This is a genomic window from Bradyrhizobium sp. NAS80.1 (assembly GCF_001908205.1).
Taxonomy (GTDB): Bacteria; Pseudomonadota; Alphaproteobacteria; order Rhizobiales; family Xanthobacteraceae; genus Bradyrhizobium.
Window position 1 is genome coordinate 1 of the sequence record NZ_LGHL01000089.1, and the last position, 47,121, is coordinate 47,121.

49 protein-coding genes are annotated in these 47,121 nt (G+C 64.6%); 23 read left to right on the forward strand and 26 right to left on the reverse strand.

Going from position 1 to position 47,121, the window contains the following annotated elements; all coding sequences use genetic code 11:
* Positions 1–41 precede the first annotated feature (41 nt).
* Complete coding sequence (gene mddA / locus AC629_RS20780) at positions 42–830, reverse strand: methanethiol S-methyltransferase (protein ID WP_084806867.1); 789 nt, start codon at positions 828–830, stop codon at positions 42–44.
* A 133-nt stretch (positions 831–963) separates the two neighbouring features.
* Between mddA and AC629_RS20785 the strand changes: the two genes are divergently transcribed.
* Positions 964–2,514, forward strand: a complete 1,551-nt coding sequence (locus AC629_RS20785; RefSeq protein WP_084806868.1) for a winged helix-turn-helix domain-containing tetratricopeptide repeat protein — start codon at positions 964–966, stop codon at positions 2,512–2,514.
* 38 nt (positions 2,515–2,552) lie between these two features.
* On the opposite strand, the gene irr is transcribed toward AC629_RS20785, so the two are convergent.
* Positions 2,553–3,038: a Fur family transcriptional regulator Irr gene (irr, locus tag AC629_RS20790; protein ID WP_084806869.1), complete on the reverse strand. Its 486-nt coding sequence runs from the start codon at positions 3,036–3,038 to the stop codon at positions 2,553–2,555.
* A gap of 212 nt (positions 3,039–3,250) precedes the next feature.
* Between irr and AC629_RS20795 the strand changes: the two genes are divergently transcribed.
* Genes AC629_RS20795 through AC629_RS20805 form a run of 3 tightly spaced genes read left to right on the forward strand, consistent with a single transcriptional unit; the run spans position 3,251 to position 3,873 of the window.
* Positions 3,251–3,448, forward strand: a complete 198-nt coding sequence (locus AC629_RS20795) for a hypothetical protein (RefSeq protein WP_143199309.1) — start codon at positions 3,251–3,253, stop codon at positions 3,446–3,448.
* Between the two features lie 45 nt (positions 3,449–3,493).
* Positions 3,494–3,667 (forward strand): hypothetical protein, encoded by a 174-nt coding sequence (locus tag AC629_RS46945; RefSeq protein ID WP_168195542.1) that lies wholly within the window; start codon positions 3,494–3,496, stop codon positions 3,665–3,667.
* The gene (locus AC629_RS20805; RefSeq protein WP_084806872.1) at positions 3,664–3,873 is read left to right on the forward strand and encodes a hypothetical protein; all 210 of its coding nucleotides are present in this window, start codon (positions 3,664–3,666) and stop codon (positions 3,871–3,873) included. Before AC629_RS46945 ends, AC629_RS20805 begins: the two co-directional genes overlap by 4 nt.
* A gap of 49 nt (positions 3,874–3,922) precedes the next feature.
* Here AC629_RS20805 and AC629_RS20810 read toward each other — a convergent pair whose 3' ends face one another.
* Positions 3,923–4,207: a hypothetical protein gene (locus AC629_RS20810; RefSeq protein ID WP_084806873.1), complete on the reverse strand. Its 285-nt coding sequence runs from the start codon at positions 4,205–4,207 to the stop codon at positions 3,923–3,925.
* 124 nt (positions 4,208–4,331) lie between these two features.
* On the reverse strand, positions 4,332–4,673 hold the full coding sequence (locus AC629_RS20815; RefSeq protein WP_084806874.1) for a hypothetical protein: 342 nt from the start codon (positions 4,671–4,673) through the stop codon (positions 4,332–4,334).
* Between the two features lie 120 nt (positions 4,674–4,793).
* Between AC629_RS20815 and AC629_RS20820 the strand changes: the two genes are divergently transcribed.
* The 6 genes from AC629_RS20820 to AC629_RS20845 all read left to right on the forward strand — a co-directional run bounded on the left by AC629_RS20820 (position 4,794) and on the right by AC629_RS20845 (position 15,142).
* A complete protein-coding gene (locus AC629_RS20820) occupies positions 4,794–5,114 on the forward strand; it encodes a helix-turn-helix domain-containing protein (protein ID WP_084806875.1) in 321 nt (106 codons plus the stop codon).
* 223 nt (positions 5,115–5,337) lie between these two features.
* Positions 5,338–6,063 (forward strand): outer membrane protein, encoded by a 726-nt coding sequence (locus AC629_RS20825; RefSeq protein ID WP_084806876.1) that lies wholly within the window; start codon positions 5,338–5,340, stop codon positions 6,061–6,063.
* A gap of 164 nt (positions 6,064–6,227) precedes the next feature.
* Complete coding sequence (locus tag AC629_RS20830) at positions 6,228–8,384, forward strand: methyl-accepting chemotaxis protein (protein WP_084806877.1); 2,157 nt, start codon at positions 6,228–6,230, stop codon at positions 8,382–8,384.
* 215 nt (positions 8,385–8,599) lie between these two features.
* Positions 8,600–9,661 (forward strand): MBL fold metallo-hydrolase, encoded by a 1,062-nt coding sequence (locus AC629_RS20835; protein ID WP_084806878.1) that lies wholly within the window; start codon positions 8,600–8,602, stop codon positions 9,659–9,661.
* Between the two features lie 363 nt (positions 9,662–10,024).
* Positions 10,025–11,254: a 5-aminolevulinate synthase gene (gene hemA / locus AC629_RS20840; RefSeq protein ID WP_084806879.1), complete on the forward strand. Its 1,230-nt coding sequence runs from the start codon at positions 10,025–10,027 to the stop codon at positions 11,252–11,254.
* 378 nt (positions 11,255–11,632) lie between these two features.
* A complete protein-coding gene (locus AC629_RS20845) occupies positions 11,633–15,142 on the forward strand; it encodes a hybrid sensor histidine kinase/response regulator (RefSeq protein ID WP_084806880.1) in 3,510 nt (1,169 codons plus the stop codon).
* A gap of 13 nt (positions 15,143–15,155) precedes the next feature.
* On the opposite strand, the gene AC629_RS20850 is transcribed toward AC629_RS20845, so the two are convergent.
* From AC629_RS20850 to AC629_RS20865, 4 genes are all read right to left on the reverse strand, one after another.
* Entirely contained in the window at positions 15,156–15,980 is an 825-nt protein-coding gene (locus AC629_RS20850; RefSeq protein WP_084806881.1) for an SDR family NAD(P)-dependent oxidoreductase, read from the reverse strand.
* Between the two features lie 17 nt (positions 15,981–15,997).
* Positions 15,998–16,561, reverse strand: a complete 564-nt coding sequence (locus AC629_RS20855; RefSeq protein ID WP_143199310.1) for a cytochrome P460 family protein — start codon at positions 16,559–16,561, stop codon at positions 15,998–16,000.
* 73 nt (positions 16,562–16,634) lie between these two features.
* A complete protein-coding gene (locus tag AC629_RS20860; RefSeq protein ID WP_084806882.1) occupies positions 16,635–17,663 on the reverse strand; it encodes an alpha/beta fold hydrolase in 1,029 nt (342 codons plus the stop codon).
* 36 nt (positions 17,664–17,699) lie between these two features.
* Complete coding sequence (locus AC629_RS20865; protein ID WP_084806883.1) at positions 17,700–18,119, reverse strand: organic hydroperoxide resistance protein; 420 nt, start codon at positions 18,117–18,119, stop codon at positions 17,700–17,702.
* Between the two features lie 198 nt (positions 18,120–18,317).
* On the opposite strand from AC629_RS20865, the gene AC629_RS20870 reads away from it, so the two are divergent.
* Positions 18,318–21,158: an ATP-binding protein gene (locus tag AC629_RS20870; RefSeq protein WP_084806884.1), complete on the forward strand. Its 2,841-nt coding sequence runs from the start codon at positions 18,318–18,320 to the stop codon at positions 21,156–21,158.
* Between the two features lie 38 nt (positions 21,159–21,196).
* On the opposite strand, the gene AC629_RS20875 is transcribed toward AC629_RS20870, so the two are convergent.
* Positions 21,197–21,868, reverse strand: coding sequence for a response regulator (locus tag AC629_RS20875; protein WP_084806885.1), 672 nt, complete (start codon positions 21,866–21,868; stop codon positions 21,197–21,199).
* A gap of 345 nt (positions 21,869–22,213) precedes the next feature.
* Between AC629_RS20875 and AC629_RS20880 the strand changes: the two genes are divergently transcribed.
* Positions 22,214–23,839: an MFS transporter gene (locus AC629_RS20880; protein ID WP_210419077.1), complete on the forward strand. Its 1,626-nt coding sequence runs from the start codon at positions 22,214–22,216 to the stop codon at positions 23,837–23,839.
* A 38-nt stretch (positions 23,840–23,877) separates the two neighbouring features.
* Here the strand turns inward: AC629_RS20880 and AC629_RS20885 are convergent, their stop codons facing one another.
* Together AC629_RS20885 and AC629_RS20890 are read right to left on the reverse strand one after the other, a co-directional pair.
* Positions 23,878–24,375: a secondary thiamine-phosphate synthase enzyme YjbQ gene (locus tag AC629_RS20885; protein WP_084806887.1), complete on the reverse strand. Its 498-nt coding sequence runs from the start codon at positions 24,373–24,375 to the stop codon at positions 23,878–23,880.
* A 160-nt stretch (positions 24,376–24,535) separates the two neighbouring features.
* Positions 24,536–25,057 (reverse strand): hypothetical protein, encoded by a 522-nt coding sequence (locus tag AC629_RS20890; RefSeq protein WP_084806910.1) that lies wholly within the window; start codon positions 25,055–25,057, stop codon positions 24,536–24,538.
* Positions 25,058–25,416: 359 nt separating this feature from the next.
* On the opposite strand from AC629_RS20890, the gene AC629_RS20895 reads away from it, so the two are divergent.
* The 5 genes from AC629_RS20895 (at position 25,417) to AC629_RS20915 (ending at position 28,060) form a co-directional block, all read left to right on the forward strand.
* Complete coding sequence (locus AC629_RS20895; RefSeq protein ID WP_084806888.1) at positions 25,417–25,791, forward strand: AtpZ/AtpI family protein; 375 nt, start codon at positions 25,417–25,419, stop codon at positions 25,789–25,791.
* A 112-nt stretch (positions 25,792–25,903) separates the two neighbouring features.
* A complete protein-coding gene (locus AC629_RS20900; protein WP_084806889.1) occupies positions 25,904–26,653 on the forward strand; it encodes a F0F1 ATP synthase subunit A in 750 nt (249 codons plus the stop codon).
* A gap of 53 nt (positions 26,654–26,706) precedes the next feature.
* On the forward strand, positions 26,707–26,937 hold the full coding sequence (locus AC629_RS20905; RefSeq protein ID WP_007599451.1) for a F0F1 ATP synthase subunit C: 231 nt from the start codon (positions 26,707–26,709) through the stop codon (positions 26,935–26,937).
* Positions 26,938–27,002: 65 nt separating this feature from the next.
* Positions 27,003–27,569 (forward strand): F0F1 ATP synthase subunit B, encoded by a 567-nt coding sequence (locus AC629_RS20910; RefSeq protein WP_084806890.1) that lies wholly within the window; start codon positions 27,003–27,005, stop codon positions 27,567–27,569.
* A gap of 5 nt (positions 27,570–27,574) precedes the next feature.
* The gene (locus AC629_RS20915) at positions 27,575–28,060 is read left to right on the forward strand and encodes a F0F1 ATP synthase subunit B family protein (RefSeq protein ID WP_084806891.1); all 486 of its coding nucleotides are present in this window, start codon (positions 27,575–27,577) and stop codon (positions 28,058–28,060) included.
* A gap of 160 nt (positions 28,061–28,220) precedes the next feature.
* On the opposite strand, the gene AC629_RS48830 is transcribed toward AC629_RS20915, so the two are convergent.
* From AC629_RS48830 to AC629_RS20940, 5 genes are all read right to left on the reverse strand, one after another.
* Positions 28,221–28,877, reverse strand: coding sequence for a hypothetical protein (locus AC629_RS48830; protein ID WP_084806892.1), 657 nt, complete (start codon positions 28,875–28,877; stop codon positions 28,221–28,223).
* A 145-nt stretch (positions 28,878–29,022) separates the two neighbouring features.
* Positions 29,023–29,610 (reverse strand): GNAT family N-acetyltransferase, encoded by a 588-nt coding sequence (locus AC629_RS20925; RefSeq protein WP_084806893.1) that lies wholly within the window; start codon positions 29,608–29,610, stop codon positions 29,023–29,025.
* A gap of 35 nt (positions 29,611–29,645) precedes the next feature.
* Positions 29,646–30,935 carry a M16 family metallopeptidase gene (locus AC629_RS20930; RefSeq protein ID WP_084806894.1) on the reverse strand — a complete coding sequence of 430 codons (1,290 nt, stop codon included), beginning with the start codon at positions 30,933–30,935 and terminating at the stop codon, positions 29,646–29,648.
* Complete coding sequence (gene thrC, locus AC629_RS20935; RefSeq protein ID WP_084806895.1) at positions 30,932–32,350, reverse strand: threonine synthase; 1,419 nt, start codon at positions 32,348–32,350, stop codon at positions 30,932–30,934. Before thrC ends, AC629_RS20930 begins: the two co-directional genes overlap by 4 nt.
* Positions 32,351–32,762: 412 nt before the next feature.
* Entirely contained in the window at positions 32,763–33,407 is a 645-nt protein-coding gene (locus AC629_RS20940; RefSeq protein ID WP_084806911.1) for a response regulator transcription factor, read from the reverse strand.
* 85 nt (positions 33,408–33,492) lie between these two features.
* Here AC629_RS20940 and AC629_RS20945 point away from each other — a divergent pair, with 85 nt between their 5' ends.
* Positions 33,493–34,827, forward strand: coding sequence for a histidine kinase (locus tag AC629_RS20945; RefSeq protein WP_084806896.1), 1,335 nt, complete (start codon positions 33,493–33,495; stop codon positions 34,825–34,827).
* Positions 34,828–34,830: 3 nt separating this feature from the next.
* Here the strand turns inward: AC629_RS20945 and AC629_RS20950 are convergent, their stop codons facing one another.
* The 9 genes from AC629_RS20950 to coxB all read right to left on the reverse strand — a co-directional run bounded on the left by AC629_RS20950 (position 34,831) and on the right by coxB (position 41,890).
* Positions 34,831–35,196 carry a nuclear transport factor 2 family protein gene (locus tag AC629_RS20950; RefSeq protein ID WP_084806897.1) on the reverse strand — a complete coding sequence of 122 codons (366 nt, stop codon included), beginning with the start codon at positions 35,194–35,196 and terminating at the stop codon, positions 34,831–34,833.
* Positions 35,197–35,312: 116 nt separating this feature from the next.
* Entirely contained in the window at positions 35,313–36,065 is a 753-nt protein-coding gene (locus AC629_RS20955; protein WP_084806898.1) for an SURF1 family protein, read from the reverse strand.
* A complete protein-coding gene (locus tag AC629_RS20960) occupies positions 36,062–36,463 on the reverse strand; it encodes a DUF983 domain-containing protein (protein ID WP_084806899.1) in 402 nt (133 codons plus the stop codon). Before AC629_RS20960 ends, AC629_RS20955 begins: the two co-directional genes overlap by 4 nt.
* 98 nt (positions 36,464–36,561) lie before the next feature.
* Entirely contained in the window at positions 36,562–37,458 is an 897-nt protein-coding gene (locus AC629_RS20965; protein WP_084806900.1) for a cytochrome c oxidase subunit 3, read from the reverse strand.
* A gap of 79 nt (positions 37,459–37,537) precedes the next feature.
* Positions 37,538–38,173 carry a cytochrome c oxidase assembly protein gene (locus tag AC629_RS20970; protein WP_084806901.1) on the reverse strand — a complete coding sequence of 212 codons (636 nt, stop codon included), beginning with the start codon at positions 38,171–38,173 and terminating at the stop codon, positions 37,538–37,540.
* Between the two features lie 6 nt (positions 38,174–38,179).
* On the reverse strand, positions 38,180–38,344 hold the full coding sequence (locus AC629_RS20975) for a cytochrome c oxidase system small membrane protein (RefSeq protein WP_084806902.1): 165 nt from the start codon (positions 38,342–38,344) through the stop codon (positions 38,180–38,182).
* Between the two features lie 7 nt (positions 38,345–38,351).
* Positions 38,352–39,296: a heme o synthase gene (locus AC629_RS20980; protein ID WP_084806903.1), complete on the reverse strand. Its 945-nt coding sequence runs from the start codon at positions 39,294–39,296 to the stop codon at positions 38,352–38,354.
* Positions 39,297–39,356: 60 nt separating this feature from the next.
* The gene (ctaD, locus tag AC629_RS20985) at positions 39,357–40,970 is read right to left on the reverse strand and encodes a cytochrome c oxidase subunit I (protein ID WP_084806904.1); all 1,614 of its coding nucleotides are present in this window, start codon (positions 40,968–40,970) and stop codon (positions 39,357–39,359) included.
* Between the two features lie 80 nt (positions 40,971–41,050).
* A complete protein-coding gene (coxB, locus tag AC629_RS20990; protein WP_084806905.1) occupies positions 41,051–41,890 on the reverse strand; it encodes a cytochrome c oxidase subunit II in 840 nt (279 codons plus the stop codon).
* Positions 41,891–42,338: 448 nt separating this feature from the next.
* Here coxB and AC629_RS20995 point away from each other — a divergent pair, with 448 nt between their 5' ends.
* The 5 genes from AC629_RS20995 (at position 42,339) to AC629_RS21015 (ending at position 46,083) form a co-directional block, all read left to right on the forward strand.
* Positions 42,339–42,872 carry an invasion associated locus B family protein gene (locus tag AC629_RS20995; RefSeq protein ID WP_084806906.1) on the forward strand — a complete coding sequence of 178 codons (534 nt, stop codon included), beginning with the start codon at positions 42,339–42,341 and terminating at the stop codon, positions 42,870–42,872.
* Between the two features lie 111 nt (positions 42,873–42,983).
* A complete protein-coding gene (gene tldD / locus AC629_RS21000; RefSeq protein ID WP_084806912.1) occupies positions 42,984–44,411 on the forward strand; it encodes a metalloprotease TldD in 1,428 nt (475 codons plus the stop codon).
* Positions 44,408–45,184: a signal peptidase I gene (gene lepB, locus AC629_RS21005; protein ID WP_074123067.1), complete on the forward strand. Its 777-nt coding sequence runs from the start codon at positions 44,408–44,410 to the stop codon at positions 45,182–45,184. Before tldD ends, lepB begins: the two co-directional genes overlap by 4 nt.
* Positions 45,185–45,193: 9 nt before the next feature.
* Positions 45,194–45,541, forward strand: a complete 348-nt coding sequence (locus tag AC629_RS21010) for an MmcQ/YjbR family DNA-binding protein (protein WP_084806907.1) — start codon at positions 45,194–45,196, stop codon at positions 45,539–45,541.
* An 8-nt stretch (positions 45,542–45,549) separates the two neighbouring features.
* Positions 45,550–46,083, forward strand: a complete 534-nt coding sequence (locus tag AC629_RS21015; RefSeq protein ID WP_084806913.1) for a nucleotidyltransferase family protein — start codon at positions 45,550–45,552, stop codon at positions 46,081–46,083.
* Positions 46,084–46,245: 162 nt separating this feature from the next.
* Here AC629_RS21015 and AC629_RS21020 read toward each other — a convergent pair whose 3' ends face one another.
* Positions 46,246–46,812 (reverse strand): PAN domain-containing protein, encoded by a 567-nt coding sequence (locus tag AC629_RS21020; protein ID WP_084806908.1) that lies wholly within the window; start codon positions 46,810–46,812, stop codon positions 46,246–46,248.
* Positions 46,813–47,121: the final 309 nt, after the last annotated feature.

Below are 47,121 nucleotides of genomic sequence, written 5' to 3' on the forward strand. Positions count from 1 at the left end.
CCTTTTGGAGGACGCGCGGAGGGACAAAGCAGCGCACATATTCACGCCGACCTGCGCCAGGGAATAAGCATCGACACCCGTTGTTTGTACTGCCGGTAATCGTCCCCGAAGAGATCGACGAGGTCGCGTTCCTCCAGCGCGATGCCGACGAAGATGTAGAGCGTGGTCACGGCCGCAAACAGCAGGTGGCCCGCGGTCATGGTCGGCGCCGCCCAGAACGCAATGATGAAACCGAGATAGAGCGGATGGCGGACGAACTTGTAGAGTAGCGGCGTCCTGAAGCGCGCCGGCGTCACTTCCTTGCCGACGAGATGATTGGTCACCTGATGCAATCCGAACAGCTCGAAGTGGTTGATCAGGCAGGTGCTGATGAACACGAGCACCCAGCCTGCGAAGGACAGCGTGACCAGCGTCACGGCAAGATCGGGATCCTGGACGTCCCATATGATCGTGGGCAGTGGACGCCACTGCCAGAACAGGAGGAGCAATGACAGGCTCGAGAACAGTACATAGGTGCTGCGCTCGACCGGCTTGGGCACGAACTGCGTCCACCACGCCTTGAACCGCTGGCGCGCCATCACGCTGTGCTGAACGGCGAACACCGCCATCAGAAGGAGATTGACGATGACGGCCTCGGCCGTCGGCGTCTCGGGTCCGGTGTCGATGGTCTTCGGAACCACCAGCCCCATCACGAAACCGATCGCGTAGAGAATGGTGACGAAAAACACGAGATATGCCGCAATTCCGTACAGAAAGGCGAGGAACTTGAAAATGCGTGAGCCCGCAAACTCCGGGCTGATCGAATGAACCTGATCGTCAATTTGGGTCATAGAAAGCTCCGTTGTGCCGAGGCATCGGCACTGTTTGGTAGCTGCACCATGCCGGATCGGACGGCCCTAGACTTTCGCGGACGGTTGATTTTCGCCTGAGACGACTTTGATTTTTGCTTGAGACGACAGAAACGTGCGATTCCTCTTTGAAAACAACGTGATCGACGGCGATTTGCGCGAGCTGACCCGCGCCGGAACGACCGTGCCGCTGCAGCCGCAGGTGTTCGATCTCTTGCTTTACCTGGTCGCGCAGCGGGCGCGCGTCGTCAGCAAGGATGACCTGATCAGCCAGATCTGGCGCGACCGCATCGTTTCGGACTCCGCCCTGAACAGCCGGATCAATGCCGCGCGCAAAGCGCTCGGCGACGACGGCGCCACGCAGCGGCTGATCAAGACGATTCCGCGCAAGGGCTTTCGTTTCGTCGGCGAAGTCCGGGAAGAATCGGGAGCAACGCTTGCGCCGGCCGAACCCGGCCCAGCCCTGGCGCGCGCCGTGGCGGACCGTCCCGCGATCGCGGTGCTCGCCTTCGAGAACATGAGCGGCGATCCCGCGCAGGAGTATTTCGGCGACGGAATCAGCGAGGACATCCTCACCGCGCTGTCGAAGCAGCGCTGGTTCATGGTGGTCGCCCGCAACTCGTCCTTCACCTACAAGGGACGCGCGGTCCACGTCAGGCAGATCGCCGAGGAGCTCGGCGTCCGCTACATCGTCGAGGGCAGCGTGCGCAAGGCGGACAACCGGGTGCGCATCACTGCGCAGCTCAACGACGCTACCACCGGCAGCCACCTCTGGGCCGAGCGCTACGACCGCGAGCTGGTCGACGTCTTTGCCGTGCAGGACGACATCACCAACGCGATCGTCGCCGCGATCGAGCCGCAGATCCATGCGGCGGAGAATTTTCGCGCCGACCGCAAACCTCCCGCGAGCCTCGACGCCTGGGACCTGGTGATGCGCGCGCTGTCGCATTACTGGCGGGTGACGCGGCAAGACCACCAGGCCGCGCAGGCATTGCTCGAACGCGCCATTTCCATCGACCCGAATTACGGCCAGGCTTTGTCAGTGCTCGCGGCGAGCCACATGTTCGGCGTACATCTCGGCTGGGCGGAGCTTGCCACGGCGGCGCCGATCGCGGAGGCCGCCGCGCTCGCCGCGGTGCGCTGCGACCACGAGGATGCCTGGGCGCACACCGCGCTCGGCAGCGTCTGCTTCTCGACACGACGGCTTTCCGAAGCGCTGTCCGAGTTCGAGCAGGCGCTCGCGCTCAATCCGAACTTCTCGCTGGCGCAGGGCTATTACGCGCTCGCGCTGTCCTACGCCGGGCGGTCGAGAGATTCGTTCGAGGCGGCGCAAAAGGCGATCCGGCTCTCACCGCGCGATCCGTCGCTGGCGATCTATTACGGCATCGCCGGCTATGCGCGCTTCACCGAGCGGCGCTACGACGAGGCCATCACGCTGGCGCGCGAGGCGATCCGCCATCGCGGCGACCTCACCGGCGCCTACCGCGTGCTCGCCGTCTCCGCCGGCATGACCGGCGACAGCATGCTTGCGGAGATGGCGCTGGGCGAGCTCCGCCGCACCCAGCCCAACATCTCGCTGCACTGGATCACGACCCAATTGCCGTGGGCCAGTGAGGCCGATCGCGAGCACTATCTCGAGGGATTCCGTCGCGCGGGATTGCGGTGAGGCGCCCTGCCCCCTCCCCTGGAGGGTGCACGGCGGCGCTACGTGCGCTTCCGGCGCAGATGGACGATGACGTCGAGCCGCGCGATCTCGTGGCCGGGGAGCGCTTCGGGGACCTTGGTGAAGGTCAGGCCGTCGGCAACGTCGACCAGCACGTCCTCGCCTTCGAGATAGAAGTGCGGATGCACGGACGTGTCGGTGTCGAAGAACGACTTGATGCCGTCGGCGGCGATCCGGCGCAACAGGCCGGCTTCAGTGAACTGGTTCAGCGTGTTGTAGACGGTCGCGAGCGACAGGTACGCGTTCGCTGCCAGCGCCTCTTCGTACAGCCCTTCCGCGGTGACGTGACGGTGGCCGCGCAGGAACAGCAATTGGCCGAGCGCCAGACGCTGACGCGTCGGGCGCAAGCCGGCATCGCTCAGCAACTGCAGACAGCGCTGTACGCCCTCATCCAGCGGCAGCTCCGGTCCGGCGACGTCCGGGCCGCTCGCGTCACCCGAAGGAATAGTCGTGGCCTGCATGTCCATCGATCGCCTCACGGCTTGGGGATCCGCGACGCCGCGTCCCGCCAGTTGCTATTCGATCGCAGAAGCGGCGACTGGGCTTTGATCCGGATCAAATTCGGAGCAGCCCCTGCATCTGACCTACCGAAAGGCGGCTCGATTTATTCCCCGCCACGCGCGAGCGGGCTTCCCCTTGCGCGGCTGCTCAGAGGCCTATGGCGCGCCTCGACCCCTCGATGCTGTTCATCACCCGGTGGGCGCAGAGCGCGCGCGCCGGCGGCGCGAGATGGGGGCTTCATCGGTTCCAGCCGATTTCGCATCCCTTCGGTATTCGGTTCCGACCCGGCAGCGGCGCAGTCACGCGCTTTTTATTCGCCTTGACTGCCGACGCCGTTTCAAAGGACCAGGCAGCACCCTACATCCAGTTGGAATGATATCCATCATCTCATGATGGACACCAGTTAATGTTTGGAGTCGACATGGGCGAAGTTATTCAGTTTGTCTCAAGGTCGGAGCGCGAGCGACTGCGCCTCATCAAGGAGGCGCGGGCGATCTATGACAGCATCTTTCCGCAGGAGCCGGTCAACGAGGAGCAGGGCAACGCAACGATCAGTCGCGCAGTCAGCGGCGGCGATGTAGGAAACCTCTCGTGATCAAGATCATCGCTGTACTCTGCAGCCTCGCCTCGCCGGCGAATTGTCACGAGCAGATCGTGACCAATTCGGATTTCGCCGACGTCTCGATGCGCTCTTGTCTGATGGGCGCACCGCAGCTCGCCGAATGGATGAACCAGCATCCAGCCGAGCGCCTGGCGGGATGGCGCTGCGTGGTCGGCCAACAGGGTGGCAGGGGCGCTTAGGATCGAAGGCCGCCCCGGGGGGCAGCGGCGCACCTCGCAGGAGCGCCGTCTATCTCGTGGTGTTGCTCCAGGTCGGGACGGCGTTGGTCACGCCGACCGACGGCCAGTTATATGATCCGATCGACGGCGCCGTCACCGTGCCGACCGACTGTCCGGACGAGCCGTAAGACGCTCTTGGTTGCGTGATCGGCACTCCGGCGCCGCTAAAGGTCGGCGCCACCACGCCGGTGCTGTAATGCCGGCTCGACCGGTGCTTCTTTGCTTCAGCCGCGAAAGGGGCGGCCGCCAGTCCGGCAGTGATGAGTGCGGCAATGGCGAGTTTGAGGCCTGTCATCGCTGATCCCTCCGTCGCTAGGAACCCCTTGCGCCATGTGTTCATTCATCGGAAGATTTCCATAGGCACCCGTTCATAACTTCGTGCACGCTCGAATGTGCCGGAATCCGGCAAACGCGCGCCATCACCGGCGCTTTGGGCGGCACGCCTTGCGGCCATGCCGCTCCTTCACGGTCGCGACCGAGTGCATCAGCTCCTTGAAGGCGATGATCGCCTTGTCGTCAGCGAGCGCGTGATCCGAGCGCGCTTCGAGATGCTCGACCACGGCCAGCAGCGCATCCGCGACCTGCCCGATCTGCTTGCCATAGCCGGCCACATCAGAGAGCACGTCCTTCTCGACCTCCGGCGCCGAGGACTGCCCGACCGTGATGTTGACGAGGCCGAACTGGCCGCCGGTGGGGCTGAAGAACGAAGGATAGATGGACTGGACGACATCCCCCGACAGAGGCAGCTTGAACACAGGCATGCGATTTCCCCTCGCTGACGCTCGACCGGCGCTACACACTATCATGATCATGCCTGCCTTCGGATGGACCCGAATCAGCGTTAGTGCATTGCCTTCAGCAGCTCCCTGGACGCAAGCAGCATGACCGGCCCCGAACTGAAGCAACTCCGCGATGACCTCTCCGACACTCTCGGGCGGAAGCTCACCGCGTCCGACATGGCCAGGCTTTGCGGACTGCCGGGCAAGGACGGCGCCGACACTATCCGGCGCTGGGAGGTGAGTGGCCCGACGCCATCCGCGACCAAGGTGCTGCGCGTGCTCGCGATGGCGAGCGAGCGCTATCCGATCCTGGAGAAGTTCGACATCTTCAATCGTCACGACGTGCGGGAGGAAGACCGGCCGGCAAAGCGCGCGGCATTCCGCGAGCAGATGCGCGACGAGGTGCGGCGCCGTCTTGGTTAACGACAGACGCGCGCAAGTTACCCGAAGGCTACAAAGTTAAGCCTTCCTTCAGCTTTTCTTAAGCTGTCATTAAGCACGAAAATCATTTGCAGCCCAATAAGTTAGGTTGGCTGTCGTTGTGCCATGGATGTGACAGCATTTTCCTAAAAAGCGAGCTATCTGCAAAACCAACGACGGCGCGGACAGCGCGCCTGCCGGGGATAAAGTGTTGGAGTTCGAGACTATGAAGAAGATTCTGTTTGCGACCGTTGCGCTGCTCATGGTGAGTGCGGCTGCGCCGGCGATCGGTGCCGATCTCGGTGCGCGCAACTACTACAAGACGCCGGCGCCGGCCTACGTCGCGCCGATCTACAACTGGACCGGTTTCTACATCGGTGGTCATCTCGGCGGCGCGTTCTCCAGCGACAACAATTTCAACGGCCTCTCCACCGGCAACAACGGCAACGGCCGTTTCCTCGGCGGCGTGCAGGTCGGCGCGGACTGGCAGCTCAACCCCAGCTTCGTGGTCGGCGTCGAAGGCCAGTATTCCTGGCTCTCCGGCAGCGTCGGCGCGGTATTCCCGGGCGGCGTCGCCTACACCAACGACCAGCGTGGCATCGGCTCGATCACCGGCCGCGTCGGCTACACCTGGGGTCCGGGCCTGCTCTACGTGAAGGGCGGCTACGCCTTTTCGGACAACAACGAGAAGGTGACGGTCTTTGGCGTGCCGACCGGCTTCATCATCGATGGCGATCATCGCAACGGCTACACCGTCGGCGCCGGCATCGAGTACATGTTCGCCCCGAACTGGTCGGCCAAGGCCGAGTACCAGTACTACAATTTCGGCGACGCGCACTTCATCGCAGGTCCGCTGGTGGGCACCGGCAACTTCACCACCGACGACCACACCGTCAAGGCCGGCCTCAACTACCGCTTCAACTGGGCCAGCCCGGCCGTCGCGCGCTACTGATCGCGTCTTAATAATCTCTTTCGCCATCAAGGGCCGGCAATTCTGCCGGCCCTTTCTTTTTCGCTGTGAACGCAACCGATTGTGCAACTTGCGATTTTTTAACCCGCCCCAAGGATACTCCGCCGCGAAAATATTAAGAGATCATTGGGTGTGGGGGAATTTCGATGGCGATCCGTCCGAGCCTTAGCCGCTTCCTTGGCCGTTTCCGGCCTCGCTTCAAGATGCCGAAATGGGGTGTGCGCGGCAGTCTGTTCGCGGCCTTCGCGCTGATCGCAGGCATGGGTCTCGTGATCGCGGCGGGCGCCGGCTTCGTCTTCAATCATCTCGGCGCGACCATGATGGATCTGAGCGGCCGCGACATTCCGCGGCTCTCCGCCAGCCTTCAGCTCGCCTCGCAGAGCGCAACGCTCGCGGCGCAGGGCCCCGGCCTCCTGGCATCGCCCTCCGACGAGGCGCTGAGCGAACGCACCAAGAGCGTGAAGGACATCCAGCAGCTTGCCATGGCCAAGCTCGGCGAGATCATCGAGCTCGGTGCCGACAAGCAGACCGCGAACGCGCTGCGTGACACCGCCAAGAGCATCGACGAGGCAACCCAGAGCCTGGTGTCGGCCGCACGTGAACGGCTCGATACCGGCGCGCTGCACGACAAGCAGTACGAAGCACTGCGCAAGGCGCAGCTCTCCTTCGTCGGCGCGGCGGGTCCCGCGATGCTCGATGCGCAGACGCGCCTGAACGCGATCCTCGGCGCCGCGGAAGTCTCCGCTGACGATGCCACCGAAGCCGCCCGCATCGTCGCCCAGATCTCGACGATCTCCGCCAACGGCAATCTGATGGCCGCCGACATGATGGCGGCACTCTCGGCCAACAACAGCGACACGCTGGAGGCGATCGAGAAGGAGTTCAAGGCGACCCGCGACCGCGTCAGGTCGAACCTCGAGGACCTGCCGAATATCTCCTCCATGCAGGCGGTGCGCGACGCCGTGCAGAAGTTGTTCGCCTTCGGCGAGGGCAAGACCGGCGTGTTCAAGATCCGCCAGAAGGAGCTCGACTCGATCGATTACGGCCAGACCATCCTGGACGAGACCCGCAAGCTCAATGTCGGCCTCGGCATCAGCGTGCAGCAGCTCGTCGACGGCGTGCAGAAGGAAACCAACGCGTCGACCTTCCAGGCCCGTCAGGAAATCTCGTTCGCCACTACCGCCATGCTGGCGCTGGGCGCGCTGATGCTGGTCGGCTCGGCCCTTTTCGTCTGGCTCTATGTCGGCCGCAACATCCTGCGCCGGATCGGCGCCCTGCATCAGTCGATGCAGCTGCTCGCGAACGGCGACCTCGAGACCGAGATCTACCGCTCGAAGCACCATAATGACGAGATCTCGGTGATGGCGAACACGCTGCAGGTGTTCCGCGAGAGCATGATCGAGGCCCGCGCGCTGACGAGCGAGCAGGACATGGACCGTGTCGCCAAGGCCGAGCGTGCCGCGCGCATGGAGGCCAAGATCGCCGAGTTCGAGGGCACGGTGCGCACCGCGCTCGAAAATCTCGCGCAGTCGGCCAATTCGATGCAGTCGACCGCGCAGAGCATGTCGAACACCGCCGACCAATCCAGCGCGCTGGTCAGCGCAGTCGCCTCCGCCGCGGAGGAAACCTCGGTCAATGTCCAGACCGTGTCGGCGGGCACCGAGCAGCTGTCCTCCTCGATCCAGGAGATCAGCCGCCAGGTTGTCACCTCGGCCGAGATCGCCAAGAAGGCGGTCGACGAGGCCGGCGCCACCGACACCACGGTGCAGAGCCTCGCCGACAGCGCGAGCCGCATCAGCGTCGTCGTCGACCTGATCCAGACCATCGCATCGCAGACCAACCTGCTCGCGCTCAACGCCACCATCGAGGCGGCGCGCGCGGGCGAGGCCGGCCGTGGCTTCGCGGTGGTTGCCTCCGAGGTGAAGAGCCTCGCGAGCCAGACCGCCAAGGCGACGGATGAGATCCGCACCCAGATCGCCAGCATGCAGCAGGTTACGACGTCAGCGGTCGGCGCCATCCAAGGCATCGGCCGCATCATCGGCGAGATCAACGACGTCACCACCACGATCGCCGCCGCGGTCGAGGAACAGGGCGCGGCCACCCGCGAAATCGCCCGCAACATCCAGCATGCGGCCGGCGGCACCAGCGAGGTCTCCAGCAACATCGTCGGCGTCTCCACGGCGTCCGCAGAAGCCGGCGCTGCCGCAACGGAAGTGCTGGGCGCCTCGGATGCGCTCCGCCGCGAGGCCGACATGCTGCGCGGAGAGATCGACGCGTTCCTCAACGACATGCGAGCGGCCTGATTGTCATTCCAGGGCGGCGCGTAGCGCCGAACCGGGAATCCCGCGCTACAATCGCCGTCATTCAGGGTTCGCGCCGACGCGCGCCCCGGAATGACGGCGTTTTTGGCGCACGCCAACCGGGACACGGAAATTTCGCCCGGTATGATGGCCATGCGCGACCACCCAGCGTAGTTTTTCGGCTGGCGCGCCGCGGCCGCTCGGTTTAAGCCGGAAGCATGAATTCAAAAACCGACACCGCGCAATCCTCGGCCGAGGCCCTGCGCTACCCCTGGGAACAGCATCCCGGTCCCGATGAGGTCGTCGAAATACGGCCCGGCGTGTTGTGGGTGCGGCTGAAGCTGCCGTTCCGCCTCAACCACGTGAACATCTATCTGCTCGCCGACGGCGACGGCTATGCGATGGTCGATGCCGGCTTCGGCAACGAGGAGACGATCGAGGCCTGGACGAAGCTGTTCGACGGTCCGTTGAAGGGCGTCAACATCACGCGGCTGATTGTCACCCACTCCCATCCCGATCATGTCGGGCTCGCGGGGTGGATCGTCGAGCGGTTCAAATGCCCGCTGGTGATGTCGCAGGTCGAATATCTGCAATCGGTCTATCACCAGAACCGTGGCACCGAGGAACGGCGCGGGGCGCAGCGGCTGTTCTTCCGCCGCCACGGCATGGACGAGTCGCTCACCGAGAAGCTGCTCGGCCGCGGCCAGGATTATCTCAAGCGCGTCTCGGTGTTGCCGCCGTCCTACCGCCGCATCTCGCACGGCGACGATGTCGTAATCGGTTCGCGCCGCTTCAAGGTGATCACCGGCGGCGGCCACGCGCTCGACCAGGTGATGCTGTATTGCGCCGACGACAAGCTGTTTCTCTCCGCCGACCAGGTGCTGAGCAAGATCTCGCCGAATGTCAGCGTGTGGGCGGTCGAGCCCGACCAGAACTCGCTCGGCGAATATCTGGCCTCGCTCGCAAGCCTCACCACCACCCTGCCCTATGACCTTCTGGTGCTGCCCGGCCACGGCGTGCCGTTCTATGGGCTGAAGACCCGTATCAAGCAGCTCGCCGACCACCACGAGGAGCGCTGCCGCCTGATCGCGGAGGCGTGCCGCGAGGTGCCGCAGACCTCGCGCGCATTGGTGCCTGTCGTGTTCAACAAGCATGTGCTGGACGAACATCAGATGGGCTTTGCCGCCGGCGAGCTGGTCGCCCATGTCAATTACATGATCGTCGAGGGCCGGCTGACGGCGGAGACGAAGGACGGCATGCTCCAGTTCAGGACGACCTGAGCGTTGTCTTCGCCTCGCCCCGCTTCCGGGGAGAGGCCGACGCGCCCCGAGCGATACGAAGCATCGTCTCGCGCGCGGCGGGTAAGGGATCAACTCTCACCGTCCACTTGGAGACTTCCCCTCCCCCCAACCCTTTCCCCGCAAGCAGGGCAAGGGGGCGCACCTTCAGCGCTGCGGCGCATGGTGCAGAGCAACAATGCATCTCGCGTGAACTTGATCGGGATCAAGTTTCAAATCGCACGATAGGGCATTTTGCCCAAATGCTCCCCAAGGCCAAATGTGGGATAGCGCATGGACATTAGAGCTGGAAAAGCTCTAAGAAGATGCATCCCTTTTTGGTCAGTTCCGTCTCAGGTTTTTCCGATGGATTACGCCCAGTTCTTCAATTCCGCCCTCGATCGTCTTCACACCGAGCGGCGCTACCGCGTATTCGCCGACCTCGAACGCATAGCCGGCCGGTTCCCGCATGCGCTCTGGCACTCGCCGAAGGGCAAACGCGACGTCGTAATCTGGTGCTCCAACGATTATCTCGGCATGGGCCAGCACCCGAAGGTGGTCGGAGCCATGGTCGAAACCGCGACCCGCGTCGGCACCGGCGCCGGCGGCACCCGCAACATCGCCGGCACGCATCATCCGCTGGTGCAGCTTGAGGCCGAGCTCGCCGACCTCCACGGCAAGGAAGCCGCGCTGCTCTTCACCTCCGGCTATGTCTCGAACCAGACCGGCATCGCGACCATCGCAAAGCTCATTCCGAACTGCCTGATCGTGTCGGACGAGCTCAACCACAATTCGATGATCGAAGGCATCCGCCAGTCCGGCTGCGAGCGCGTTGTGTTCCGCCACAACGATCTCGCGCATCTCGAAGAGCTGCTGAAGGCTGCGGGTCCGAACCGGCCGAAGCTGATCGCCTGCGAGAGCCTTTATTCGATGGACGGCGACGTCGCCCCGCTCGCGAAGATCTGCGATCTCGCCGAGAAGTACGGCGCGATGACCTATGTCGACGAGGTCCACGCCGTCGGCATGTACGGCCCGCGCGGCGGCGGCATCGCCGAGCGTGACGGCGTCATGCGTCGCATCGACATTCTGGAAGGCACGCTGGCCAAGGCGTTCGGCTGCCTCGGCGGCTACATCGCCGCCAACGGCCAGATCATCGACGCCGTGCGCTCCTACGCGCCGGGCTTCATCTTCACGACCGCGCTGCCGCCGGCGATCTGCTCGGCCGCGACCGCAGCGATCAAGCACCTGAAGACCTCGAGCTGGGAGCGCGAGCGCCACCAGGACCGCGCCGCCCGCGTCAAGGCGATCCTCAACGCCGCCGGCCTGCCGGTGATGTCGAGCGACACCCACATCGTGCCGCTGTTCGTCGGCGATCCCGAGAAGTGCAAGCAGGCCTCCGATTTGCTGCTCGAAGAGCACGGCATCTACATCCAGCCGATCAACTATCCGACCGTTGCCAAGGGCACCGAGCGCCTGCGCATCACGCCCTCGCCCTATCACGACGATGGCCTGATCGATCAGCTCGCCGACGCCCTGCTGCAAGTGTGGGACCGCCTCGGCCTGCCGCTCCGCGAGAAATCGCTGGCGGCGGAGTAGGACTCTCGCCTCTCCTTTAGCTCAACCCACACCGCCGCCGGGGCTACCCCCTCCCCAACCCTCCCCGCAAGGGGGGGGAGGGAGCGAAAGAGTTGTGCCTTCCTCACCTCGATTGAGTGCAACTGCCTGACCCGGGGCTGGTCTCACCTTTGTTGCAACGAGCGATATCCTCTCCGTTCCCCCTTGCGGGCGAGGGGCAGGGAGGGGGTGCCACACGAGGACTCTCTCAGTAGGCCTGAGAACGCCATACGGCTTAACGACAACCTCAGTTCCGGTTCCCGCACGGCATTTCGCTGTCGCTTGCGCCCGTCCAAAGCGCTAGATTTGCAAGGAAAATGAGAGCGGGCGCTGTCGCGCCCATGGAGAACGCACGGGCCAATGCTGCACGACTGGGGCGTGATCGCCGCCGCCTTCGGCTATATCGGCTTTCTGTTCCTGGTGGCGAGCCACGGCGACCGCCGTTCGCCGGCCGGGCCGGGCCGCGCCTCCGGCCTGATCTATCCGCTGTCGCTCGCGATCTATTGCACCTCCTGGACCTTCTTCGGCTCGGTCGGCTTCGCGACCCGTAACTCGACCGACTTCCTTGCGATCTATGTCGGCCCGATCCTGATGATCGGGATCGGCGCCGGCGTGCTCCGGCGGGTGATCCAGCTCGCGAAGGCCCACAACATCACCTCGATCGCCGACTTCATCGGCGCGCGCTATGGCAAGAGCCAGGCGGTGGCGGCCACCGTGGCCCTGATCGCGATCATCGGCTCGGTGCCCTACATCGCGCTCCAGCTCAAGGCGGTCGCCTCCTCGCTCGCAACGATCCTGAGCGAGGACCAGGCCTTCTCTCACATCCCGATCCTCGGCGATATGGCGCTGATGGTGACGCTGGCGATGGCGGCCTTCGCGGTGCTGTTCGGCACGCGGCAGACCGACGCCACCGAGCACCAGCACGGCCTGATGCTGGCGGTCGCGACCGAATCCATCGTCAAGCTAGTCGCATTCCTCGCCGCCGGCATCTTCGTCACCTTCTGGATGTTCTCGCCGCCTGAATTGATCGAGCGCGCGATGAAGACGCCTGAGGCGGTGCGCGCGATCGAGTATTCGCCGTCGATCGGCAACTTCCTCACCATGACGTTGCTGTCGCTCTGCGCGATCATGCTGCTGCCGCGCCAGTTTCACGTCAGCGTGGTCGAAAACTCGTCCGACGCCGAGGTCGGCCGCGCGCGCTGGCTGTTCCCGCTCTATCTCGTCGCGATTAATCTGTTCGTGATCCCGATCGCCCTCGCCGGCCTCGTCATCTTTCCGTTTGGTGTGGTCGACCCGGACATGTACGTGCTGGCGCTGCCCATGGAGGGTGGTGCGGCACTCCTCAGCGTCGCAGTCTTCGTCGGCGGCCTGTCGGCGGCGACCGCGATGGTGATCGTCGAATGCGTCGCGCTCTCCATCATGGTCTCGAACGACCTCGTGGTGCCGCTGGTGCTGCAACGGCGCCCGGAGGGGCGCCCCGGCGGCGCCGATTTCAGCGACTTCCTGCTGCGCTCGCGGCGGCTCGCGATCTTCGCCATCATGGTGATGGCCTATTTCTATTACCGCGCGCTTGGCAACACCCAGCTCGTGGCGATCGGTCTGCTCTCCTTCGCCGCCATCGCCCAGCTTGCACCAAGCTTCTTCGGCGGACTGCTGTGGCGGCGCGCGACCGCGCGCGGCGCGATCGGCGGCATGCTGGTCGGTTTCGCGGTGTGGCTCTACACGCTGTTCATCCCGAGCTTCATGGATACCTCGACTTCAGGCATCCTGCTGCTCCAGCACGGTCCGTTCGGGATCGAGGCGCTGCGGCCGCAGGCGCTGTTCGGCGCCGACCTGCCGCCGCTGATGCATGGCGTTGTCTGGTCGCTGTCGCTCAACATCCTCACCTATGTGCTGCTGTCGCTGGCGCGGCAGCCGTCTTCCATCGAGCTGGTGCAGGCCGATCTGTTCGTGCCCATCACACTCGCGCCGATCTCCCCGAATTTCCGCCGCTGGCGCACCACCGTCACGGTGCAGGACATCCAGACCACGGTCGCGCAGTATCTCGGGCCCGACCGTGCACGACATTCGTTCGAGGCCTTCTCCGCAAGACGCAATGTTCGGCTCGAGCCCGCGGCGCCCGCCGATTTCGAGCTGCTGCAGCACGCCGAGCACCTGATCGCCTCCTCGATCGGCGCGGCCTCATCGCGGCTCGTGATGTCGCTCCTGCTGCGCAAGCGGACCGTCTCTGCGAAGGCCGCGCTGAAACTGCTCGACGATTCCCATGCGGCGCTGCATTTCAACCGCGAGATCCTCCAGACCGCGCTCAACCATGTGCGTCAGGGCATCGCGGTGTTCGACGCCGACCTGCAACTGATCTGCTCCAATCGTCAGTTCGGCGATCTCCTCAACGTGCCGCCGCATTTCATCCAGTTCGGCACGCCCTTGCGCGAAATCCTGGAATTCATGGGCGTGAGCGATCCGGACGATCCGTCCGCGCGCGAAGCCATGCTGGAGCGGCGGCTCGCGGCTTACACCACCGACGGCGAGCCGTATCTCGAGCGCCTGCCGGAACGCCATATGGTGATCGAGGTGCTCACCAACCACATGCCCGGCGGCGGCTTCGTCATCACCTTTACCGACGTCACGCCGACGTTCGAGGCGGCGGAAGCGCTGGAGCGCGCCAACGCGACGCTGGAAAAGCGCGTGCGCGACCGCACCGAGGAGCTGACGCGGCTGAACTCCGAGCTGGCGCGGGCCAAGAGCACGGCGGAAGACGCCAGCATCTCCAAGACGCGCTTCCTCGCCGCCGCCAGCCACGACATTCTCCAGCCGCTCAACGCGGCGCGGCTTTACGTCACGAGCCTGGTCGAGCGCCAGCACAGCGGCGAGGAGACCCGGCTGGTCGAGAACATCGACGAGTCGCTCCAGGCGATCGAGGAGATCCTCGGCGCGCTGCTCGATATCTCGCGGCTGGATGCCGGCGCGATGACGACCTCGATCTCGAGCTTCAAGATGGCCGATTTGATGCGTTCGCTGGAGATCGAGTTCGCGCCGATCGCGCGCGCCAAGGGTCTCGAGCTCACCTTCGTGCCCTGCTCACTGCCGGTCGAGTCGGACCGCCTGCTGCTGCGGCGCCTGCTCCAGAACCTGATCTCCAACGCGATCAAATACACACCGCGCGGCCGCGTGCTGGTCGGCTGCCGCCGCCGCGGCGCCTCGCTCAAGATTTGCGTCTATGACACCGGCGTCGGAATCCCATCGGTCAAGCGCGGCGAGATCTTCAAGGAATTCCACCGCCTCGAGCAGGGCGCGCGGATCGCGCGCGGTCTGGGCCTTGGCCTGTCGATCGTCGAACGGCTGGCGCGCGTGCTCAAGCACGGCATCGCCATCGACGGCAATGCGAGCGGCGGCTCGGTGTTTTCCGTGACGGTGCCGACCGCGAAGGCGGTCACGCACACCGCCGCCGTGACCATCGCGACGCCGCTCGCGCACAGGCCGATCTCGGGCGCCCTGATCGTCTGCATCGAGAACGACGCGGCGATCCTCGACGGCATGCGCACGCTGCTAAGGGCCTGGAACGCCGAGGTGATCGCGGTGGCCGATCCCGAAGGCGCGATCGCCGCGATCGAAGCTGCCGGGAAGCGCGTCACCGGCCTGCTCGTCGATTACCATCTCGACCGTGGCAACGGCATTGCCGCCATCCGCGAGATCCGCCGCCGCTTCGGCGACACCATCCCCGCGATCCTGATTACCGCCGACCGTAGCCCCGCAGTGCAAGTCGCCGCGCGTGAGGAGAATATCGCGGTGCTCAACAAGCCGGTGAAGCCGGCCTCGCTCCGCGCCTTGCTCGGTCAGTGGCGCACACAGCAGATGGTCGCGGCGGAGTAAGGCGCGCGGCGGGTCAGTAGTCGGTCGAGATGCTGAGCGCGCGCCACCTCTCGAGTTCCTCGAGGCGTTGCCGATCCGTCGTTGCGATGGCGTTTACCGCGTCGCTCCCGAGCGCAATCCGTAGAGGTGGACAATCCATATCGACGAGCTTCAACAGGACGGTGGCAGCCCTCGCCGGATCACCCGGCTGGCGACCATCGTACTCGCGCTGCATCCTGACAGCAGCTCCAACGACTGCATCGTAGTCGGCACGACCTTCACCGGTCGCATGCGCAGCCTGCGCAAAGCCGGTCCGGAAGCCGCCGGGCTCGACGATCGTCACGTGCACGCCGATCAGCGCCATCTCGCGCGCCAGGGACTCCGAAAAGCCTTCGATTCCCCATTTCGCAGCCGAATAGGCCGCGCGGGCCGGAGCACCGATACGTCCGCCGACGGATGAGAACTGCACGATGTGCCCGCGGCGCTGCCGACGCAGCACAGGGATCGCCGCCTTCGTGACGATGATGGTGCCGATCAGGTTGACCTCGATCTGCTGACGGAACGACTCCAGGCTCGTGTCCTCGACCGATCCGAGTTCGCCATAGCCGGCGTTGTTCACGACCACATCGACGCCGCCAAACGCCTCTACGGCGAGGCCGATGGCCGCTCGCGCTGCCGCCTCGTCGGTCACGTCGAGCGCTACGATCCGCACTCTGTCGCCGAAGCGTTCAAGCAACGGATCGAGCGGCACCGTGTCACGGGCCGAAGCAACCACGCGATCTCCCGCCACAAGCGCGGCCTCCGCGATAGCCCGTCCCAGACCGCGCGAGCTGCCGCTGATGAACCAGGTCTTCGACATCGTCGTCTCCCGGATGCTCAGGGCGCGAGCCGTGTGAAGACGTAATCGCGGCTCTTGGCGCGGGCTTCGTGACAGGCGAAGCAGGTGCGATGCTGGGCCTCGTCGACCGGCTTGCCGTTGACGAAGCGACCAAACCCCCAGCCGCCGGTGGCGGCATATTTTTTTGAATCCTTGACCATCACCTGCACCGTGGTGGCGGCGCCAGGAATCGTGGCGGACGCGAATTCGGGTGACTGCTTCCGCTTCCAGGCGCGCTTGACCAAAATGGTGCCGTCGGGGAATGGAAGCTTTCCAGCCTGATAGGCGTCGATTGCGGTCTGGTTGCCGACGACAGCGCGAAGCTCGTCGAGCGGCGCGGCCTCCTCGGCCGGTGCGATCAGCTCCCACTGCTTGTAGCCCTGTGGAATCGTGACCCCGAAGATCGGCGACGCATCGGCTGTCGCGCGTTCCGCCGGCCCCTCCGCAAGGGCGATCGTGACGAGGTATGGCACACAGGTCAGGAGAACGACGAGGAGGATCACGGCGAGCACGATCACCGTGGGGAAGGAGAATCTTGTCTTTTCGGTTCCGGTTGGCGTCATGACGTTTGATCAGGTTGGGATTGAAAGGGAGAAGCTCGGTCCAGCCGGGCTGGACCGAGGCATGGACAAATTCTCAGGCACCGTCGGCGTCGATGACGGCCTTGGCAAAGGCTTGTGGTGCCTCCTGGGGCAGGTTGTGGCCGATGCCGCCAGTGATCAGGCGATAGTCGTAGCGACCAGAGAACTTCTTGGCGTAGGCGCTGGCGTCGGGATGTGGCGCGCCGTTGGCGTCGCCTTCCATAGTGATCGTCGGCACGCCGATCACGGGAGCGGCCGCAAGCTTCTTTTCGAGATGCTCGTATTTCGCCTCGCCCTGGGCGAGCCCGAGCCGCCAGCGATAATTGTGGATCGTGATCGCGACATGATCCTTGTTGTCGAGCGCCGCCGCGCTCCGGTCGAAAGTGGCGTCGTCGAACTTCCACTGCGGCGAGGCGAGCTTCCAGATCAGCTTGGCGAAGTCGTGCGTGTATTTCTCGTATCCCGCGCGGCCGCGCTCGGTGGCGAAATAGAATTGATACCACCATTGCAGCTCGGCCTGCGGCGGCAGCGGCGCATTGCCGGCGGCCTGGCTGGAGATCAGATAGCCGCTGACCGACACCAGCGCGCGGCAACGATCCGGCCACAGCGCGGCGATGATATCGGCGGTGCGCGCGCCCCAGTCGAAACCGGCGACGACCGCCTTCTTGATGTTGAGCGCGTCCATCAGCGCGATGATGTCGACGGCCATCGCGGCAGGCTCGCCATTGCGCGGCGTCTCGCTGGAGAGGAAGTGCGTCGTGCCGTATCCACGCAAATACGGGATGATCACGCGATAGCCGGCCTGCGCCAGGATCGGCGCAACATCGACGAAGCTGTGAATGTCGTAGGGCCAGCCGTGCAGCAGGATCGCCACGGGACCGTTCGACGGACCGGCCTCCGCATAGCCAACATTGAGGACGCCGGCATCGATCTGCTTGATCGCGCCGAAGGAGGCGTTCGTCGAGGAGGAGCGCGGCGCCTGCGATTCAGCGCGGGCGAGGTCGATCACGCCGAGGCCGACGGCGACGGTCCCCGCGGCGACGCCGAGAAACTGGCGCCGGTGTTGGTCGATGATCTGCTTCATGGTGTTACTACCTTGCTGATGGTTGATGGTGGTGCGTCAGATCAGCGCGACCGTGACGTCGATGTTGCCCCGGACGGCCTTGGAATAAGGACAGGTCCGGTGCGCTTCATCGACGATGCCGCGCGCGATATCGCGATCGAGACCCGGCAGGCTGACATTGAGACGCGCCCTGAGCGAATACGCGCCCTCATCAAGAACGAGGTCGATCTCCGCATCGATCGCGCTTTTCCTGGGAAGGTCGATCTTCCGCTTGCGGGCCGCGATCTCCATCGCGCCTTCGAAGCAAGCCGACCAGCCGGCCGCGAACAATTGCTCGGGATTGGTGCCGATGCCTGTGCCACCCGGCGGCGAGAGCTTGACGTCCAGACGGCCGTCCGAGCTGCGGGACGTGCCGTCCTGGCGCCCGCCGGCGGTGTGCGTCCGGGCCGTGTAGAGCAGTTTTTCCGTCTGCGTCATGATGTCTCCTTGCGGTCGCCCAACCGACTAGCAGCGGCCACCGCAGCACACCCGTTTGGATTTGTGAGAAGTTGTGAGGCCTCAGCTTGCAGCTGATCACGAGGCCCGCGCACGCGGTCTGAGCCAAATGCAGGGGCGGCCTTGCTGGATCACAATCGTCTGGCTATCCGGTACCTTCGAAAGGACCAAGATTCTGCCATGACCGATCCGGGCGGCACCGCAGCGGGAACTCTATCGTTCGGGCCATTCATCGTGACGCCGCATGAAAGACTCGTGACGCGCGATGGCGTCGCGTTGTCGCTCGGCGCGAGAGCCTTCGACACGCTGATCGCGCTGATGTCGCGACCGAACGAGGTCGTCAGCAAACAGGATCTGATGGCGCTGGTGTGGCCCGGCATGACCGTCGAAGAAGCCAATTTGCGCTTTCACGTCGCAACCCTTCGCAAGGCGCTCGGCGACGGCAAGGCCGGCGCACGCTACATCACCACGCTCTCCGGGCGCGGCTATTGCTTCGTGGCGCCGATCTCGCAAATGGAGAGCCCGGTAGAGCGCCACCCCGCACCGCGGACGGGTCCGCCGCTGGTGAAATTGCCGAACCGTCTGCAGCGGATGGTCGGCCGCGACGAAGCGGTCGCCGCCGTCTCTGACAAGCTCGTCAACTCGCGCTTCGTCACGATCGCCGGCCCGGGCGGAGTCGGCAAGACCGCCGTTGCGGTGGCGATCGCTCACGACCTGCTCGAAACGTTCTCCGACGCTGCACATTTCGTTGACCTTGCCGCGCTCAGCGATCCCGATCTCGTGATCACCTCGATCCTGCTGATGCTGGGCCTGCCGGCACAGGCCGACGATTCCTTGCCCGCGCTGCTCGCGCATCTCCGGGACAAGCGGATGCTGCTGATCCTGGACAATTGCGAGCATGTCATCGCCGCCGCGGCGCCGCTTGCCGCGGCGATCTTCCACGCCGCGCCGCATGTCCATATCCTGGCGACGAGCCGCGAAGCCCTGCGCGTCGAGGGCGAGCAGGTCTATCGATTGGCACCGCTTGCCGTGCCACCTGACAGTGCCGGACTGACGGCGACCACCGCGCAGACCTATCCCGCGCTTCAGCTGTTCATCGAACGAGCGTCAGCCGGCGGCGCGCGGATCGCGCTCGACGATGCCAATGCTGCGATCGTTGCCGGAATCTGCCGCAAGCTCGACGGCATGGCGCTGGCGATCGAGCTCGCCGCCGGCCGGGTCGAAGCCTACGGCCTTGAGCAGACGGCGGCACTGCTCGACGAGCGCCTCAACCTGCTCTGGCAGGGCCAACGCACCGCGCCGCCGCGACAGAAGACGTTGCAGGCGACGCTGGACTGGAGCTACGGGCTCCTGTCCGACATTGAGCGCCTCGTGCTGCGCCGGCTTGCGGTCTTCGCCGGTCACTTCACCATCGACGCAGCGCTCGAGGTCGTGCCGGACGAACGCGTCGACCGCTCTCACCTGTTCGACGCCATCGACAGCCTCGTCGCCAAGTCCATGGTCGCGCCACGACCGATCGGCGCCATGATGCGCTACCGCCTCCTCGATACGACGCGCGCCTATTTGCTCGAAATCGAGCCGAACGACGCAGTGCTCGCCGCCCGCCACGCGACCTACTACCGGCGATGGCTGGAGCAGGCCGGCACGACATGGGCGACGGTACCGAGCGCCGACGAACGCGCGATCCATTTCTCCGCGCTTCACAACGTGCGCGCAGCGCTGGACTGGTGCTTCGGCATGCGCGGCGACGTCCGCATCGGCATTGCGCTCGCCGCGGCTGCGGCGCCGATCTTCCTGGCGATGTCCTTGCTGATCGAATGTCGGCGCTGGTCGGAACGGGCGCTGCTCGCGATCGATCCCTCCTCGCGCGGCGGCGCCGAGGAAATGCACATCCAGGCCGCACTCGGACTGACCCTGATGTTCACGCGCGGCGGCAGCGAGGCTGCACGCGGCGCATTGAGCAGGAGCCTTGCGATCGCCGGGACGCGCGGCGACGAGCAGAACCAGCTCCAGCTACTCGGCCGCATGCATATCTTCCACGAGCGGATGGGACAGTTCGACGCCGCGCTCGGTTACGCGCAGCAGAGCCTCACGGTCGCCGAGGCGCTCGGCGATGCGACCTCGATCGCGCTCGCCCATTCGCTTCTGGGCGTCTCGCTGCATCTGGCCGGCGAGCATCGCGACGCGCTGAACATGCTGGAGGCCGCGTGGCGGGGACCGGGCACGGAACGGATCAGCACGGTCTACGGCTTCGATCACCGCAACCGGGCCGGCATATCGCTCGCGCGAGAGCTTTGGTTGCAGGGCCGGCCGGCGGATGCGCGGCGATTGGCCCAGCAGACGGTCGCCGAGGCCGCGGAGATGGATCATCCGATCACGCTCTGCATTGCGTTGATTTGGATGGTCTCGATCGATCTCTGGAGCGGAGACCTCGACGGCGCGGAAGAGAACATCGACCACTTCATTGCACATGCCACGTCGCGCTCAATGGGCCCTTATCTCGCGGTCGGCCGAGGCGTCAAAGGCGAACTGGCGATCCGGCGCGGCGACGCCGCAGGCGGTGTCGAGACGATACGCGCCAGCCTGCGCGAGCTTCACGAGGCCGGCTATGAGCTGCTCACCACGACATTCAACATCGCGTTGGTTCAAGGCTTGTTGGCGCTTGGACGGAGTGAACAAGGCGCGGTCCTGATCGACGATGCGATCCGTCTCGTCGAGCAAAACGGCGATCATCTCTACATGCCGGAGCTGCTGCGCATGAAAGCCAAGGTGTTGCTGTCCCTTCCCGGGCCCAACGTCGGGAACGCAGAAGCCCACCTGATGCAATCGCTGGAGCTTGGCCGCCGCAAGGACGCGAAGGCCTGGGAGTTACGGGCCGCAATCGATCTCGCCGAGCTCATTGCCGAACGCGGCCGGCGCGAGGAAGCGAAAGGTTTGCTTCAATCGGCCCTCGAAGGTTTCGCCGAGGGCTCGGAGACGGCCGATATCAAGACCGCCAACAGGCTGCTGGAAACATTGTAGCTGCGAACCGCCTCGGCGCCCCGCAATGACGGAGCGGGTTACCCCGTCGGGGTGCCCTGCTTCCACTGGCCGCCGGCGATCTTGGCCGCTGCGATCACCGCCTGCGTGCGGCTCTCGACGCCGAGCTTTTGCAGGATCGCCGAGACATGCGCCTTGATGGTGGCCTCGGAGACGCCGAGCTCGTAGGCGATCTGCTTGTTGAGCAACCCTTCCGACAGCATCATCAGGACCCGGACCTGCTGCGGCGTCAGCGTCACCAAGCGGTCACGCAGGCGCGTCATGTCGGGATCGGCCGCGGCCGACAGGTCGGTGTCGGCGGGAACCCAGACGTCGCCCTCCATCACCTTGAGGATGGCATCACGCAACGTCTCGACGCCGAAACGCTTCGGAATGAAGCCGGAGGCACCGAAATCGAGCGAGCGGCGGATCGTGGCGCTGTCGTCGGAGGCCGAGACGATGACCACCGGGATCGCCGGATATTGCGCGCGCAAATAGATCAGGCCGGAAAAGCCGGAGATCCCCGGCATCGAGAGGTCGAGCAGGATCAGGTCGACGTCGGAGGTCTGTTCCAGCAGCTTGGTCAGATCCTCGAACGATCCGGCCTCGTCGATCCTCGCCGAGGTCAGGACGCTTGCCACCGCCTGTCGAAGCGCATCGCGGAACAGGGGATGGTCATCGGCAATGACGAGATGGGTCGAGGGAGCGTTCATCGTTCTCTTGCTGGCAGTCGCACCGGGCCACTAGGCCGGCCCGGGGGGCCTTGGTCAATTCTTTCTCGACCCGCCGTGGCATGCAAGTGGACAATATCCCTTTGCGGGAATGGGGTTAATCCACCGTCGAGCACTATTTTGCCGGATCGGGGCTCCTCAGCGTCAGGCACGCGTCAGTGCGCAAGGCCAAAAGTCGTATTGGGGCGAGTTTCACGCCGATGTTACCTTGCGGTTAAGACCCAGGTTGATCCGCCTTGCCCGGACAGCCGGGACGCGAGGAAACGCATTTCGGGGAGCTCATTTACAATGTCTACAATGGCTGCAACGTCGGCACGATCGACCGGCATGACGAAGGATGAGCGTTTCGTCATCCTCGCATCGTCGCTCGGCACCGTCTTCGAGTGGTACGACTTCTACCTCTACGGATCGCTGGCCGGCATCATCGGCGCGCAGTTCTTCTCGGATTATCCGCCAGCCACCCGCGACATCTTCGCGCTGCTCGCCTTCGCGGCAGGCTTCCTGGTGCGCCCTTTCGGCGCGATCGTATTCGGCCGTGTCGGTGACATCGTCGGCCGCAAATACACCTTCCTCGTCACCATCCTCATCATGGGCATGTCGACCTTCATCGTCGGCCTGCTGCCGAACGCGGCAACCATCGGCATCGCCGCCCCGATCATCCTGATCGCGCTGCGCCTCGCCCAGGGTCTGGCGCTCGGCGGTGAATATGGCGGTGCGGCGACCTATGTCGCCGAGCATGCCCCGAACGGCAAGCGCGGCTACTACACTTCCTTCATCCAGACGACTGCCACGCTCGGCCTGTTCCTGTCGCTGCTGGTCATTCTGTTCACCCGCACCGCGACGGGCGAAGCCGAATTCGCGAAGTGGGGCTGGCGCATCCCGTTCCTGGTCTCGGTGCTGCTGCTCGGCATTTCGGTCTGGATCCGGCTGCGTCTCAATGAATCGCCGATCTTCCAGAAGATGAAGGACGAGGGGAAGAGCTCGAAGGCGCCGCTGACGGAGGCCTTTGCGAACTGGCAGAACGGCAAGCTCGTCCTGCTCGCTTTGCTCGGCGGCACCATGGGCCAGGGCGTGGTCTGGTACACCGGCCAGTTCTATGCGCTGTTCTTCCTGCAATCGATCCTCAAGGTCGATGGCTACACCGCGAACCTGTTGATCGCCTGGTCGCTGCTGTTCGGCACCGGCTTCTTCATCGTGTTCGGCGCGCTCTCCGACAGGATCGGCCGCAAGCCGATCATCCTCGGCGGCTGCCTGATCGCAGCGCTGACCTTCTTCCCGATCTTCAAGATGATCACCACCAACGCCAACCCGGCGCTGGAGAAGGCGATCGAATCAGCGAAGGTCGAGGTGGTGGCCGATCCCTTGACCTGCGGCGATCTGTTCAACCCGGTCGGCACCCGCATCTTCAGTGCGCCTTGCGACATCGTGCGCTCCTTCCTGTCACAGTCGTCGGTCAAATACACGACGACCGCGGCCCCGGCAGGCTCGGGGGTCAAGGTCGTCGTCAACGGCAAGGAAGTGCCCTACGCAAACGCCAAGGACGGCAACCCGGCGGTCCTCGCCGCGGTGCAGGAGGCCGGCTATCCCAAGGCGGGCGACGCCGGCATCGTCAAGATGTCGAACCCGTTCGACATCTTCCGTCCGCAGGTGGCTGCGATCATCGGCCTGTTGTTCATCCTGGTGATCTTCGTCACCATGGTGTACGGGCCGATCGCGGCGATGCTTGTCGAGCTGTTCCCGACCCGCATCCGCTACACCTCGATGTCGCTGCCCTATCACATCGGTAACGGCTGGTTCGGCGGCCTCCTGCCCGCGACCGCGTTCGCGATCGTGGCCTCGACCGGCGACATCTATGCCGGCCTCTGGTACCCGATCGTGTTTGCGGTGGCCACCGCGGTGATCGGTTTCCTGTTCCTGCCCGAGACGAAGGACGTCGATATCAAGGCGACCTGATCGGACCAGCGATCCTTGCCAATGCAAGCCGGCCGCGGTCACCGCGGCCGGTTTTTTGACGGCTGCTGATTGCCGCCGATGAATTGCAGCACGATCTCGCGCCGGTGCGGGCGGCTGCGATGCTCGATCAGATAGATCGCCTGCCAGGTGCCGAGCGCGAGCTTGCCGTTCAGGACCGGGACCTGAAGCGAAGTCTGCGTCAGCATGGTCTTGATATGCCCGGGCATGTCGTCGGGCCCCTCGCTGTCGTGGATCCAGCCGGCATTTTCGGGCGCGAGGCGTGACAGCGCCGTTGTCAGATCGACGAGCACGGAAGGATCGGCGTTCTCCTGGATCGTCAGCGAGGCCGAGGTGTGACGGATGAACAGCGTCAGCGCGCCGTCGCGTGCGTGAGTCTCATCGACGAACTTCGCGGCGTCGCTGGTGAGATCGGTGAAGCCGCGGCCTGGCGTCTGCACGGTGAGCAGCGACGATACGATGGTGGTGGCTTGCACCGTGGACGGTGCGGAACGTGTCAGCGATCTGGTTGATGTCATGAAAGGTCTCGATCTATCGAACTCTGCCGTAGGGTCGGCAAAGGCGCATACGCGCCAAGCCCACGGCTTCTCCTAGTATCGTGGAGACACGGTGGGCACGGCGCGAGTGCGCCTTGCCCACCCTACGACAGCTCAACGCACGGATGACGCGAAGGGGTCCTCAAATCTTCCCCGACACGTCCTTCTGCACGCGGTTGGCCATCTCGATCAGCCGCCGCCACGCCTTTTCCAGGAACGACATCACGCGATCAACATCCTGGTCGCTCGGCAGCGGGATCTCGATCTTGCGGTCGCCCTCGGCGACCTTCGGCTCCGCCTTCTTGAGCGGGTCTGACTTCGGTAGCGCCTCGTCAATCTTGCCCGACACGGTCGGCCCCGCCGCCAGCTGTTCCTTCAGCTTCTCGTTCTCGGCCTGCAGCCTGCCGATCTCGGCGTCGAACGCGGCACGTTCGTCGGGCACCGCGTAGCAGCCCCAGCCGGCGCCGTTCCTGGTGCAGGTCGACATCGTGCCGGTGCGGGTGTCGAGCCGCAGCACGCCCTCGGGGATCGGCGTCATGCTGTAGCGGCCGTTTTCGCTGTCGGGCAAGGATTGCGCGGTCACCGGGCCGCCGCTGGTTGCCAGCACCGCCGCGAGCGCCGCGGTCGCAAGCCATGATGTTGTGGATGACGTCGCAGGTCTCATCGCGCTCTCCGCCACGATGCGCAGGTGGCACGTCCGCAATTCTATACCCCCGGCACGAGAATCCGCCGCCGAAAAGCGGTCATCAAATCAACGATCACGGCTGCCCCTTTGATCCCCGCAGCACGGCGAAATCGCGACCGCATCCGCCGATCATGAGAAGAGCTGCTGCGGTGCGGCGTCACGCTGTGTGCAGCGCTGCCGCGCGAGCTAATATAATCAAGCAAATCAAATACATAACAGAAAGCGACGCAATCGTGACTTGGCTTGACTTGATTATGGTCGGTCAGTATGGTCCGCGCGGCTTTTGAGGGTGGCGGGCGTAGTTTCCATTCAACCGCAGCGTTTCGGGTCTTCGTTGCATGACACAGGGCACGGGACACGGCGAGAATGGAGATCGCGATAGATCGCCCGAGGAAGCTGCGCTTTCCGAACGGCTCGGAAGTCTTAATCAGCGGTTGTCCGAATTTCGCGACCGCAGGATCAAGACCGAGCAACCCGCAGGTGACGGTGGAGACGGAGCGGCCAGAGCCTCGGCGATGGCGCTTGGTTTCAGGTTATCCTCCGAGTTGATCGCCGGCGTCGTTGTCGGAGCGGGGATTGGCTGGGGTTTCGACCGCTTGCTGTCGACGTCGCCTTTCGGATTTATCGTGTTCCTGCTGCTTGGCTTCGTGGCCGGCGTGGTGAACGTGGTGAGGACGGCGGGCGCGGGTCAAAACAGGCGCGGCGGTTCGTAGCTGGTCCTCACCAGGAGAGGAATGATCGTGCCGGCCTCGCCGGTACGGACCGGCCCGGCCGGTAGACCGAGACCAGCCGGCATTGCCCGGCAGACCAAGAGATGCCGCGCTGATGAAAATCGACCCGATCCACCAGTTCAACATCGAGCCTCTCTTCACCCTGGGCCATATCGGCAATCACACGATCGCCTTCACCAATTCGTCGCTCTATATGCTGGTAGCGGTCGCGATCATCTCGATCCTGATGCTCGCCAGCGGCACGCAGCTCGTTCCGGGTCGCCTGCAGTCGGTCGCCGAAATCTCCTACGAGTTCGTCGCCTCGACCATCCGTTCGACGGCCGGCGCGGAAGGCATGAAGTTCTTCCCGCTGATCTTCTCGCTGTTCATGTTCATCTGCGTTTCGAACCTGGTCGGCATCATCCCCTACACGTTCACGGTCTCGAGCCACCTGATCGTCACCGCCGCGCTCGCGCTGCTGGTGTTCTTCACCGTCCTGATCTACGGCGTCTACAAGAACGGCCTGAAATTCTTCAAGATTTTCATTCCCCACGGCGTCCCCGGCTACATCCTGCCGCTGGTCATGTTCATTGAGGTCCTGTCGTTCTTCCTGCGGCCGGTCTCCCACAGCGTCCGTCTCTTCGCCAACATGCTGGCCGGCCACATCGCGCTGAAGGTGTTCGCGGGCTTTGTCGCCATGCTCGGCTTCTCGCTCGGTGCCATCGGCTGGGTCGGCGGCGTGCTGCCGCTGGCGCTCACGGTCGCGCTGACCTCGCTGGAGCTCCTGGTCGCGTTCCTCCAGGCCTACGTGTTCGCGATCCTGACCTGCATCTACCTCAACGACGCCATTCATCCGGGACACTGAGCGGTCCGGGGAATTTCCACCCACAACCCAATCTTTCTTCCAAGGAGTCTAAAATGGATCCGGCAGCAGCAAAACTTATCGGCGCGGGCATCGCGTGCATCGGCATGGGCGGCGCGGGCGTCGGCGTGGGCGTGATCTTCGGCAACTACCTCGCCGCAGCCGTCCGCAACCCCTCGGCTGCTCAGGGCCAGTTCGGCAACCTGATTTTCGGCTTCGCCGTGACCGAAGCGCTCGGCATCTTCTCGCTGCTGATCGCGCTGCTGCTGCTGTTCGTTCCGCTCTGAGGACGACGTTTTTCGCGCCGTTCCAGCCTCTGGGACGGCGCGCGTGACAGCAACAGGAGATCTCCATGGCTGAGAGTCATGGCGGCGCAAAGGGTCCGGCGGCGGGCGCTCACACCGAGGCTGACGGTGGTCACCACGGTGGCGGTTTCCCGCCGTTCGAGAGCAGCACCTTTGCTTCGCAATTGGTGTCGCTCGCGATCTTCTTCGTCGTGCTTTACGTGATCGTGTCCAAGCTCGCCCTGCCGCGCATCGGCGGTGCGATCGAGGCGCGTCAGAACAAGATCGAGGGTGACCTCGCCGAAGCGCAGAAGCTGAAGGATCAGTCCGACGCGGCGCTGAAGGCCTATGAAAGCGAGCTCGCTTCGGCGCGCACGCGGGCGCAGGCGATCGGCAACGAATCCCGCGACAAGGCGAATGCGCAGGCGGAAGCCGAGCGCAAGACGCTGGAAGAGCAGTTGGCGGCCAAGCTCGCCGGGGCGGAGAAGACCATCGCCTCGACCCGCGCCACCGCCATGAGCAACGTCCGCGGTATCGCGGCCGATGCGGCAGGCCAGATCGTGCAGCGGCTCACCGGCGTCGTTCCCGACGCTGCGGCGGTCAATGCTGCGGTCGATGCGTCCTTGAAGGGTTAGTCGATATGTTCTTCGAACCTGAGTTTTGGGTCGCCGTCGCCTTCGTGATTCTGATGGTCGTGTTCGGCTATCTCGGGATCTTCAAGACGGCGATGAGCGCGCTCGATCATCGCGCCGACCGCATCAAGGCCGAGCTCGACGACGCGACGCGCCTCAAGCAGGAAGCGGCCAAGGTGCTCGCCGACTACAAGGCACGCAGCGCCACGGCCGAGCGTGAGGCCGCCGACATCATCGCCAACGCCAAGGCCGAAGCCGAGCGCATCGCGACCGAAGCCAAGGCGAAGATGGAAGACTTCGTCGCCCGTCGCACCAAGACCGCGGAGAGCAAGATTGCGCTCGCCGAGGCCCAGGCGCTGGCCGATGTCCGCGCCGCAGCCGCGGAAGCCGCCGTCCAGGCCGCCTCCACGATCCTGTCGCAGTCGGTCAAGGGCCAGGTCGCCGACGACCTGCTCGCCAAGGGCATCAACGAGGTTCGGCAGAAGCTGAACTGAGGGGCCTTGGCTTCACCAATCAAAAAGCCGGCGCGATGAGCGCCGGCTTTTTTGTTGGGCAATGCGTGATCGTCTGAACTGCTCTCCTGTCCCGGACGCGGCGCGGCATGAAATGACGCGCCGCAGAGCCGGGACCCACGCATCCGGGGCGCGAGACCTTTTACTTCTTCCTTCCCCGCGCCTTCGGCTCGGGCGAGAGCGCCTGCGGATCGAAGCCGACATAGAAGATGTAGGAATCGGCGGCTGCGGCCGAGGGCACCGGATAGGCCAAGTCCTCGGCAACGAAGGTGAAGGGCACGCTGCCGCTCTCCGACATCTCGACCGTGGTCCGGTAGGCCTTCGAGGCGATCACCTTCTCGCCGACGCCGCCCTGTACCACCGCGACGCGCAAGGGGACCTCGACCGTAGTAGGCGCGCCGGCAGGACCGGCGATGACGCGGCCCTGGATGCCGATTCGGGCCGTGATCTGGCCACCGCTTCGCGCGCATTCGCGCGCCATCTTGGTGATCGAGGCCTGGAAGCGGACGTCGTTGCCGACGGCCGGCTTTCCGGTCATCCCGACTGCGTAGGTGGAAGCCCCGGAGCGCACCGTGACCTGCGGGCAATCGACGTCGTCATCCGCCGCCGGCTGACCCGGCGCAGGCGCCGGGTTGGGCTGGGCCGGCTCGTCGGATTTGCCGCCGAACAGGCTCTTGAACCGGTCGGTCAGGGACTGGGCCGCCACCGGCGAGACGGAGGCGAGCGCAACCGACAACGCCAGCGCAACCGCCGTTCCCCGCCGCAACACATTCCGCGACGACCGAAGCTCCTTCACCATCAACGCCCGTACTCCATGACAATTTGCCGGCCGATCGCTGGCCGGGTTTGCGCGTTATATCGACAAAATCGGCGAACCCAAGGCAGGATACAAGGCAGCAAACGAGGCCGCAGCAACGAGACTTTGGTCACATGAATGGAGGGGTTCAGCCGCGGAAATCTTCATGCAGCAGGCCGAACAGCAGGTGGTCCTGCCAGATCCCGTTGATGCAGAGATAGCGGCGGGCAAGTCCTTCGCGGGAGAAGCCGCACTTCTCCAGCACCCGGATCGACGGCGCATTGGTCGGGATGCAGGCGGCCTCGACCCGGTGCAGGTTGAGCTCGCCGAACAGCGTCGGCAACAGCACCCGAAGCGCAGCCGTCATGTAGCCGCGATGGGCATGGGGCTGGCCGACCCAGTAGCCGATGGTGCCGGCCTGCACGATGCCGCGCCGGACATTGGCCAGCGTGATGCCGCCAACCATGGCGCTATCGAGCTCCCGGAAGATCAGGAAGGGATAGGAGCGGTCCGCGGCGATGTCCTCGGAATAGCGACGCAGACGGCGGCGGAAGCCGGACCGGGTGAGATCGTCCGACGGCCAGATCGGTTCCCAGGGCGTCAGATAATCGCGGCTGGTCTCGCGCAAGTGGGCCCATTGCAAGAAGTCCGACATCTGCGGGGCGCGCAGCAACAACCCGTTGCCGCGTGGGGCGAGGGCAGCAGGTCCACTGGACGGCAAGCGAAACAGGGCCATGGTGATGCTTCCCGGGGGGCGGGTCAGCGCGGTTCCTAATGCAGCCGCGCCTTGGCGCGCGCCCGCGTCAATCCTTCCGCAAAAGATACCGCCGTGTCCAGACCCCTGCCACTGCCTAATGCGACAACCGCAGGCCGGCTACGCGAAAGCAGCGCACGCGCCGCATCGCGGGTCGATTCGACGCTGACGGCGTCGATCCGGGCCACCAGCTCCTGCACCGTCTGCGGCCGGCCGTAGGCGAGCACGTGCCGGGCAAGCTGCTCGGCACGCGAGGAGCAGCTCTCCAGCGCCATCAGTAGGCCAGCCTTCATCTGCGCCTTGGCGCGTGCGATCTCGGCCTCGGTCAGGGTCTCCACCGAATCATTCATGATGTCGACCACGACTTCCATCATCTCCGGCGCATCGGCCGGATCGGTACCGGTGTAGAGGCCGAAGAAGCCGGTGTCGGTGTAGGGCGCGTGGAAGCTGTAGATCGAGTAGCAGAGGCCGCGCTTCTCACGCACCTCCTGGAATAGCCGCGAGGACATCCCGCCCCCGAGGATGTTGGTGAAGACCTGGAGCGAGAACAGGGACTGATCAGTCTGCGGCACGCCTTCCAGCGCCAGCGTCAGATGCGCCTGCTCGAGCTCGCGGTGCACCACCTTGGCGCCGCCCTTGCCGAACATGGCCGCCTGCGGCTTCGGACCCGGCGTCGCCTCGAAGCTCGCAAAGCGCTTCTCGACCTCGGCAACCACCTGCTTGTGATCGACTGCACCTGCTGCCGCCACCACCATGTCGGGACCTCGGTAATGGGTCGACAGATAACCGCGCAGCGAGTCGCGGTTGAAGCTGCGCAAGGTCTTCGCAGTTCCAAGCAATGAGCGCCCCATCGGCTGATCGGGATAGCAGAGCTCGTTGAGGTGCTCGAACACGACGTCGTCGGGCGTGTCCTGCGCAGCCCCGATCTCCTGCACGATCACGTTCTTCTCGCGCTCGAGCTCCTCCGGCTCGAAGGCCGGATTGGCGAGGATGTCGGAGAGCACATCGAGCGCGAGCGGCACGTCGGCCTTCAGCACGCGCGCATAATAGGATGTCGTTTCGGTCGAGGTGCCGGCATTGAGATCGCCGCCGACCGCCTCGATCTCCTCCACGATCTCGCGGGAGGATCGCCTCGTCGTGCCCTTGAACGCCATATGCTCGAGCAGGTGCGAGATGCCGTGCTCGTTCGGCTTCTCGTCGCGGCCGCCGACGCCGGCCCAGACGCCGAGCGCCGCAGTTTCAAGGTGGGGCATCTTGTCAGTGACGACGGTCAGGCCGGAGGCAAGCTTGGAAATCTCGACGCTCATCCGGCAACTCCCTCTTTCGCGGCGCGGCTGACCGTCAGCACGAACTGCTCGACCTCGGCCTGATCGTTCTTCATCACCTTCATGTGTTCGGATTTGGTCATCAGCCCGTCGAGCCAGGCCGGCAGTTGCGGCCGCTGGCCGCAGGCCGCCTCGACCGCGTCGGGGAATTTGGCCGGATGGGCGGTGGAGAGCACGATGCTGGGCACCGTGGTGTCGGTGGTGTCGCGGTCGGCGACAGCGAGCGCCACCGCCGTGTGGGGATCGACGAGCTCGCCCGCCTCGCGCCAGGCGGCGCGGATCGCAGCCGCAGTTTCAGTCACGTCGGCGCGGCCGGCGTCGAACTCCTCGCGGATCGCGGCCAGGGTCGCATCGGGCAGCACGAAGCGCCCAGACTGCTTGAGCGAGTCCATGAGACGGCGCACGCCGGCCGCATCGCGCCGGCCCGCCTCGAACAGCAGTCGCTCGAAATTCGAGGAGATCTGGATATCCATCGACGGCGACGCGGTCGCATGCACCTCGCGCACTTCGTAGATCCCTGTCTTGACCGTGCGCGCGAGGATGTCGTTGACGTTGGCGGCAATGCGCAGGGTCCGCACAGGAAGACCCATGCGCTTGGCGACATAGCCCGCGAAGATGTCGCCGAAATTGCCGGTCGGCACGACGAAGTCCACCGCGCGCGCCGGCGCTCCAACGGCGACCGCCGACGTGAAATAGTAGACCACCTGGGCAACGATGCGCGCCCAGTTGATGGAATTGACGCCGGACAGCGAGGTCGCATCGCGGAAGCGATGGTTGTTGAACATCCCCTTCACGAGTGCCTGGCAGTCGTCGAACGTGCCCTCGATGGCGAGCGCATGGACATTGGCCGCGCCCGTCGTCGTCATCATCCGCTGCTGCACCTCGGAGATGCGGCCGTGCGGGAACAGCACGATGAGATCGACATTCTCGAGCCCCGCAAACGCCTCGACAGCGGCGCCGCCGGTGTCGCCCGAGGTCGCGACCACGATGGTCGTGCGCTGGCCACGCTTGGCGAGCACATGGTCCATCAGCCGCGAGATCAGCTGCATCGCCACGTCCTTGAAGGCGAGCGTCGGACCGTGGAACAGCTCCAGCACGAACTGGTGCGGCGACATCTGGCGCAGCGGCACCACCGCGGGATGGCGGAAGGTGGCATAGGCCTCGTTGGCCATGCGGCCGAGCTCGGCGTCTGAAATCTCACCGCCGGCGAAGGGGCGGATCACGTCGACGGCCACCTCCCAATAGGGGCGACCGAAGAAGCCGGTGATGGTCTCGGCCGAGAGCTGCGGCCAGATGGCCGGCACATACAGACCGCCGTCGCGGGCAAGCCCGGTGAGCATCACGTCGCAGAAGCCGAGTTCAGGGGCCTCGCCCCGGGTCGAGATATAACGAGTCAAACTGCCCTCCAAAGGCCGACCGAGCCCAAGCTCGACCTGTAAGCCTTTGATTTTACGAAAATACTTGTTAACAGCCAGAGGCTTTGGGCCACCATAAAGTGTTTTGCGGCGTCGGGAAACCGCTTCGCGCCTGCACCCCTGTCGAACGCAAAAGGGCTGCGGCGATGCCGCAGCCCTCTCTTGGAAGGTCTGTCGTTGATGTGCAGACCGGTTTGCCTCGTCCGGGTCTCCGACCCGCTAGAACTGTTCCCGCAAGCTTCCGTCAGCTGTCACGAGATCGTCAAGGCGAAAACGACGAGCGCTGGAAGATGTTCCTATTTTTCCCGGCGTGTTTCATCGTTCACAGCACAGTCGTGGGAGCGCTCGCCCCAGAGCCATTTCCGTTCCGATGCCGGTTTGGCGCCCGGGGACATCAGCTCATCCCGACTTCCACCGCGATCCTGATCAGGTCGGAATGGTTCTTGGCGCCGAGCTTCTGCTTGAGCAGGGACGTGGTGTTGGCGACCGTCTTGTAGGAGATGCCGAGCGCCTTGGCGACCTCGACGATCTTGTCGCCGCGTCCGAGCAGGCGGAGAATCTCGAGCTCCCGCGCCGTCATCTGCGAGGCCGGATTGGCCTTGATCTGGGCGCCGGAGAACGTCACGGCCTCCGCAAGCTGCGGCGATATGTAATTGTCGCCTGCGGCCACCTTGCGCACCGCCTTGAGCAGGATCCTGGGATCGTCGCCCTTGGAGACATAGCCCTGCGCACCGAGCTCGACGGCCCGCACCACGAAGGCCGGATCGTCGTTCATGCTGAAAATGATGATCTTTGCGTCGGGATCGTCCTTGCGGATCCGGCGCATCAACTCGAAGCCGGAGACGTCGGGCAGGCTGATGTCGATCACGGTAACGTCGGGCCGCTTGCTCACATAGGCACGATGGCCGGATTTCGCGTCAGTCGCCTCGTCGATCCGGACCGAATGGTCGGACGCGAAAAGGGTGCGACAACCTGACAGAACCACAGGGTGGTCGTCGACGATCAGGATCCTGGTCGCCGGCTTGGCGGTATCTTGCATCGCGCGCTCTCTGTTTTTCGACTCATAGACCGACGGGAACAAATGGAAAGAGAGAAATCCGCCGGAACGCGTTAGAATTGACCTAATGTGGCAACAGCTCTCCTTCAGAACGCGGCTGTTTCTCCCGCTCGGCGTGGGTTTCCTCGCCGCGCTGATCATGGGCGGCGTGCTGCTCCAGATGTTCACGACCGACCAGCTGGCCGCCGAGACTGAACCGGGCCGGCGCTCGACCCGCACCGTCGCCACCGCCCTCAACAGCACCCTGAGCGTCTCGGACAATCCGCGGAAGATGCTCGACGCATTTGTCCATTCTTTGGACGCCTCCTCGGATATTCAATTCCGTCCTGTCGAAGCAGGTCCCGCGCCTTCCGTGAAGGACAGCCTGCGCGATCTGCATGGCGTGCCGCAATGGTTCGTCAACCTGATCGTCATTCCGGACACTGACGTGGCATCTCCGGTATTCATCGACGGCAGGCGCGTCGGCAACATCGTATTCATGCCCGACCTGTCCGCCGACCTGTTCGAGAAATGGATCGGCTTCCTTGCGCTGACGAGCCTCATCGCCGTGATGATGGTGCTGACCGGAACGATCACCTACCTCTTCGTGGGATCTGCGCTACGCCCCCTGCAGAATCTCGGCGCGGGCCTCACGCGAATACGGCGCGGCGATTATGCGACGCCGATACCGGTGGCAGGGCCGCCGGAGATCCGGCAGAGCTGCGAGGAGGCCAACGCGCTGGCGACCACGCTTGCGCAATTGAACCATGACAATCGCGACCTGTTGCACCGTCTGGTGTCGCTCCAGGACGATGAGCGGCGCGGTCTCGCGCGCGAATTGCACGACGAGCTCGGTCCGCTGCTGTTCAGCATCCGCGCCGGCACGATCGCGCTGATCGAAGCTGCGGCACCGGCAGGAAATCTCGGCAATTCCGTGCAGCAGGTGCTGCAGTCGGTCGAGGCGCTGCAGCAGACCAACCGTCGCATCCTCGACCGGCTGCGGCCGCTGTACATTGAGGAATTGGGCCTCGAGACCAGCTTGCAGACGCTGCTCCAGAACTTTCGCAAACAGGCGCCGCATATCGGCTTCACAGCGACGATCGATCCCGATCTCAACGGGATCGACGGGCCGCTCGCCCAGATTGTCTATCGCCTGATCCAGGAAGCGCTGACCAACGTGTTGCGCCATGCCGGAGCGAGCAACGCTCAGGTGCAGGCAACCATTTCCGGCGGGGCCATCGCCATCGAGATATCCGACGACGGAGGCGGCTTTCCCGCCAACAACGTCTTCGGCCGGGGCCTGACCGGCATGCACGAGCGCGTGCGCGCGCTCAGCGGATCATTGTCTTTGCTGCGCGAAGACGAGCGAACCTATGTACGCTGCCGCCTGCCGGTCGGAGCGATGCGAGACGCGACGGCATGAAGATCAGCAGGCGCGGCCGTCGTGCGAGTTCTGCCGCGACGGTGTGCACAGCATGCTGAAGATCTTGCCTTCCGCACTGAATCGAAACGAGGCGCGAATGCGCAGCGAGCCCGCGACGGAGTATTCGAAATCGACACCGTGGGGTGTGGGCTTGATCTCCTCCAGCACGAAGCCGGCCGAGGAGAAGCCGCTCAACCGTGGTCCCCAATAGCTTTCGAGCTCGCGCATGCCGCGATAGCGCTGCGTGCCGTTGCACATGCATTCGAGCTGGGCATCGTCCGCATAGAGGTCGAGTAGCGTCGCAAGGTCGCCCTTGCGGCAGGCGTCCACCCAGTCAACGACAATTCCTATCGGATCAAAATCGCTCACGCCTGAATCCTGACCGCCGCAAAAAGTCTGCGTGCACCTTCGGATCACATTCGTGAATATGCGCTGAATAATAAAGTCCGGGCGATCCCGGGTTCCCTCAGGGAATCCGAGGGAACTTAACTTCGCCGGAAGCCTCTCATCCAGACACCGAAGGCAATCAGCACGGCGCCGGCGAGCGTGAACCAGGTGATGGCGTATTGCAGATGATCGTCCTTCAGATGGACGTCGAGCGGTCCGGGACGCGGAATGTTGTTCTCCGGCGCTGGCTGCTCCAGGTCGATGTAGAACGGCGCAACCGTGCCCCAGCCGAGCGCACGGGCGATCGCCAGATGATCGCGCACGAACCAGAGCCGCTTGTCGCGGTTCTCCGCCGGCGTCAGCCAGCCCGGCGCCTCCGGGAAGCGCAGATAGCCGGTGAGCGCGACGGGCTGGCCTGTCACGAGCTTCTTCATCGCGCGATCCTCGACACCGCGATCCTGCATCGTATTCTCGACGAAGCCGGCATCGATCACGACCGTCTCGCCGCTTGGCAGCCGCGCCGGCAGGAACGCCCAGGTGCCGGGGCCGGAAGCATCCTTGCGCACGGCGGAGCCGGCGGAATAGACCATCGCATCAGCCAGCGGCGCGTAGGTCGCGGTGAGGCTGACGCGGCGGAATTCGTCACGCGCCGGATTCAACGTGGCCCATTGCGCAGGCGGCGGCAACGCGATGGGTGCAGCCGCAAGACGTTCGGTGAGCGCCGCGATCAGCTCGTGCTTTGCGACGCGGCGCTGCAATTGCCAGGCGCCGAGCGCGACAAACACGGCAGTCAGGAAGAGCGTGAACAGCGCGAAGCCGGCCACGCGAGGCTTGCGCGCAGTGTCGTTCATTTCTCGCGGTCGACCAACCGGCCCGGCGCAGCCTTGTGGTGGAACTGCAGCGCGATCAGCAGCGACTTCATGGAGCGCAGCGGCAAGAGCGTGGTGGCGAGGATCAGCGGCAGCCAGAGCACCGCATGCAGCCAGAACGGCGGCTGGTACTTGACCTCGACGACGAGCGCGCAGCCGACCACGATCGCGCCGGCCAGCATGATGATGAAGATCGCGGGACCGTCGCCGGAGTCGATGAAGGCGTAGTCGAGGCCGCAACGCTCGCAGCTAGGTGCGAGCGTCAGGAAGCCCGCATAGAGCTTGCCCTGGCCGCAGCGCGGACATTTGCAGGCAAGTCCGCGCATCGCGCTCTGCAGGACAGTGGTTTCGGACCCGGATGTACCGGCGGGCTCGTTCATGACGGCGAACTCTATCACACTTTCCGCCGAAACTTCCGGCGCTCGAAAAGGCGAAAGGGCGGCCCCGCGGCCGCCCTTTCTGATCAATCTGTCGTGGCTCAGTGCGCGCCGTGGGCCATGGTCTCGGCACCGTGTCCCCAGACGTAGATGCAGAGGAACAGGAACAGCCAGACCACGTCGACGAAGTGCCAGTACCAGGCGGCGAACTCGAAGCCGAGGTGCTGCTTCGGCGTGAAGTGGCCGGCATAGGCGCGGGCGAGGCACACGATCAGGAAGATGGTGCCGACCAGCACATGGAAACCGTGGAAGCCGGTGGCCATGAAGAAGGTCGCGCCGTAGACGTTGCCGGCGAATGAGAACGCCGCGTGGCTGTACTCATAGGCCTGCACGCAGGTGAAAAGCGCGCCGAGCACGACCGTGATGATCAGGCCGTACTTGAGACCCTGGCGATCGTTCTCGAGCAGCGCGTGGTGCGCCCAGGTCACGGTGGTGCCGGAGGTGAGCAGGATCAGCGTGTTCAGGAGCGGCAGATGCCAGGGATCGAAGGTCTCGATGCCATGGGGCGGCCAGGTGCCCGGCACGGAGCAGGCGCCGGCCTGTGTGCCGAGGCCGCAGCCGAACACCGCATCGCGGGTGGCGTGGACGGCGTCGGCCGGGAACAGCGCGGCATTGAAATAGGCCCAGAACCAGGCGACGAAGAACATCACCTCGGAAGCGATGAACAGGATCATGCCGTAGCGGTGATGGAGCTGCACGACGCGGGTGTGGTCGCCCTTGTACTGGGCTTCCTTGATGACGTCGCCCCACCAGCTCGCCATCGTATAGAGCACGCCGACGGTGCCGACGCCGAACACGATCGGCGCCGCCGCGAACAAGTGATGCATCCAGGCAATCGCGCCGACCGCCATGATGAAGGCCGAAAGCGAACCGACTGCCGGCCAGGGAGAGGGATCGACCAGGTGATAGTCGTGATGCTTGGTTTGCGCCGTAGCCATTTGCGGTCTCTCTCCTCAATACCGTGCCTGTCCGGCACTTATCCCCTTGTTTCCAACCCCTGCGGCGAGAGCCCGGTGATCAGAGATTTCCTTTGCGTTTGTCGTCCTCGCCCGATGCGAGCGGCTTCACCACCGGATCGCGCACCGGATAGAACGTGTAGGACAGCGTGATCGTGTTCAGCCCGTCGTTCTCGTGATCGTCGGCGATCGACGGATCGACGTAGAACACGACCGGCATCTCCCGCTTCTCTCCGGGCGCCATGGTCTGCTCGGTGAAGCAGAAGCAGTTGATCTTCTGGAAGTAGGAGCCGACCGTCAGCGGCGCGACATTGTACGCGGCCTGGCCTGCGGTGGTGCGCGCGGCCTGGTTGGTCACGGTGTAGTAGACCGTCGTGACCTGGCCGATATTGACCTCGATCTCGTTCTGCTCCGGCTCGAACTTCCAGGGCAGGCCGGGCGCGACGTTGGAATCGAAGCGCACCGCGATCTTTCGTGCGATCGGTCCGCTCGCGGGCGCGGAGGTCGCGACCTGGGTCGTGCCATTGAAGCCGGTGGCGCGGCAAAACCAGTTGTAGAAGGGCACCGCCGCGTAGGAGGCGCCAACCATCAGCGCGACCACGCCGCCGCAGATCGAGGCGACCAGCACGTCACGACCGAGGCCACGGCGCTTCGCCGTCTGGCTCTCATCCCGCGATATGGTCGGTCCCTGATCCATCTTCTCTCACAACGGCCGGTTCAGCACCGCCGGTCCCTTAACCATGGTGACGGCGAAAAACAGGACCACGAGCACGCCGAGCGCAAGCGCGATCGCGATCGAGCGCTGCCGACGGCTCTTCTTCTGCGCCTCGGTGAGGACGATTCCATCTGGCTCGGGTTTGTCAGCCATCCCAGCCTCATGCGCCCCATACCATCGGAGCAAGCGCCCGGAACACGACTTCGGCCAGCAGGGTCGCGAACAATCCAAACAGATACAGGATCGAGAAAGCAAACAGTTTCCGCGTGGCGCGCAGCGACTGGCTACGCTCGCGGCGCATATAGACGTTGACGGCAAGCACCAGCATGCCGGCGCCCAGGATCAGCGAGACGATGCCGTAGACGGCGTCGAAATAGCCGAGCGCCCAGGGCGCGGCGGCCACCGCAATCAGGACGATGGTGTAGAGCAGGATCTGAAGCCGCGTCGCGTCGGGACCGGCGACGTTGGGCAGCATCGGAATGCCGGCGCGCGCGTAATCGTCGGAGCGGAACAGCGCGAGCGCCCAGAAGTGCGGCGGGGTCCAGAAGAAGATGATGGCGAAGAGAAGCAGCGGCTCGACGTCGACCTTGCCGGTCACGGCGGCCCAGGCGACCACCGGCGGCAGCGCGCCGGCGGCACCGCCGATCACGATGTTCTGCGCGGTCCAGCGCTTCAGGCCCATCGTGTAGATCACGACGTAGAAGAAGATCGTGAAGGCGAGCAGCGCGCCTGCGATCCAGTTGACGAGAATGCCGAGCGTCATCACCGAGAAGAAGGCGAGCGTCATGCCGAACGTCATCGCCTCGGGGCGGGTGATACGGCCACGCGGGATCGGCCGGTTCGCAGTGCGCGACATCTTGGCGTCGATGTCGCCTTCGAGCGCCATGTTGAGCGCGCCCGAGGCGCCGGCACCGACCGCGATGCAGAGCAGCGAGGTGATCGCCAGTACCGGGTGGAAATACCCGGGCGCCATCGCCATTCCGACCAGCGCGGTGAAGATCACCAGCGACATCACCCGCGGCTTGAGCAGCGCGATGTAATCGCCAACCTCCGCTTCGGAGATGCGGGGATTGATGTCGATGGCGTTGTGGTCGAGGACGGACACTAATTTAACTCGCTTCGTTGTAGAGCCGCGGCGCCCATGACGGGCGCCGCGGGAGATCGCTTACTGCACGCGGGGCAGCACTTCGAACTGATGGAAGGGCGGCGGCGAGGACAGCGTCCACTCCAGCGTGGTCGCGCCCGCACCCCACGGATTGTTGCCCGCCGGCACCTTGCGGGCGAAAGCGTCGGTCACGCAGTAGAGGAAGATCAGAACGCCGAAGCCGGAAATGTAGGAGCCGACCGACGACACCAGGTTCCAGCCGGCAAACGCGTCCGGATAGTCGACGTAGCGGCGCGGCATGCCCGACAGGCCGAGGAAGTGCTGCGGGAAGAACACCATGTTGACGCCGATAAAGGTGACCCAGAAGTGCGCCTTGGCCAACGTCTCGTTGTACATGTAGCCCGACATCTTCGGGAACCAGTAGTACCAGCCGGCGAAGATCGCGAACACGGCGCCGAGCGACAGCACGTAGTGGAAGTGCGCGACGACGTAGTAGGTGTCCTGGAGCACGCGGTCGACGCCGGCATTCGCCAGCACGACGCCGGTGACGCCGCCGACCGTGAACAGGAAGATGAAGCCCACCGCCCAGATCATCGGGGCGCGGAATTCGATCGAGCCGCCCCACATCGTGGCGATCCACGAGAATATCTTCACGCCGGTCGGAACGGCGATCACCATGGTGGCGGCGACGAAATAGGCCTGCGTCGCCGACGACATGCCGACCGTGTACATGTGGTGCGCCCACACCACGAAGCCGATGCCGCCGATCGCGACCATGGCATAGGCCATGCCGAGATAGCCGAACACGGGCTTGCGCGAGAAGGTGGAGACGATCTGGCTGATCATGCCGAAGCCGGGCAGGATCAGGATGTACACCTCGGGGTGACCGAAGAACCAGAACAGGTGCTGGAACAGCACGGGATCACCACCGCCATCGGGCGCGAAGAAGGTGGTGCCGAAATTGCGATCGGTGAGCAGCATGGTGATCGCACCGGCGAGCACCGGCAGCGACAGCAGCAGCAGGAACACCGTCACCAGGATCGACCACACGAACAGCGGCATCTTGTGCAGGGTCATGCCCGGCGCGCGCATGTTGAAGATGGTCGTGATGAAGTTGATGGCGCCGAGGATCGACGAGGCGCCCGCCAGATGGAGCGACAGGATCGCAAAGTCGACGGCCGGCCCCGGATGGCCCGAGGTCGACAGCGGCGCGTACATGGTCCAGCCGGCGCCGACGCCGTTGGCGCCCGGCTCGCCCTCAACGAAAGTCGAGCAGAGCAGCAGCGCGAAGGAGGCCGGCAGCAGCCAGAACGAGATGTTGTTCATGCGCGGGAACGCCATGTCCGGCGCGCCGATCATCAACGGCACGAACCAGTTGCCGAAGCCGCCGATCATCGCGGGCATGACCATGAAGAAGATCATGATCAGGCCGTGGCTGGTCACGAAGACGTTGTAGGTGTGCGTCTCGTGGAAGATCTGCACGCCCGGATACATCAGCTCGGCCCGGATCGCGATCGACATCGCCAGACCGATGATGCCGGCCATGACCGCGAAGATCAGGTACATCGTGCCGATGTCCTTGTGGTTGGTCGAATAGACGTAGCGCCGCCATCCGGTCGGATGGGCGTGCTCGTCATGCGCGTGATCGCCGTGTGCCGCTGCGCTCGTTGCCATTTTCAAATCCTGCCTTGCGTCCCGTTCGGACCCTGGAGGTCCCGCCCTTTATGTCGCTTTCAGTCCCCTAAGCCCGTCGCCTACTGCGTCGGGCCGGCGGCGGAAGCGTAAGTGCTGGTGCCGCCGCTTGCATACTTCTTCTTCGCCGATTCAACCCAGGAAGCGAACTCCTGGTCGGAGACCACGCGCACCGCGATCGGCATGAAAGCGTGATCCTTGCCGCATAGCTCGGAGCACTGGCCGTAATACATGCCCGTCTTGGTGGCCTTGAACCAGGTCTCGTTCAGGCGGCCGGGGATGGCATCGATCTTGACGCCGAAAGCCGGCACCGCGAAGGCGTGGATGACGTCGGCGCCGGTGGTCTGGACGCGAATCACCTTGTTGACCGGCACCACCATCTCGTTGTCGACACCGAGCAGCCGCGGCTGCTTGTCCTGGGCCATCAGCGAGTCGAATTCGAACTTGCCGTTATCGGGATAGGCGTAGGACCAGTACCACTGCTTGCCGGTGGCCTTGATGGTCAGATCCGCCTTCGGCACGTCGAGCTGGAGGAACAGCAGGCGGAACGACGGCACCGCGATGCCGACCAGAATCAGCACCGGAACCAGGGTCCACACCACCTCGATCAGCGTGTTGTGGGTGGTCCGCGACGGCACCGGATTGGCCCGCGCGTTGAACTTGATGACCACGACCACGAGCAGCGCCAGAACGAACAGCGTGATCAGGGAAATCAGCACGAACAGGAAATTGTGGAACCAGACGATGTTGTCCATCACCGGCGAGCCGGATGGCTGGAGCGTCCACTCCCACGGCGACGGTTGCCCGAGTTCGGCGAATGCCGCACCGCCCGTCGCCAGCGTCAGACCCGCCACGGCCAATCCCAGCAAGTGCCGGCCTACCCGGCCCATCGACATCCTCATGCCGTTCGCGCTCCCCTTACGAAATCACCCCAAATGCATCCCCCTGTTTCCGGGAAATGCTTATTCGATCCGCCCGTCTGACAAACCGCCGCGCAAGAATACCTCTAAGAGGGATTGGGGCCAGATCGCTAGAACGCCGAAATCAAGCCTCTCAAACCATAATTCTTGATCTATCGCAATGCAGTCTTGAGCCCCTTCTGCCAGCGATCACCCGCAAGATATTTCCTAGTAACATCAGACAAAAATACCGTTTGCCGGGATGCTCTGGCTTGACAGCGGAATTGCCCGCGTTAGGCACGGGCAGCCGGCCGCGCAGACGCCTGATTCGTGCGAACGATGGTGGTGCATGGCGGCGCGGAATTTGCTTGGGAATCGCCTTCAAGACGCCGTCATTCCCGTATCAGTCCGTCAGGTGTGAGCGACCCAGGCGAGCAGAGGGACCGACCCGATGGGGATTTCGAGATGCATGGCAAGGCAGGCTAACGGCCTCTCGGCGCTGGCGGCCCTGCTGACTGCGGTCATCTTCCTGGCGCTCCCGGGCCTGGCCCATGCGCAGGGCGCGGTGCGCTCCGTCCATGGCGACTGGCAGATCCGCTGCGACACCCCGCCGGGCGCCCAGACCGAGCAATGCGCCCTGATCCAGAGCGTGGTGGCCGAAGATCGCTCCAATGCCGGCCTGACCGTGATCGTGCTGAAGACCGCCGACCAGAAAAGCCGCCTGATGCGCGTGGTTGCCCCCTTGGGCGTCCTGCTGCCCTCCGGCCTCGGGCTGAAGCTCGACAACCAGGACGTCGGCCGCGCCGGCTTCGTCCGCTGCCTGCCCAACGGCTGCGTCGCCGAGGTCGTCATGGACGACAAGCTGCTCGGCCAGCTCCGCACTGCCAAGACCGCGACCTTCATCATCTTCGAGACCCCCGAAGAAGGGATCGGCTTCCCGCTCAGCCTGAACGGGCTCGGCGAGGGCTACGACAAGCTGCCGTAGGCGGCAGACGGGCAGAGAACCTATTGTTTCCGTAATGTGAGACTTCGCGCCCTCGCGGAACCGGTCCGAAACCATTATCTTGCCCCACATCCCCCGATAATGGACGGACGCATGACCAACCCTGCCACAACCTCCCTGCTCGACCGTGCCAATCTCGATCGCGACCAGGTTCGCCACGAGGTCGCGCGCGGACTTGCCGGTGCCGACGACGGTGAATTGTTCCTGGAATACAGCCAGACCGAAGCGCTGGTGTTCGACAATGGGCGGCTGAAGCAGGCGACCTACGACACCTCGCAGGGCTTTGGCCTCCGCGCCGTCAAGGACGACGCGGTCGGCTACGCCCATTCCTCCGACGTGTCGCTGCCGGCGCTGATTCGCGCCGCCGATGCGGTCGCAGCGGTTCGCGGCGGCTACTCCGGCAGCTTCTCAGCGCCGCCCCCGCACACCAATGTGCGGCTCTACGGCGACGACAATCCGCTGGATGCACCGGGCTTCGAGACCAAGGTCAAGCTGCTCGCCGAGATCGACGCTTATCTGCGCGACAAGGATCCGCGGGTGCGGCAGGTCAGCGTCAGCCTCGGTGCGACCTGGCAGGTCGTCGAGATCCTGCGGCCGGACGGCGAGAGCTATCGCGACATCCGCCCGCTCGTGCGCGTGAACATTTCCGTCGTCGCCGGCCAGGGCGATCGCCAGGAGAGCGGCAGCAAGGGCTATGGCGGCCGCGCCGGCTATGCGGAATTCATCGAGAGCAAGAACTGGCGCGATGCCGCCGACGGCGCGCTGCGCGAGGCGCTGGTCAATCTGGAATCGATTCCGGCTCCGGCCGGCGAAATGGACGTCGTGCTGGGCGCCGGCTGGCCGGGCGTGATGCTGCATGAAGCGGTCGGCCACGGCCTCGAAGGTGACTTCAACCGCAAGAAGACGTCGGCATTTGCCGGCCTGATGGGCCAGCAGGTCGCCGCCAAGGGCGTCACCGTGGTCGACGACGGCACCATTGCCTCGCGCCGGGGCTCGCTGTCGATCGACGACGAGGGCACGCCGACCAACCGCACCGTGCTGATCGAGGACGGCATCCTGGTCGGCTACATGCAGGACCGTCAGAACGCGCGCCTGATGAACATGAAGCCGACCGGCAACGGCCGCCGCCAGGACTATGCCCATGTGCCGATGCCGCGCATGACCAACACCTACATGCTCGCGGGCGACCGCGATCCGGCCGAGATCCTTGCTTCCGTGAAGAACGGCGTCTTCGCCGCGAATTTCGGCGGCGGTCAGGTCGACATCACCTCGGGCAAATACGTGTTCCAGTGCACCGAGGCCTACAAGATCGAGAACGGCAAGATCGGCGCGCCATTGAAGGGCGCCATGCTGATCGGTAACGGGCCGACCGACCTGCATCGCATCCGCATGATCGGCAACGATCTCGCGCTCGATACCGGCATCGGCACCTGCGGCAAGAACGGCCAGGGCGTGCCGGTCGGCGTCGGCCAGCCGTCGCTTCTGATGGAACGCATTACGGTGGGCGGAACGGGCGCATGAGTGTCGAGAAGGTGACTGTCACCCCCAAGCGGAAGAGCAGCGGCTGGGGTGGGCAAATCGTTCAACTCGCCGGCATCGTCGCCGCCGTGTTCATCGCCAAGGGCGCGCTCGCCGAGCCGTTCTACGTGCCGTCGGGCTCGATGGAGCCGACGCTCCTGATCGGCGATGCGCTACTCGCCTCCAAATTCCCCTATGGCTACGGCACCTCATCGCTGCCGATCCAGATCAACCTGCCCGAGAGCGGCCGCGTCTTCGCGGAGACACCGAAGCAGGGCGACGTCGTGGTCTTCCGCTGGCCGGGCGACCGCTCGCAGGCCTGGGTCAAGCGCGTCGTCGGACTTCCCGGCGACCGCATCCAGATGCGCCAGGGCCAGCTCTTCATCAACGATCGTCCCGCCGAGCTGAAGCCGGATGGCGTCGGCGCGGCCGAGGACGACAATGGCGGTAGCGAGCCCGCCCACCGCTATGTCGAGACGCTGCCCAATGGCGTCTCGCATCTTATCTTCAAGATGCGCGACAACGGTCCGCTCGACAACACGCCGGAGGTGACGGTGCCGGCCGGCCATCTCTTCGTGCTCGGCGACAACCGCGACAACTCCGCCGATAGCCGCGTACCCTTGCGCTCCGGCGGCGTCGGCCTCCTGCCGATCGACAATCTGGTCGGCCGCGCCGATGCCGTCCTCGGCTCCTGGGATCTCGGCATCCGCGGGCAGCCAGTGTGGACCTGGCTGTCCGGTTTCAGGCTCGCCCGGTTCTTCACCGCCGTGCATTGAGCTGATCCCATGACCTTCGACGACGTCAGAAAATTCGTGCTGACGTGGCCGGAGGTCGAGGACGGCACCTCCTACGACACGCCGGCGCTGAAAGTGCGCAAGAAGATGCTGGCGCGCCTGAAGGAGGATGGCGACAGCCTGGTGATGCCGGACGTGCCGATCGACGAGCGCACGATGCTGGTCGAGAGCCAGCCCGGGATTTTCTATTTCACCGATCACTACGCCGACTATCCGATCGTGCTGATCCGCCTGTCGAAGGCGAACCGCGCGATCGTCGAGCCTTTCCTGCGGCGGCGCTGGCGCGCGCTGGCCTCGAAGGCGGCGCGCGCCCACCATGACGCGCGCGAGGGCGCATGAGCGGCGCGATGGACGAGGCGCGCTTCCTCGCGCTGGCGCTGAAGAATCCGGTCAACGTCGCGATCATCGAGGAACTCCATCACCTCGCGCTGCCGGATGCCTGGCTGGTCGCAGGGTGCCTCGCGCAGACGGTCTGGAACGTGCTCACGAAACGCGCGATCGACCCTGATACCTCTTGGGAAGCGGAGGATGCGGTGATCCGCAAGCTGCATGCGCGGCTCGGGCATCTCGGTGCCAAGGTGGAGATCCGCAACCAGGCGCGCGTGCACCTGTGGTATCCCGACAAGCACGGCCTGCCTTATCCGCCCTTGACGTGTTCGACGGATGGCATCGACCGCTTTCTCACCCGGAACACGCAGGTCGGCGTGAGGCGCGCAGGCAATGGCTATGAGGTCTACGCACTGCACGGCTTCGAAGATATTGCAAGGCTGATTGCACGGCCCAATCGGGCTCCGAATTTTTCCGCGGCGGCTTACGCCGCGAAGGCGGAGCGATGGAAGACGCTGTGGCCGGAGATTTCCGTGATCGCGGCGAGCGAATAAAACTCTCGTGTCCCGGACAAGACGCGTCGCGAAGCGATGCGGCGCAGAGCCGGGACCCATCGTGCAACGTATTGCGGGGCTGCATGGGCCCCGGTTCAGCAGCGCATCACCCTAGTGTGTCGAGCGCTTTCGATGCTGCGCCGCAGGGCATGAGTGCGAACCCTACCGCACCACGCCGGACGTGAACCCCGCCTTGCGGCGCGGCGGCTTGATTTCCTTTTTCAGGAAACACCGCGCCTCGCGCCCTGTGTAGCCGGGACGCGCATAGGTGAAGGCGCGGCATTTGTTGTCAGCAGTGCAGGCGGCCTTGCAAGCCTCTACGCCCTCGCCTTCCTTGAGCTCGAAATTGCGCAAGTCCCCGCCGGGGCGATCGATCGACGTTTCCACGCCTTCGATCCGCGGCTCGATCACGCCGGCACCGCGCACCCCGGAGATACAACAGTTTCCCGCCACGCGCGCCGGCACCGTATTCTTCAGCCAGCACACCGCCGAACCGCCTTCGACGTCGGGATAGCTGAAGCTCCAGGAACGACAGCGGCGATCGCGCTCGCACAGCAGCGCGCAATCCTCGGGGTCGCCTGACGGGATCGGTGTGCTGAAATAGTCGCCGCCGGGCCGGTCGAACGCCGTCTGGGCGCGCGCCGGCACGCTCGCAAGCACGAGCAAAAGCAGCGCGGCACAGGCCACGACGCTTGCCACGACGCCCCCAGGCAGGCGGCCCTTCCCCATCGGAACAGCTTTCGAGTTATTGACGACGCTCAGGTTTTTTCAGCCGGCCATTTGATCGCCGCAAACCTGTACGGGCGATGAACGGCTTCGACCTTGTGCGTTGGTCTATCGGACTAGCGCCCCGTTCCGATAGAATCGGAACGGGGCTCTAGATTTTAGTTTTGACGCGTTTTCTTTACGCGAACCGGTATCCACTTCGCTCTAGCAGGCTGTTGAAGAAGTCGGTAGCGAAGCGTTTCGTGTCGTGATTCTCTAGGATCAGGATTTAACTAGGGGGCGCGATGCGTGGGAGTGACGAACGGTCCGGCT

Bases quoted from the DNA above. Each gene is read 5' to 3' on its own strand.
- hemA (WP_084806879.1), top strand. From the start codon at position 10,025: ATGGATTACGCCCAGTTCTTCAATTCCGCCCTCGATCGTCTTCACACC.
- AC629_RS20855 (WP_143199310.1), bottom strand. From the start codon at position 16,561: ATGACGCCAACCGGAACCGAAAAGACAAGATTCTCCTTCCCCACGGTG.
- ctaD (WP_084806904.1), bottom strand. From the start codon at position 40,970: ATGGCAACGAGCGCAGCGGCACACGGCGATCACGCGCATGACGAGCAC.
- AC629_RS46945 (WP_168195542.1), top strand. From the start codon at position 3,494: ATGGGCGAAGTTATTCAGTTTGTCTCAAGGTCGGAGCGCGAGCGACTG.
- AC629_RS20795 (WP_143199309.1), top strand. From the start codon at position 3,251: ATGCTGTTCATCACCCGGTGGGCGCAGAGCGCGCGCGCCGGCGGCGCG.
- AC629_RS20910 (WP_084806890.1), top strand. From the start codon at position 27,003: ATGGCTGAGAGTCATGGCGGCGCAAAGGGTCCGGCGGCGGGCGCTCAC.
- AC629_RS20925 (WP_084806893.1), bottom strand. From the start codon at position 29,610: ATGGCCCTGTTTCGCTTGCCGTCCAGTGGACCTGCTGCCCTCGCCCCA.
- AC629_RS20860 (WP_084806882.1), bottom strand. From the start codon at position 17,663: ATGAAGCAGATCATCGACCAACACCGGCGCCAGTTTCTCGGCGTCGCC.
- AC629_RS21015 (WP_084806913.1), top strand. From the start codon at position 45,550: ATGGACGAGGCGCGCTTCCTCGCGCTGGCGCTGAAGAATCCGGTCAAC.
- AC629_RS48830 (WP_084806892.1), bottom strand. From the start codon at position 28,877: ATGGTGAAGGAGCTTCGGTCGTCGCGGAATGTGTTGCGGCGGGGAACG.
- AC629_RS20835 (WP_084806878.1), top strand. From the start codon at position 8,600: ATGAATTCAAAAACCGACACCGCGCAATCCTCGGCCGAGGCCCTGCGC.
- mddA (WP_084806867.1), bottom strand. From the start codon at position 830: ATGACCCAAATTGACGATCAGGTTCATTCGATCAGCCCGGAGTTTGCG.
- AC629_RS20965 (WP_084806900.1), bottom strand. From the start codon at position 37,458: ATGGCTACGGCGCAAACCAAGCATCACGACTATCACCTGGTCGATCCC.
- AC629_RS20820 (WP_084806875.1), top strand. From the start codon at position 4,794: ATGACCGGCCCCGAACTGAAGCAACTCCGCGATGACCTCTCCGACACT.
- AC629_RS20915 (WP_084806891.1), top strand. From the start codon at position 27,575: ATGTTCTTCGAACCTGAGTTTTGGGTCGCCGTCGCCTTCGTGATTCTG.
- AC629_RS20815 (WP_084806874.1), bottom strand. From the start codon at position 4,673: ATGCCTGTGTTCAAGCTGCCTCTGTCGGGGGATGTCGTCCAGTCCATC.
- tldD (WP_084806912.1), top strand. From the start codon at position 42,984: ATGACCAACCCTGCCACAACCTCCCTGCTCGACCGTGCCAATCTCGAT.
- AC629_RS20845 (WP_084806880.1), top strand. From the start codon at position 11,633: ATGCTGCACGACTGGGGCGTGATCGCCGCCGCCTTCGGCTATATCGGC.
- AC629_RS20865 (WP_084806883.1), bottom strand. From the start codon at position 18,119: ATGACGCAGACGGAAAAACTGCTCTACACGGCCCGGACGCACACCGCC.
- AC629_RS20995 (WP_084806906.1), top strand. From the start codon at position 42,339: ATGGGGATTTCGAGATGCATGGCAAGGCAGGCTAACGGCCTCTCGGCG.
- AC629_RS20885 (WP_084806887.1), bottom strand. From the start codon at position 24,375: ATGACATCAACCAGATCGCTGACACGTTCCGCACCGTCCACGGTGCAA.
- AC629_RS20875 (WP_084806885.1), bottom strand. From the start codon at position 21,868: ATGAACGCTCCCTCGACCCATCTCGTCATTGCCGATGACCATCCCCTG.
- AC629_RS21020 (WP_084806908.1), bottom strand. From the start codon at position 46,812: ATGGGGAAGGGCCGCCTGCCTGGGGGCGTCGTGGCAAGCGTCGTGGCC.
- AC629_RS20975 (WP_084806902.1), bottom strand. From the start codon at position 38,344: ATGGCTGACAAACCCGAGCCAGATGGAATCGTCCTCACCGAGGCGCAG.
- AC629_RS20940 (WP_084806911.1), bottom strand. From the start codon at position 33,407: ATGCAAGATACCGCCAAGCCGGCGACCAGGATCCTGATCGTCGACGAC.
- AC629_RS20970 (WP_084806901.1), bottom strand. From the start codon at position 38,173: ATGGATCAGGGACCGACCATATCGCGGGATGAGAGCCAGACGGCGAAG.
- AC629_RS20830 (WP_084806877.1), top strand. From the start codon at position 6,228: ATGGCGATCCGTCCGAGCCTTAGCCGCTTCCTTGGCCGTTTCCGGCCT.
- lepB (WP_074123067.1), top strand. From the start codon at position 44,408: ATGAGTGTCGAGAAGGTGACTGTCACCCCCAAGCGGAAGAGCAGCGGC.
- AC629_RS20880 (WP_210419077.1), top strand. From the start codon at position 22,214: ATGACGAAGGATGAGCGTTTCGTCATCCTCGCATCGTCGCTCGGCACC.
- AC629_RS20890 (WP_084806910.1), bottom strand. From the start codon at position 25,057: ATGAGACCTGCGACGTCATCCACAACATCATGGCTTGCGACCGCGGCG.
- AC629_RS20870 (WP_084806884.1), top strand. From the start codon at position 18,318: ATGACCGATCCGGGCGGCACCGCAGCGGGAACTCTATCGTTCGGGCCA.
- AC629_RS20955 (WP_084806898.1), bottom strand. From the start codon at position 36,065: ATGAACGACACTGCGCGCAAGCCTCGCGTGGCCGGCTTCGCGCTGTTC.
- AC629_RS21010 (WP_084806907.1), top strand. From the start codon at position 45,194: ATGACCTTCGACGACGTCAGAAAATTCGTGCTGACGTGGCCGGAGGTC.
- AC629_RS20900 (WP_084806889.1), top strand. From the start codon at position 25,904: ATGAAAATCGACCCGATCCACCAGTTCAACATCGAGCCTCTCTTCACC.
- AC629_RS20960 (WP_084806899.1), bottom strand. From the start codon at position 36,463: ATGAACGAGCCCGCCGGTACATCCGGGTCCGAAACCACTGTCCTGCAG.
- AC629_RS20945 (WP_084806896.1), top strand. From the start codon at position 33,493: ATGTGGCAACAGCTCTCCTTCAGAACGCGGCTGTTTCTCCCGCTCGGC.
- AC629_RS20825 (WP_084806876.1), top strand. From the start codon at position 5,338: ATGAAGAAGATTCTGTTTGCGACCGTTGCGCTGCTCATGGTGAGTGCG.
- AC629_RS20930 (WP_084806894.1), bottom strand. From the start codon at position 30,935: ATGAGCGTCGAGATTTCCAAGCTTGCCTCCGGCCTGACCGTCGTCACT.
- AC629_RS20895 (WP_084806888.1), top strand. From the start codon at position 25,417: ATGACACAGGGCACGGGACACGGCGAGAATGGAGATCGCGATAGATCG.
- irr (WP_084806869.1), bottom strand. From the start codon at position 3,038: ATGGACATGCAGGCCACGACTATTCCTTCGGGTGACGCGAGCGGCCCG.
- coxB (WP_084806905.1), bottom strand. From the start codon at position 41,890: ATGAGGATGTCGATGGGCCGGGTAGGCCGGCACTTGCTGGGATTGGCC.
- AC629_RS20905 (WP_007599451.1), top strand. From the start codon at position 26,707: ATGGATCCGGCAGCAGCAAAACTTATCGGCGCGGGCATCGCGTGCATC.
- AC629_RS20810 (WP_084806873.1), bottom strand. From the start codon at position 4,207: ATGACAGGCCTCAAACTCGCCATTGCCGCACTCATCACTGCCGGACTG.
- AC629_RS20850 (WP_084806881.1), bottom strand. From the start codon at position 15,980: ATGTCGAAGACCTGGTTCATCAGCGGCAGCTCGCGCGGTCTGGGACGG.